42 protein-coding genes and 3 pseudogenes (1 of these 45 cut by a window edge) are annotated in these 43,529 nt (G+C 62.3%); 26 read left to right on the top strand and 19 right to left on the bottom strand.

Annotated features, from left to right (window positions below):
* Both LB566_RS15650 and LB566_RS15645 read right to left on the bottom strand, forming a co-directional pair.
* Positions 1-278: proton-translocating transhydrogenase family protein (locus tag LB566_RS15650; RefSeq protein WP_224625048.1), on the bottom strand; the 278-nt coding region annotated here is incomplete at its 3' end.
* Entirely contained in the window at positions 278-1,555 is a 1,278-nt protein-coding gene (locus tag LB566_RS15645) for a Re/Si-specific NAD(P)(+) transhydrogenase subunit alpha (RefSeq protein ID WP_224625047.1), read from the bottom strand. The genes LB566_RS15645 and LB566_RS15650, both read right to left, overlap by 1 nt.
* Positions 1,556-1,757: 202 nt before the next feature.
* Here LB566_RS15645 and LB566_RS15640 point away from each other — a divergent pair, with 202 nt between their 5' ends.
* From LB566_RS15640 to LB566_RS15600, 9 genes are all read left to right on the top strand, one after another.
* Entirely contained in the window at positions 1,758-3,560 is a 1,803-nt protein-coding gene (locus tag LB566_RS15640; protein WP_224625046.1) for an IlvD/Edd family dehydratase, read from the top strand.
* 33 nt (positions 3,561-3,593) lie between these two features.
* Positions 3,594-4,787, top strand: a complete 1,194-nt coding sequence (locus tag LB566_RS15635) for a PilN domain-containing protein (protein ID WP_224625045.1) — start codon at positions 3,594-3,596, stop codon at positions 4,785-4,787.
* Complete coding sequence (gene gspM / locus LB566_RS15630; protein WP_224625044.1) at positions 4,784-5,395, top strand: type II secretion system protein GspM; 612 nt, start codon at positions 4,784-4,786, stop codon at positions 5,393-5,395. The genes LB566_RS15635 and gspM overlap by 4 nt, the downstream gene beginning before the upstream one ends.
* Complete coding sequence (locus LB566_RS15625; RefSeq protein ID WP_224625043.1) at positions 5,392-5,883, top strand: hypothetical protein; 492 nt, start codon at positions 5,392-5,394, stop codon at positions 5,881-5,883. The genes gspM and LB566_RS15625 overlap by 4 nt, the downstream gene beginning before the upstream one ends.
* Before the next feature lie 123 nt (positions 5,884-6,006).
* A complete protein-coding gene (locus tag LB566_RS15620) occupies positions 6,007-7,212 on the top strand; it encodes a type II secretion system F family protein (RefSeq protein WP_140552709.1) in 1,206 nt (401 codons plus the stop codon).
* A 12-nt stretch (positions 7,213-7,224) separates the two neighbouring features.
* Positions 7,225-7,665, top strand: a complete 441-nt coding sequence (gene gspG, locus LB566_RS15615) for a type II secretion system major pseudopilin GspG (protein ID WP_224625042.1) — start codon at positions 7,225-7,227, stop codon at positions 7,663-7,665.
* The gene (locus LB566_RS15610) at positions 7,646-8,122 is read left to right on the top strand and encodes a hypothetical protein (protein WP_224625041.1); all 477 of its coding nucleotides are present in this window, start codon (positions 7,646-7,648) and stop codon (positions 8,120-8,122) included. Before gspG ends, LB566_RS15610 begins: the two co-directional genes overlap by 20 nt.
* Entirely contained in the window at positions 8,119-8,487 is a 369-nt protein-coding gene (locus tag LB566_RS15605; protein ID WP_224625040.1) for a type II secretion system protein J, read from the top strand. Before LB566_RS15610 ends, LB566_RS15605 begins: the two co-directional genes overlap by 4 nt.
* Complete coding sequence (locus LB566_RS15600) at positions 8,484-9,134, top strand: type II secretion system protein J (protein ID WP_224625039.1); 651 nt, start codon at positions 8,484-8,486, stop codon at positions 9,132-9,134. Before LB566_RS15605 ends, LB566_RS15600 begins: the two co-directional genes overlap by 4 nt.
* Positions 9,135-9,184: 50 nt before the next feature.
* Here the strand turns inward: LB566_RS15600 and LB566_RS30360 are convergent.
* Positions 9,185-9,348: pseudogene (locus LB566_RS30360) on the bottom strand (IS66 family transposase zinc-finger binding domain-containing protein); the annotation flags it as partial.
* A gap of 39 nt (positions 9,349-9,387) precedes the next feature.
* A pseudogene (locus LB566_RS30570) lies at positions 9,388-9,483 on the bottom strand (hypothetical protein); the annotation flags it as partial.
* Between the two features lie 244 nt (positions 9,484-9,727).
* On the opposite strand from LB566_RS30570, the gene LB566_RS15590 reads away from it, so the two are divergent.
* Positions 9,728-11,467 (top strand): FAD-dependent oxidoreductase, encoded by a 1,740-nt coding sequence (locus tag LB566_RS15590; protein WP_140552763.1) that lies wholly within the window; start codon positions 9,728-9,730, stop codon positions 11,465-11,467.
* 14 nt (positions 11,468-11,481) lie between these two features.
* On the opposite strand, the pseudogene LB566_RS15585 reads toward LB566_RS15590, so the two are convergent.
* From LB566_RS15585 to LB566_RS30500, 6 genes and pseudogenes are all read right to left on the bottom strand, one after another.
* Positions 11,482-12,006: pseudogene (locus LB566_RS15585) on the bottom strand (aldehyde dehydrogenase family protein).
* The gene (locus tag LB566_RS15580; RefSeq protein ID WP_263495965.1) at positions 11,898-12,125 is read right to left on the bottom strand and encodes an iron-containing alcohol dehydrogenase; all 228 of its coding nucleotides are present in this window, start codon (positions 12,123-12,125) and stop codon (positions 11,898-11,900) included. The pseudogene LB566_RS15585 and the gene LB566_RS15580 overlap by 109 nt, the downstream one beginning before the upstream one ends.
* Positions 12,122-12,334, bottom strand: coding sequence for a hypothetical protein (locus tag LB566_RS15575; protein ID WP_224625038.1), 213 nt, complete (start codon positions 12,332-12,334; stop codon positions 12,122-12,124). The genes LB566_RS15580 and LB566_RS15575 overlap by 4 nt, the downstream gene beginning before the upstream one ends.
* 85 nt (positions 12,335-12,419) lie before the next feature.
* Positions 12,420-13,346, bottom strand: a complete 927-nt coding sequence (locus LB566_RS15570; protein WP_140552714.1) for a LysR family transcriptional regulator — start codon at positions 13,344-13,346, stop codon at positions 12,420-12,422.
* Positions 13,347-13,375: 29 nt separating this feature from the next.
* Complete coding sequence (locus LB566_RS15565; protein WP_318012745.1) at positions 13,376-13,792, bottom strand: DUF1403 family protein; 417 nt, start codon at positions 13,790-13,792, stop codon at positions 13,376-13,378.
* A gap of 323 nt (positions 13,793-14,115) precedes the next feature.
* Positions 14,116-14,328, bottom strand: a complete 213-nt coding sequence (locus tag LB566_RS30500) for a hypothetical protein (RefSeq protein ID WP_318012853.1) — start codon at positions 14,326-14,328, stop codon at positions 14,116-14,118.
* On the opposite strand from LB566_RS30500, the gene LB566_RS15560 reads away from it, so the two are divergent.
* From LB566_RS15560 to LB566_RS15525, 8 genes are all read left to right on the top strand, one after another.
* Complete coding sequence (locus tag LB566_RS15560; RefSeq protein WP_318012852.1) at positions 14,227-14,955, top strand: DeoR/GlpR family DNA-binding transcription regulator; 729 nt, start codon at positions 14,227-14,229, stop codon at positions 14,953-14,955. The two genes, LB566_RS30500 and LB566_RS15560, sit on opposite strands and share 102 nt — an antisense overlap.
* 4 nt (positions 14,956-14,959) lie before the next feature.
* On the top strand, positions 14,960-16,042 hold the full coding sequence (locus tag LB566_RS15555; protein ID WP_224625056.1) for a four-carbon acid sugar kinase family protein: 1,083 nt from the start codon (positions 14,960-14,962) through the stop codon (positions 16,040-16,042).
* 223 nt (positions 16,043-16,265) lie between these two features.
* On the top strand, positions 16,266-17,297 hold the full coding sequence (gene pdxA / locus LB566_RS15550; protein WP_224625037.1) for a 4-hydroxythreonine-4-phosphate dehydrogenase PdxA: 1,032 nt from the start codon (positions 16,266-16,268) through the stop codon (positions 17,295-17,297).
* A 41-nt stretch (positions 17,298-17,338) separates the two neighbouring features.
* Entirely contained in the window at positions 17,339-18,823 is a 1,485-nt protein-coding gene (gene aldA / locus LB566_RS15545) for an aldehyde dehydrogenase (protein WP_224625036.1), read from the top strand.
* A 76-nt stretch (positions 18,824-18,899) separates the two neighbouring features.
* Positions 18,900-20,042: a substrate-binding domain-containing protein gene (locus LB566_RS15540; protein WP_224625035.1), complete on the top strand. Its 1,143-nt coding sequence runs from the start codon at positions 18,900-18,902 to the stop codon at positions 20,040-20,042.
* 63 nt (positions 20,043-20,105) lie between these two features.
* Positions 20,106-20,933 (top strand): ATP-binding cassette domain-containing protein, encoded by an 828-nt coding sequence (locus LB566_RS15535; RefSeq protein WP_224625034.1) that lies wholly within the window; start codon positions 20,106-20,108, stop codon positions 20,931-20,933.
* On the top strand, positions 20,842-21,690 hold the full coding sequence (locus LB566_RS15530) for an ATP-binding cassette domain-containing protein (protein ID WP_224625033.1): 849 nt from the start codon (positions 20,842-20,844) through the stop codon (positions 21,688-21,690). Before LB566_RS15535 ends, LB566_RS15530 begins: the two co-directional genes overlap by 92 nt.
* Entirely contained in the window at positions 21,687-22,634 is a 948-nt protein-coding gene (locus LB566_RS15525; RefSeq protein WP_224625032.1) for an ABC transporter permease, read from the top strand. The genes LB566_RS15530 and LB566_RS15525 overlap by 4 nt, the downstream gene beginning before the upstream one ends.
* A 114-nt stretch (positions 22,635-22,748) precedes the next feature.
* Here the strand turns inward: LB566_RS15525 and LB566_RS15520 are convergent, their stop codons facing one another.
* The 6 genes from LB566_RS15520 to LB566_RS15495 all read right to left on the bottom strand — a co-directional run bounded on the left by LB566_RS15520 (position 22,749) and on the right by LB566_RS15495 (position 29,086).
* On the bottom strand, positions 22,749-23,966 hold the full coding sequence (locus LB566_RS15520) for a DUF2235 domain-containing protein (protein WP_224625031.1): 1,218 nt from the start codon (positions 23,964-23,966) through the stop codon (positions 22,749-22,751).
* Positions 23,967-24,100: 134 nt separating this feature from the next.
* Positions 24,101-25,300 (bottom strand): mandelate racemase/muconate lactonizing enzyme family protein, encoded by a 1,200-nt coding sequence (locus LB566_RS15515; RefSeq protein ID WP_224625030.1) that lies wholly within the window; start codon positions 25,298-25,300, stop codon positions 24,101-24,103.
* A gap of 9 nt (positions 25,301-25,309) precedes the next feature.
* Complete coding sequence (locus tag LB566_RS15510; protein WP_224625029.1) at positions 25,310-25,636, bottom strand: NIPSNAP family protein; 327 nt, start codon at positions 25,634-25,636, stop codon at positions 25,310-25,312.
* 102 nt (positions 25,637-25,738) lie between these two features.
* A complete protein-coding gene (locus tag LB566_RS15505) occupies positions 25,739-27,097 on the bottom strand; it encodes a mandelate racemase/muconate lactonizing enzyme family protein (RefSeq protein ID WP_224625028.1) in 1,359 nt (452 codons plus the stop codon).
* 59 nt (positions 27,098-27,156) lie between these two features.
* The gene (locus LB566_RS15500) at positions 27,157-28,323 is read right to left on the bottom strand and encodes a mandelate racemase/muconate lactonizing enzyme family protein (RefSeq protein ID WP_224625027.1); all 1,167 of its coding nucleotides are present in this window, start codon (positions 28,321-28,323) and stop codon (positions 27,157-27,159) included.
* Positions 28,324-28,375: 52 nt separating this feature from the next.
* The gene (locus tag LB566_RS15495) at positions 28,376-29,086 is read right to left on the bottom strand and encodes a GntR family transcriptional regulator (RefSeq protein WP_140552726.1); all 711 of its coding nucleotides are present in this window, start codon (positions 29,084-29,086) and stop codon (positions 28,376-28,378) included.
* 217 nt (positions 29,087-29,303) lie between these two features.
* Here LB566_RS15495 and LB566_RS15490 point away from each other — a divergent pair, with 217 nt between their 5' ends.
* From LB566_RS15490 to LB566_RS15460, 7 genes are all read left to right on the top strand, one after another.
* Complete coding sequence (locus tag LB566_RS15490) at positions 29,304-30,782, top strand: ABC transporter substrate-binding protein (RefSeq protein ID WP_224625026.1); 1,479 nt, start codon at positions 29,304-29,306, stop codon at positions 30,780-30,782.
* 78 nt (positions 30,783-30,860) lie between these two features.
* Positions 30,861-31,820, top strand: a complete 960-nt coding sequence (locus LB566_RS15485) for a carbohydrate ABC transporter permease (RefSeq protein ID WP_224625025.1) — start codon at positions 30,861-30,863, stop codon at positions 31,818-31,820.
* Positions 31,817-32,707 carry a carbohydrate ABC transporter permease gene (locus LB566_RS15480; protein ID WP_140552729.1) on the top strand — a complete coding sequence of 297 codons (891 nt, stop codon included), beginning with the start codon at positions 31,817-31,819 and terminating at the stop codon, positions 32,705-32,707. The genes LB566_RS15485 and LB566_RS15480 overlap by 4 nt, the downstream gene beginning before the upstream one ends.
* A 124-nt stretch (positions 32,708-32,831) precedes the next feature.
* Positions 32,832-33,929, top strand: coding sequence for an ABC transporter ATP-binding protein (locus LB566_RS15475; RefSeq protein WP_224625024.1), 1,098 nt, complete (start codon positions 32,832-32,834; stop codon positions 33,927-33,929).
* 31 nt (positions 33,930-33,960) lie between these two features.
* Entirely contained in the window at positions 33,961-35,124 is a 1,164-nt protein-coding gene (locus LB566_RS15470) for a mandelate racemase/muconate lactonizing enzyme family protein (RefSeq protein ID WP_224625023.1), read from the top strand.
* A 23-nt stretch (positions 35,125-35,147) separates the two neighbouring features.
* Positions 35,148-35,888, top strand: a complete 741-nt coding sequence (locus LB566_RS15465) for a ribonuclease activity regulator RraA (RefSeq protein WP_140496549.1) — start codon at positions 35,148-35,150, stop codon at positions 35,886-35,888.
* Between the two features lie 1,088 nt (positions 35,889-36,976).
* The gene (locus LB566_RS15460; protein ID WP_140639886.1) at positions 36,977-37,321 is read left to right on the top strand and encodes a hypothetical protein; all 345 of its coding nucleotides are present in this window, start codon (positions 36,977-36,979) and stop codon (positions 37,319-37,321) included.
* A 110-nt stretch (positions 37,322-37,431) separates the two neighbouring features.
* On the opposite strand, the gene ggt is transcribed toward LB566_RS15460, so the two are convergent.
* The 3 genes from ggt to LB566_RS15445 all read right to left on the bottom strand — a co-directional run bounded on the left by ggt (position 37,432) and on the right by LB566_RS15445 (position 42,852).
* A complete protein-coding gene (gene ggt, locus LB566_RS15455; protein ID WP_224625022.1) occupies positions 37,432-39,171 on the bottom strand; it encodes a gamma-glutamyltransferase in 1,740 nt (579 codons plus the stop codon).
* A gap of 110 nt (positions 39,172-39,281) precedes the next feature.
* Positions 39,282-40,574: an L-rhamnose catabolism isomerase gene (gene rhaI / locus LB566_RS15450; RefSeq protein ID WP_224625021.1), complete on the bottom strand. Its 1,293-nt coding sequence runs from the start codon at positions 40,572-40,574 to the stop codon at positions 39,282-39,284.
* Positions 40,575-40,749: 175 nt separating this feature from the next.
* Positions 40,750-42,852, bottom strand: coding sequence for a bifunctional rhamnulose-1-phosphate aldolase/short-chain dehydrogenase (locus LB566_RS15445; protein WP_224625020.1), 2,103 nt, complete (start codon positions 42,850-42,852; stop codon positions 40,750-40,752).
* Positions 42,853-43,039: 187 nt separating this feature from the next.
* Here LB566_RS15445 and LB566_RS15440 point away from each other — a divergent pair, with 187 nt between their 5' ends.
* Positions 43,040-43,529: the 5' portion of a DeoR/GlpR family DNA-binding transcription regulator gene (locus LB566_RS15440; RefSeq protein WP_224625019.1), read on the top strand. The gene runs 314 nt beyond the window's last position; only the first 490 of its 804 coding nucleotides appear in the window; the start codon lies at positions 43,040-43,042; its stop codon lies beyond the right edge, outside the window.

The following is a 43,529-nucleotide window of genomic DNA, read 5'->3' as shown; positions in this document are numbered from 1 at the left end:
ACGACGATGACCGAGGAGATGGCGTTGGTGACGGCCATCAGCGGCGTGTGCAGCGCAGGGGTCACCGACCAGACGACGTAATAGCCGACGAAGATCGCCAGCACGAAGATGGCCAGGCGGAAGACGAAGGGGTCGATGGCGCCGCCCGACAGCGCGTGCGCGGCGTCACCGGCCGCCTCGGCGCCGCCGGGAGCATTCGCCAGGTTCTGCACCGCAAGCCGGACGGCAGCACTTGCCTGGTCGAGCTGGTCGAGGGCTTTCTGCAAGGTCTGATCCATCACGCTGTGCCTTTCGACTTGGGCGAGGATTTGGATGCGGCGGTCTTCCTGGGCTTTTTGGGCGCGGGCGAAGCATCGGCGACCATTGTGCTGGCCGGGATCGCGGGCGGTTCGATATACTGGCCCTTTGGCGGCTGCTGGTCGGCCTTGGCGAAGGCCGGATGGACGATCTTGCCGCCGTCGGTCAGCATGGTCGCCTTGACCAGTTCGTCGTCGCGCTTGATGGCAAGCGTCTTCGTCGCCTTGTCGACCAGCGTCTCGAGGAAAGCAAAAAGGTTCCTGGCGTAGAGCAGCGAAGCGGAGGCCGCGACGCGGCCCGGCACGTTGAGATGGCCGACGATCTTGACGCCGTTGGCCGTCGTCACGATCTTGCCCGCCGCGGCGCCCTCGACATTGCCGCCGCGCTCCACCGCTAGATCGACGATCACCGAACCGGGCTTCATCGAGGCGACCATGTCAGCCGAGACCAGCCTCGGCGCCGGGCGGCCGGGGATCAGCGCCGTGGTGATGACGATGTCCTGCTTGGCGATGTGCTCGGCGGTCAGCGCCGCCTGCTTGGCCTGATACTCCTTGGACATTTCCTTGGCGTAGCCGCCTGATGTCTCGGCCGCCTTGAACTCTTCGTCCTCGACGGCGAGGAACTTCGCGCCCAGCGAGGCGACCTGTTCCTTGGCGGCGGGGCGAACGTCGGTCGCGGTGACCACCGCGCCGAGGCGGCGCGCGGTGGCGATCGCCTGCAGGCCGGCAACGCCGACGCCCATGATGAACACTTTCGCCGCCGGCACCGTGCCCGCAGCCGTCATCATCATTGGCAGCGCGCGATCGTATTCGGCCGCCGCGTCGATCACCGCCTGATAGCCGGCAAGATTGGCCTGCGAGGACAGGACGTCCATCGATTGAGCGCGCGTGATGCGCGGCATGAATTCCATCGAGAACGCCGTCACCCCGGCCTTGGCCAGCGCCGCGACGGCAGCATCATTGCCGTAGGGATCCATGATGGCGATGACCGCCGCGCCGCGCTTGTAGCTCTTCAGCTCCGCATCCGTCGGCCGGCGCACCTTCAGCACCACGTCGGCCCTGCCCACATCGCCGGCCTTGCCGATCGAAGCGCCCGCCTTGGCGAACTCCTCATCGGGAATGCGCGACCGCGTGCCGGCACCGGCCTCCACAATCACCTCAAGACCCAGGCCGGCCAGCCGCTTCACCGTATCGGGCGAGGCCGCGACGCGGGGTTCGCCCGAGCCGCCCTCGGCGGGAATGAAGATGATCCGACTCACGCTTGGCTACCCTCCCCGGCACGCGGCGCATTTGCGCGGTTGCCGTATCGTTTAAATCTTACTACAATCCACAAAATGGGCAACTTGTCCACATACCTGAATCCACAAAATGGGCAATTTGTCCAGATATCCGACTGAGGGTACTTGTTCGACAATTGCCGATGCCATATCGATGGCCAAACGGCGGTTCTGGGAGGTGTAAATGTCCAAGACCAATGGTGCGAAGCGGCTGCGCTCGCGCGAGTGGTTCGACAATCCGGACAATCCCGGCATGACGGCGCTCTACCTCGAACGCTACCTGAACTATGGGCTGACCCGCGAAGAACTGCAGTCCGGAAAGCCGATTATCGGCATCGCCCAGACAGGCTCGGACCTGTCGCCTTGCAACCGGCATCATATCGAGCTCGCCAAGCGCGTGCGCGACGGCATTGTGGCCGCCGGCGGGGCACCGCTGGAATTCCCGGTCCATCCGATCCAAGAGACAGGCAAGCGGCCCACCGCCGCGCTCGACCGCAACCTCGCCTATCTCGCTCTCGTCGAGTTGCTTTATGGCTATCCGCTGGATGGCGTCGTGCTGACCATCGGCTGCGACAAGACCACCCCGGCGCTGCTGATGGCCGCGGCCACCGTCAATATTCCAGCCATAGCGCTGTCCGTCGGCCCGATGCTGAACGGCTGGCACAAGGGCGAACGCACCGGCTCCGGCACGGTCGTGTGGAAGTCACGCGAAAGGCTGGCGGCAGGAGAGATCGACTACGACCAGTTCATGGACATCGTCGCTTCATCGGCGCCGTCCGTCGGCTACTGCAACACGATGGGCACAGCGACGACGATGAACTCGCTGGCCGAGGCGCTCGGCATGCAATTGCCGGGCTCCGCCGCCATTCCAGCACCCTATCGCGAGCGCGGCCAGATCGCCTACCAAACCGGCAAGCGGATCGTCGACATGGTGCGCGAGGACTTGAAACCCTCCGACATCATGACTCGGGAATCCTTCGAGAACGCCATCGTCGTCAATTCTGCCATCGGCGGCTCAACCAATGCGCCGATCCACCTCAACGCCATCGCGCGGCATCTCGGCGTGTCGCTGACCGTCGATGACTGGCAGAAGGTCGGTCACCACGTTCCGCTGATCGTAAATCTCCAGCCGGCCGGTGAATATCTCGGCGAGGACTATCATCATGCGGGCGGTGTGCCGGCCGTGGTGGCAGAGCTGATGAAGGCCGGCTTGCTGCCGCACCCTGGAGCCATGACCGCCAACGGGCGCACGATCGGCGACAATTGCGCTACGGCGGAGAATCTCGATGGCAAGGTCATCCGTACCGTGGCCAATCCGCTCAGGAAGGATGCCGGCTTCATCAACCTGAAAGGCAATCTGTTCGATTCCGCAATCATGAAGACATCGGTCATCTCGCCGGAGTTTCGCGACCGCTATCTGTCAAATCCGCAAGACCCCGATGCCTTCGAGGGCGTCGCCGTCGTCTTCGACGGTCCGGAAGACTACCACCGTCGCATTGAGGATCCGTCACTCGGTCTGAACGAGAATACCATCCTGTTCATGCGCGGAGCCGGCCCAGTCGGTTATCCGGGCGGCGCCGAAGTCGTGAACATGCAGCCGCCGGCCTACCTGCTGAAGGCGGGCATCCACTCGCTTCCCTGCATCGGCGATGGCCGTCAGTCCGGCACTTCCGGCTCTCCATCGATCCTCAACGCCTCGCCCGAGGCGGCCGTCGGTGGTGGCCTTGCGCTACTGCGTACGGGTGACCGGGTACGCATCGACCTGCGCAAGGGGACCGCCGACATCCTCGTGTCGGACGACGAGATCAAGCGCCGTCGCGTCGACCTGCAAAACGCGGGCGGCTATGCATATCCGAAGCATCAGACACCCTGGCAGGAGATCCAGCGGTCAATGGTTGACCAGTTGTCCGAGGGAATGGTTCTGAAGCCGGCGGTGAAGTACCAGAACATCGCCGTCACCAGCGGCGTGCCGCGCGACAACCATTAGGACAGTTCCTACTTGGGTTTGCGTTCAAGGTCGGTGCTCGATTGGCGAAGAACTGCGACTGATCTGGAATTAGGGCCTGAAGATGCGCTATCATTTGTATTCACGCGGGCGACGGAACTCCAGATCCGGTGCCGACTTCTGCTCTGGGATTTGACCGGAATGGCTTATCCTTTCAGCGCGGCGATCCGCGGCATCGATGACTGGATCGCGGGACCGGCCTCCCTGCTGGATGAACTCGCGCGCGTCAAGTCCGGCAGCCGCGTGGTCGCGCGGGTCGCGGACGATGGGAGCGCGCTTGAAATCGAGCCGGCGACCAGCCGAAAGCCGTCAGCACCCCTGTTGATACCGATTTCTCCAGACACGCAGGCGCCGGCCGCATTGCGCACCGCGGTGAATGGAAAGGCGGTCCATCTCGGCATCCCGGCGAGTTGGGTGATCGCGCGCCGGATCGAACTGCCGATGGAGGCTGCCAGCCATGTCGAAGGCATCGTTACGTCGCGGATGGGCGCGCTTTCGCCATTGCCTGCTTCCGATATCTATTTCGGCCACAGGGTCCTCGGGATCAGCCGTGAGACGCGGCAGATCACCGTCGCCGTCGCGATCGTTCCGAGGTCGCGTGTCGCTGCCGCCTTGGCCTGCCTGAATGTGGCCGAAGCCCGCCAGGTCGTGATCTCGGCGCCGTTTCCGGAAGGCGATGCCGTGGAAGTATTGACACAGCGGCGCCGGGTCGCCGGCGCGCGTAGCCGGATAAAGGTTGTCCTTGCCGGAGCTCTGGGCGTAAGCTTGGTCGCTGTCGTCGCGGCTCTGGCAGCGCGGCCGATGATCCAGAACAGTTATGCCGAGCGCCGCGCCGCCGTCGAGATCCGGGCCGAGAAGGCGCGACAGGCAATCGCGCTGGCAGCGACTCCGGACAAGGCTGAAACAGCGCCGGAGCAGGAGGCGCTGAATATCAAGGACGACGCGATAAGCGCGCTGGGAGCATTAAACGATCTGGCTGAGGTTTTGCCGACGCATTCCTATGCCGTTGAGGTGTCCTTCACCGATGGGCGCATGCGTCTCTCGGGCCGGACAATGGATGTACCCGAAGTGCTCACCGCGCTGGAATCGTCGGGGCGCTTCGAAGACAGCAAGCTGGTCGGATCGGCCCTGCGCGGCGAGGATGGCGTTACCTCGGAGTTCGAGGTCGACACCCGCCCGCTCATCCGCACGGGAGGTTCGCTGCGATGAGGACGACACCCCTGTGGCGCGACACGCGGCTTCAATCCCTGGTCGTCATGGCCCTGCTGGTCGTCGGAGCTCTTGTACTCGTCGCCGATACGCTGCTGTCCTGGCGCGCGGAAGCGGGCGCGCTGGCGCTCTATGAGGAACGTACCGCCTTGCTCGAAAGCAAGGCGTCCACTTCCCCGGTTCCCCAAGGCGCGAACCAGGCTCTGGATCCCGGCGAGGGCAAGATTCTTCTCGATGCGCAAACCAGTGGGCTCGTCTCGGCCGAATTCCAGCGTCTGCTTTCCAACCGCGTGGAACGCGTGGGCGCCGTTATCCGGCGCGTCGATGTTCCCGCCGACGGTCAGGTCGCCGATATAGGCGATCCTCAGTTGGAGTCTTTGGAGCGCATTCGTTTAACTGCCGATATCGAGGTTATGGAGCAATCGCTGCCCGACCTCATGTATGCCATCGAGGCAGGTTCGCCCGTTATGGTCGTTGATAGCTTCAGGCTTCGGTTGAACCGAAAAGTTGATCTGTCGGGGGGAGATCAGACCTCGAGTTCCATGGATCGGCCGTTGTCGCTGAACGTCACGCTGTCGGCCTTCCGGGAGAAGGGACCCCAGTCATGATGTCCCTGCTGCGCGCGACCCTCATGCTCGCCGCATTCGCGGCCTCCTCGAACCTGTCCTTCGGTACGGAAGCGCTGCCGATAAGGAAACGCCCGGTGAGCGACTATGCGGCGCTTCGGGATCGGCCCCTGTTCTCGCCGAACCGGACTGCCCCGATCCCGTTCGCCGCCGCCGAGCCGGAACCTGTTGTCATGCCGCCCGAGCCGGAACCCGAGCCGCCGCCTGCCGCGGCGCCCGATTGGCAATTGGTTGGCATCGTGCGGTCGGAAAGGCTCAACAGCGCGACCTTCACCACCCCAGCCGAACTGGCGGCCTTCACGCTGCGCACGGGGGAAAGCCGGGAAGGCTGGACCCTGAAGGCAGTCGGCCAGTTTGAAGTCAAGCTCGATGGAGCGGGAGGGCGCGCCTCGCTGCGGTTTTCGGATGAGGCAAGCGGTGAACAAATGTTGCCACCGGAAGAGCCGGTGCCCACGCCTTCAGGGGGTTGATCCAAATGGAGCGGTCGCACATTCCGAGGCTCCGGCAGGGATCAATGGAGCGAGTCTCTTCACAGACAGCAATCAGGAACGAACGTCTTCAGTAGAGGCGTACAGTTAGGAAATTTGGCCTCCATGGTCTCCACGGCATTCGCATACAAGGCTTTGAATGGCGAGGGTCGTCTCGAACTCGGGCGGATCGATGCGTCCGACTCCGACGATGCCGTCCAGAAGCTCGGGGCGCGCGGGCTGATCCCGGTAAGTGTCGAGCAGAGGCAGTCAGCATCGCGCGCACCGCTGTTTTCGACCCGGATACCGGCGGCGCAGGTCACGCGGCTGCTCTCCGACTTGTCGATCATGCTGAATGCGGGGATCCGGATCGACGAAGCGCTGGCGATCATGGAAAAGGAATTCGACAGCGGCAGGCTTCAGCCCGTGGTTGCCGGCATTCGCACCGACCTGGCGTCGGGCAACTCGTTCTCCAGAGCGCTGGAAGCCTGGCCCGCTCTGTTCCCGGCGTTCCAGGTCGCCATGGTTCGTGTCGCGGAGACCTCCGGCAAGTTACCCACCCTCCTGTCGCGCATCGTGCAGGAGCGCCAGCATTTCGAGGCATTGCAGGCCAAAGTCAGTGAGGCGCTGCGGTATCCGGCAGTCCTGTTTGCCGGCACGATCTGCGTACTGGTGTTCTTTCTGGTGGGGGTCGTTCCTCAGTTCGAACCGATGATCATGCAGAGCGGCAAGAAGGACACGCTGATGGTGGTGATGTTCGCGGTCTCGAATTTCCTGCGCGCTTATGGGCTGGTCCTTTTGCTTGCGGCTTCGATACTCGTATTGCTGGGGTTCGTGGCGGCGCGGCGGGGCCTGCTCTGGGCATGGCTTTGGGGTTTCGCCAAGAAACTTCCGCTTCTGTCGGAGATACCGGGGAGCTATCGGACGGGGCGCTTCGCCCGTCTACTGGGCATCATGGTCGAGACCGGCGTGGCGGTTCCTGTGGCTTTCAAGCTCATCAGCGATACCATCGACCACGGCGAGGCCGCGCGGGCACGCGCGCAGCAGGCGTCCGACGCGCTGAGGCAGGGGAATAGGCTTGGCCATGCGCTTGAGATTCTTCAGCTTCCCCCGCTGGCGGTGCGCATGTTGAGGCTCGGCGAGCAAAGTGGCGAACTCGCAGGGCTGGCCTATCGTGTCGCCGACTTCTATGAAGTGCGGCTGGAGCGTTCGCTGTCCCGTATCGTCGGGCTTGTCGGCCCTGCGGCAGTGGCAACCATCAGTATCTTGATCGGTGGTATGATCGTGTCGATCATGTCCACCCTCATGTCCTTCAACGACATGGTCCGCTAGGAGGCTGTTTGCATGAGCGTTCATATCGCAGTTGGTCCCCATCTCATACAGGGCAAGCGTGCCCGGCGCCGCAGGGCGGGCTTTACGCTGATCGAGATGCTGGTCGTGCTGGCCATCATCGGCCTGATCTCGGCGCTCGTCGGTCCTCGTGTTCTCGCGCAGTTGTCCGACTCGCGCGTGCGCGCGGCGAAGCTTCAGATCGAGGCGTTTTCCAGCGCGCTCGACATCTTCTACATCGATGTCGGCCGTTATCCGGTGCAGGCCGAGGGCCTGGGAGCCCTGATTCGCAAGCCCTCGACCATCCAGGTCTGGAACGGGCCATACGTTCGCGGCGAGACCGTTCCGACCGATCCGTGGGGCCATGAATACAGATACGCAAGCGACGGAAAGACGTTCAACATCACCACCGACGGGCCCGGTGGGCGCGGCTCCAATGTGTCCGCCCAGCCCTAAGGGCAACAGCAACCGCAAAAGTGCGCAGCGCGGTGTCGTGCTGCTCGACGTGGTCGCGGCGCTTGCGATCGTCGCCCTCGCGGCCTTCGTGCTGATGCCGCGCCCGCGTTCCAGCATCGGGGCTGCCGAGCTTTCTGGCGAGGCGGTTCGCGTCAGCGGGGAGTTCCGCAAGGGCAGAGCGAAGGCGCTGACCACGGGCAGCGTCGCCGACGTGAGGGTCGATCCGGGAAACAAACGCATCCAGGTGGATGGCGCCAATCCGATCTCGATCAGGGATGGGGTGGCCATGAACTGGGTCACGTCGGACCGGTGTCCCATACGAGGCGGAACCAGGGCCTTGCGCTTCCTTGCCGACGGACGGTCGTGTGGGGGCGTCATGACACTGTCCGCCAGCGGCCGGGAGATCGAACTGCGCGTCGACTGGTTGACCGGCCGCGTGGAAATGAGCCCGAAATGACAGCACGGCGCAGACGCGGCTTCACGCTGATCGAGGTTCTGGCCTCGCTTGCCGTCGCCGTGCTGCTGATCGTTCCGATCGCGCGCATGATCACGGGCACCGCAGGTGCGTTCGCGGGTCTGGAACGATCGACCGAACGCCGTGTCGGCATGCAGGCTGCCATGGCGGCGGCCATGACCCTTAACCCGTTGCGAACGGGCCGGCGCGAGATCGGAGACTTCACGGTCATCGTGGAACCGTACCGCTTCGAACGCGGCGCTGCGCTGGCTCGGGCCGGATGGCAGCTTTACTCCGTCACCGTTCGCAGCACCGACGGATCGGATGACGACGCGATGCAGACCGTGCGCCTCGGCAAGCGGCAATGACGAGGAAACGCAGCGCTCGGGCCGGCTTCACGCTGATCGAGGCATTGGCTTCGCTGGTGCTTGCGACGATGCTGTTTGGCGGGCTGGCATTCTACACCGGAACCTGGCTGCGCCAATGGCAGGGGATGATCGCGAGAGGCGGGCAGGAGGACACGGTGGCGGTGATTCTCGACCGGATGGTCGAGGATCTGGAGGCGGCGCAGCCCGGCTATTCCAACCCCGAAGGAGCCGTTGCGATCCGCTTCACCGGCCATGCCGACGAGGTCACCTTCGAGCGCCCGGCGCTCGGCTACGAGCCGCGGGCGGGAGTTGATGACATCACCTATTCGATGGGTCAGGCCGGAGCCGACGGGGCCCTCATTCGTGCCCGCCGCGATCACATGAGGGACGGGGGCGGGGAGGATCTTCCGCTGGTGCGCGGCGATCTGAAGCTTTCGTTCAGCTATGCCGGGCCGGACGGCGCGCTCAGCCCCGAATGGACAAGCATCAACCGCATGCCGTCACTCGTGCGCATCGAGATATCCGGCAGTTCTCCGCGTCCCTGGCGGCAATGGGCCTATGCGCGGCTGCGCGTCGAGTTGCCCGCGCGTTGCGGCGCGGCTGATGCGCTCGCGCCGTGTCTGCAGCGCTACGGCATCGGCTTCTGAACTCCGCAGGGCTGTACCACGGCAGGGGGTCGGCAAGACCTCCTCGTCCGGCCGCGCGACGTCACGTGGAAAAGCGCCGGCTGCGTGATCTTCTCGCATTCACGGCACGAGAACTTCTCGCGCACCGTCTGGATCACCTTCCACTGCCGCGGAACCACCAACGTCTCTGTGATGTCCTCGCCCAGCTTCGACAGTTCATCGAGCCGCAGCAGGAAGGGGACCGAAAAGCTGGACCGGGTGTCGTCTCGATTTCCTGCAATGCCTTGCTCGCGCCCGTTTGCGTCAACGCGACCTGCTGCGAGGCCTTCAGGAGCGAGCCGTGCTCGCCCAGCGCGACCAGGAGCCGCAGCTGTTTCAGGTGGAGCCTGGAAATGATCGAGTGGGGCCGGTGGGGTCATGCCTGGGTTGCGTAAATGTTATACCGAGATCACATCTTCTCAGTTGTCGCGCGAGCGAATGCTGCAATACTCCGGTCGGCCAAAGTCTCTACGACGATCACGACTAATGAGTTTCGCTGTTCAGGCCGAGATTCATGCAATCCCGAATGCGCTGGCCCGAATGCGCTGGTCTAGAAATATCAGGAGGAGAACGTAATGACAGTCAGCCGACGCTCATTGTTGAAGGCCGGTGCCGGAATCGCCGCCGCAGGGGTGGCCAGCAGCATATTGCAGCCGAGCATTGCCAATGCCGCGGACCCGCGCGTAGCCGATATCGTCGTTGTGGGTTGCGGCTCGGCGGGCCTCGGGGCCGCAGTCGCCGCCGCAGAGGCCGGCGCGTCGGTTATTGTCCTCGAAGCGCAACCGCACATCGGGGGACGTGGCATCGTCAGCTCAGGCAACATTCCCCTGGGAGGCGGAACCGCTGCCCAGATGGCGGCCGGCATCGCGGACTCGCCAGACCTCCTGTATCGCGACCTCACCGACTGGTCCATCGTCCAGGCGAACGGCTTTCCGAGCTACCGCTATAACGATCGCGAGCTGATCCGGGCATTTGCCGACGTCAACGTCGACCTTTACAACTTCCTGGTCCGCCATGGCGTCGTGTGGACGAAATCCACGCCCGACAATGTCGGCGGCAATGAGGTCGGCAACTCGGTGAACCGTATGATGCATACGGCGATCATGAACTACGTCTCGGTCCGGACCGGCTTGCCGGTAGCCGCAAGCCAGCAGCGGACGACGTCTCAAGGACCCGGCTTCATATATCCGCTGGAGGCCGCGGCAAAGGCGCGTGGCGTGAAGATCCTGCTGAATTGCCGTTTGGAGTCGCTGCTCCGGACGAAAGCGGGCGTGGTCGGGGTCGTAGCCTCTAATCAAGGCCGCCTCGTTAACATTCATGCACGCAAGGGCGTAGTGATCGCGAGTGGCGGCGGAAACGGGAATGTGGAATACCGCCGACAGTTCGACCCGCGGCTCACCGCGGAGTACTGCGGCGTCGCTGGCGAGCCCTATTCCTTCCAAGATGCCAGCGGCATACTCGCAGGGCTGAATGTCGGCGCGTCCCTCGCGGGCACGTACAACCAGACTGGAGAGTTCGGCACTAACATCACCAAGCCAACCGCCATCGGAACGCGGTACAACTACTCGTTCCTACAGTGGGGGCCCAATAGCCCTGTCTTCCACCTTGCGAAAGCTTCGGGACTAGCCAACGTCAACAACCAGAACGTTATCCACGTAAACATGATCGGGAGGCGGTTCTACGACGAAACGGGAGGTCAATTCGGGACGAACAGCGCTGGCTCGGTCAACCCGTACACTCAGGGCAGCTACCTGAACGCCAAGAACATCACATACAACCCACAAAACTGGATCAACGCCGCTCTGGCTGGAATCGGCGACGGCCACAACGGCGGTGGCCCGATCTGGGCCATCTTCGATGCAGATGCCGTGGCCCGCCAGAGATGGACTGTGGCGCCGCCCTTCGTCGATCCTGATGGATTCTTCTTCCAGGCAAACACGCTGGAGGAACTCGCACAGAAGATCGTCATGCCGTATCAGCGTGTTCCCATGCCGGCAAGCAACCTGGTCAACACGGTGACGCGCTACAACAGCTTTGTTGACGCGGGTGCCGACGCCGACTTCGGCAAACCGACACCGCAATACAAGATCCAACGGGGCCCCTTCTATGCCGCCTGGTCGACGCCGGTGATCCACGACGCCCGGTCCGGCCTGCGCATCAACGGCTCAAGCCAGGTCCTCGACTATGCCTCTCAGGTGATTCCCGGCCTCTACGCCGCCGGCGAAGCTGCTGGCGGATTCAGTCAGCACGGGAACGGTCGAGCTCTCTCTCAGGGCATCATCGCAGGAAGGCACGCAGCCTCCAGTTCGTATTAGCAGGACCGCAGCTCTCAACAATAGTCCCGCCAGGCCTCACGGTCCGGCGGGACTATCTGTTCCTCGGACCCGGCCAGTGATTCCAGCACCGGCGGCATGGGGAACTTGGTCATGCGCGCGACACAGGCCTGCGCGATGCGCTGGCCGGTGGCCACCGAGCCGGTGAAGCTGATCGCGTTGACGCGTTTGTCGTCCAGCAGCACCCGGCCAATTTTCGGAGCCGCGGCCCATCACCAGGTTGAACACTCCCGCTGGCCGGCACGCGCGGTGCAGGATGTCGGCGATGGCCCAGGCGCTGCCGGCACGAGATCGGCCGGCTTGAGTACCACGACGTTGCCGCAGGCCAGGGCCGGGGTGATCTTCCAGGCGGGGATCGCGATGGGGAAGTTCCAGGGCGTGATCAGGCTCACGACGCCTACGGGCTCGCGGGTTACTTCCCGTTGAATGCAATCACGGCCGGCAGGAAGATCGCGTTCAACGTGCCGCGATGCAGCCGCGGATCGATGCCGCCGAGCGAGTGGCTCAGGCTGTGCACGCACCCGAGCCCCTTCTGGGACGCCAGCGCGCCTTGCATCGACGCGCTCATCATGTTCAGCCGCGCGTCGCGGTCGCCGGGCTGGCGCGTTGCGCGCTCAATGTTGCGCCAGGCGCGTCTCAGCCCATCGAGGGCGATGCCGTCCGGGGCGGATTGAAGGCGGGCGACAGGAAGGTCCCGATGCAGTGTGCGATGGCATCCCGGTAGCCGCCGTCAGCGCTCGGCAGGCCCAGGTCAGTGCCGAACTCGAACTGGATCTGGGTGATGTAGTTGATGAGAGCCGTGCAATGAGCGCTGGTTATAGCACACGAACCGGCCGAGATCACCGCCACAGGCCGCTTCCGATGCTTTTTTCAGGGCGAAGGCGACGCCCTGGCGGATACAGCGCTGACCGGCGCGGTCGCGCCGACCTGATGCTCAGGACTGGCGATGGAGCAATTCGTCGATCAGCAGTTTGGCGGCGGGCGGGACCCACGCCCCCTTGCGGGTGACGAGCTCATAGGCCTCGCTTCGCGACGCCAGGGCCAGCGGCAGGATGCGCGTCATCTGCCGGTGCGCGAAGAACTGCGCGACTTCGATCGACACCAGGGCCACGAAGGACGGGTTGGCCTGCAGCAGCGCCAGCGTCGCAAAAGCGGAGGTCGTCTCGAGCAGGTGCTGCGGGAACCGGATCCCGCAATCGCGGTATTCGCGTTCGAGCAAGAGCCGCATCGGCATGTTCGCGCGGTATACCACCCATCGGTATGGCGCCAGCTCCTGCAGGGTGAGCTTCTTCGCGTGCCGCAGCGGATGGCCGACGTTCGCGATCACCGCGAGCGTTTCATCCTGGAGCTTCACGCTGTCGTAGACCTGCGGCGCCTGGCTGATGGTCGTGCGGCAGACCGCCAGGTCGAGCCGGCCGGCGTCGAGCTGGGCCAGCAGGGCGGCGCTGGTGTCCTCGACGATCTCGACGGACAAGTCGGCCTGCCGCGCAACGAGCGCGGAGATGGCATCGGTGAGCAGCGGCACCGCGCCCATGATGACGCCGGCCGCCACCCGCCCGCCCTGGCCACGCATGATTCCGACGATCTCGTCGCGCAGGTGCGCGAGATCCGTCTGGATCAGGCGCGCATAGCGGATGACGCAATGGCCGACGGCATTGGGCTCAAGGCCCCGATTGGTGCGAACGAACAGCGGCGTGCCGAAGGTCGTCTCGATTTCCTGCAATGCCTTGCTCGCGCCCGGTTGCGTCAACGCGACCTGCTGCGAGGCCTTCAGGAGCGAGCCGTGCTCGCCTAGCGCGACCAGGAGCCGCAGCTGTTTCAGGTGGAGCCTGGAAATGATCGAGTGGAGCGGTGGGGTCATGCTTGGGGTGCGTGAATGTTATGCCGAGATCACATCGCCCGCAAGGATTTCGAATGAAGATCATTGGCGGCTTCGCCACCCGGGACCCACGTGCGGTCAACCCAGCCGCTGTGCCAACAGCGCGTCGGCGAACCAGGACCCGACAAGTGCGTGAAAGGCCTCGGCGCTCGACGGCCTCGAAGGCGCCGATCATCGTTCCGACAGCCGCGGGTCGCAGCAAGATGCGTAAGCTCGTCTGCCAAGTCGGCCGCCGTCTCGTCATCCCGGGCAAGCCCCAAGACATCGAGAACTCCGACGAGGCTCGCCTTCGTCAAAAGATCCTCCGCCGGCCGAGTTGCCAGCCAGCGCCGAGCCAACAGCATTCGGCCGGCGGGACAGACGTCGTCTCCAGGTCGCGTCAGCAGAACGGCATCATGAAGCGCCGTTTCATCTTCTACACGCCCCATTTGCCGCGCCGTTACCGCCGCAGAAAAGTTTTTGACGAAAACTGCTCGGTTTTTCAATCTCTCCTGACCAAGATTGACCACATTTGATTAGCACATGCGGTCAAAATCAGTCAAAATAATTCCAATGAAGCCAAAAACGGTGGGAATTCGCCCACCAACAATGACAAACGATTGGGCTCACTGGATGGATTCGTGATATTTGCGGGATATCGCTTGCCGTGATTCAGGCGAGCGCGTTTGCGGCACCGTGCGGAGATACAAACGTGGCAAGGAATGTCCGGAAATCAGCGGTGGAGGACATGGCGCCCTCGGCGTCCGCCGGATCATGGGAAGACGATGGCGGGCGCGGGCGGGTCGATTTGATTCCGGCCAAGCGTCATGCCTTCATTCTCGAATGCCTTAAACGACAAGGAGCCGTAGGCGTTCAGGAACTCATCGACCTCATCGGCGCATCGCCTTCGACCATCCGGCGCGATCTCGAGACGCTTGAACGGCAGGGAGCACTGGAGCGAACGCATGGCGGCGCGATGCTTCAACGCACGGAACTCGCCACCTTCGAGCCGGATCTCGCCACTGCGGCGCATTTCGCCAGGGCCGAGAAAGAGGCCATCGGCGCCGCCATGATGTCGGAACTTCGCGCCGGCCAAAGTGTCATTTTCGACGCCAGCACGACCGTGCTGGAAGTCGCCCGCGCCATCGCGGCGGCGCCTATCCCGCTTACGGCCGTCACCAACAGTCTTGCGATCGCGCAGATACTTGCAACCGTGCCGGAAGTGCGCCTGGTCATGCTGGGAGGCACCTGCAAGCCAGGCTCTCTGACCCTGGTCGGCCAACCCGGCGAGAATTTCCTGCGAACCATCCACGCCGACGTGGCCATCCTGGGAACGCATGCCATCACCGGGGACATGCTCACGGAGACCTCGCTGGAGGTCGCGGCGATGAAGCAGGCGATGATCGCGGCGGCGCGCCGTGTCGTCGTGCTTGCGGACAATTCGAAGTTCACTGCCCCTAATTTCTGCACCATCTGCCGTCTGGCCGATATCCACCAGATCATCACCGACGAGGGCATCGATCAAGCTCACCTCACCAATCTTCGCACGCTCGATGTGAACGTCCGCGTCGTGCGCGTCAGCCGTCCAGGTTCTTCAGTTGAGCGCTCTTGAGGGCGTGGATATCCGGGTCGTAGCCGACGACCTGACCGGCGCCCTGGACAGCGCGGTTTCCTTCGCATCGCCCGGCCACGGCATTGGGGTGAGCTGGCGACTGGACGGTCCGTTTTCGGAGCGCATGGCTGTCGATGTCGCCACACGAGAGGGCGCCGAGGCGACGGCCGTCGCGAGGCACCGGGCGCTCGCGCCATGGCTCGCCGCCGGACAATTGAGTTTCAAGAAGATCGACAGCCTTTTGCGCGGTCACGTCATCGCCGAAATAGAAGCCTGCATCGCCAAGGGGACGTACCAGCGCGTTGTGCTGGCGCCTGCTTTCCCATTTCAGGGGCGCGTTACGCGCGTCGGACGCCAATGGCGGCTCGATCGGCCCGAAATGGTAGGTCCCGACCTCCTCGCCGACCTCGGCCAGCGCTTTTCGGCCGGGCGTTCAACACCGGGGGCACGGCCGGTTCATTTCATCACCCTCTACGATGCCGAAACGGACACGGACCTGGACAAGATCGTCGCAACGGCCGGAATGCCGGAGGCACGGACCTTGTGGGTCGGTACGGGCGGCTTGGCGGCGGCACTCGCCCGGCACATGAAAGCACCGCAGGAGCCTGCTCTAGCGTTATCCGCGCCGTTCCTTGGCCTTGTCGGCACAAATCACGAGGTCACGGCGGGACAGGTGGCCCTCTTTGCCGCTCGGCATGCGGATGCGCATATCGTTATTGAACGCGACACCGACAAAGCGAAAAAGCGCTTGGCGGAACGGATGATGCAAGGCGCGCCTTCGATTGTCAGCGTCGCCGCATCGGGTGATCGCCGCGCGGTGGCGGATCATATCGGCAAGGTGTTTGCCTCGCTTCTCGAAGGCCTGCCAAGGCCCGGCACGTTGCTCGTCACTGGCGGCGAAACATTGCGGTCGGCGTGCGACAGCCTGGGCGCCGTCGAACTCACGGTCGAAAGCCAGATTGAGCCGGGGCTGCCGGTTTCCGTCATCAAAGGCGGCATTTTCGAAGGACTGGCCACGATTTCGAAATCGGGCGCGTTCGGTGACAGCGCCCTGCTCTGCAGGCTCGCCGCTCTCGCGCGTTCCTGATCAGGACAGTCGCCGGCGAAGCGTCGCCACATCCGCCCTGCTTGTCAAATAGCGTCAAAACACACTGCGAAGCCGGGTGCGGTCGAGATTTCAGCCGCAGAGGGAGAGGCGGAAGCGCGATCAGCCGTGAAATTTGATTGCGAATGATCGCGAAAGAAAAGTATTGCGCATATCTGGTTAGAAGGATTAGAAGATGATCACAATTGACCGATATGGGGTGTTTATGTCTGGTCCAAGGCTCGGCATCACAATGGGTGATCCCGCGGGCATCGGCCCCGAGATCATCGCGAAGGCATGCGCACGGCTGAAACCGCGCCTTGCCGACGGGTCACTGTCGCTTCTCATCATCGGCAGCGTCGCCGCGATGCGCGCGATGGAGTCCATTTCAGGACGTATCGAGCGGGAAGAACCGTCGGCTTCGGCCGCCAGACCGTTTCCGCCTGTAGCCATTCTTGAGGCCGGACCAGAGCGGACACCCATAGAGACAGGCGTCATGTCGGCCGAAGGCGGGCGCCTCGCCTATCTCGCGATCGAAAAAGCAGTTCGCCTGGCCCAGGCCGGCTCGATTGCGGGCATCGTGACGGCTCCCCTCAACAAGGAAGCGCTCAACCTGGCCGGCTATCATTATGCCGGTCACACCGACATGCTGGCGGACCTGACGGGCGCCCGCGATTCCGTGATGATGCTTGCCCATGGCGATTTTCGCGTCAGCCATGTCTCGACCCATGTGGCGCTGGCTCAGGTTCCATCGAAACTGACCGAACCTCGATTGCGGCGGGTGATCCAGTTGACTGTCGAGGCATTGCAAGGCCTCGGCATTGCGCATCCGCGCATTGCGATTGCCGCGCTCAACCCGCACGCTGGCGAAGGCGGCATTTTCGGTCGTGAGGATATCGACATCACGACCCCGGTCGTCGCCTCTTACACATCGCCCGATTTCAGCGTGGCTGGACCTGTTCCGGGCGACACGGTCTTCGTCAAGTTGCGTGCCCGTCAGTATGACGCCGTGGTCGCGATGTATCACGATCAGGGCCATGTCCCGGTGAAACTGCTCGGCTTCAATGTCGATCCCGCGACCGGCGAGTGGAAAGCGCTCTCCGGTGTCAATGTCACGCTCGGCCTTCCGATCATCCGCACCTCCGTCGACCACGGCACGGCCTTCGATATCGCCGGCAAGGGGATCGCCAACGAGGACAGCCTGGTCGAGGCGATCGAATTCGCCGTCCAGATGGCCGCGGCAAAATCCAAACCTTAGGCGCCGGCACGCCTGCAACGCACGAAGAAGCGGATCGAACCATGGCTGTAGAGAAGTCCCATCTCATGCTGATCGACGGCAGATTTGTCGCCGGCGAAGCCGGCACGCGCCCGGTGGTCAATCCGGCCAACGGCAAGGCTTTTGTCGACGTGCCCGAGGCAAGTCCGGATCAGGCTCGCCAGGCGATAGAGGCAGCCCGTAAGGCGCAGAAAGCCTGGGGGCTCAAATCACCCCTCGCCCGTGCCGCGATCATGAAGCTGATCGCGGTCTTGATCCGGCAGAACGCCCGGCATCTGGCCGAGGTGGTCGTCAGGGAACAAGGCAAGCCGATCAATGAGGCCATGGGGGAAGTCGGCGGTGCGGCCGAGTTCTTCGACTATTACGCCGAGTTTGCCCGCCGCATTCAAGGTGAGATCCTGCCATCCGACTACGCGGGAGAGCAGGTCTGGATCCAGCGCGTACCCGTAGGCGTCGTTGCCGCCATCATTCCCTGGAATTATCCGAGCGCCCTGGTCAGCCGAAAGGTGGCGCCCGCCATGATCGCCGGCGACACCATCGTCCTCAAACCGCATGAAGACACACCGCTTTCGGCGCTCGAAATGGCTCGCATCTTTGTGGAAGCGGGCGTGCCGGACGGCGTGGTCAACATCATAACAGGACGAGGCGAAACCATAGGCGAGGTGCTGTGCACGGAACCCGGCGTCGACCTCATCACCATGACCGGAAGCGTGCCGACCGGCAAGCGCATCATGGCGAATGCTTCGCGCAACCTGACGCCCGTTTCGCTGGAGCTTGGCGGCAAGGCGCCCTTCATCGTCCTGGCCGATGCCGATCTCGACCTGGCGGTGCGTTCGGCAGCCACCTCGCGCTACATGAATTGCGGGCAGGTCTGCATATGCAACGAACGCACGCTCGTTCACCGTTCGATTTACGATCAGTTCGTCACGCGCTTCGTGGAGTTCTCGAAGTCGCTGGTCGTCGGGGACCCGATGCAGGCGAATACCGATATCGGTCCCAAAGTCAGCCGTGAGGAATTGGAAAAGGTCGAGTTGGTCCTGGCGGAAGCCGTCGCTGGCGGCGCGAAGCTGGCTCTGGCCGGCGGACGCCCGGCCAAGGCGCCTATCGACGGCGGCTACTGGCTCAATCCGACCGTATTGACCGATGTGACGCCCGACATGCCGATCATGACGCGGGAAATCTTCGGCCCGGTCGTGCCGATCATGCCCTTCGACACCTTCGAGGAGGCCGTCAGCATCACCAATGCCAGTCGCTATGGCCTGTCGGCCTATCTTTTCACCAACGATCTGGGCCGCGTCATGAACGCCGTCAACGAGGTTTCGTTTGGCGAGATCTATGTGAACCGGATCGGGCCAGAAATGCTGCAGGGCTTTCATGTCGGCTTCCGCGAGAGCGGATTGGGCGGTGACGACGGCGTGCACGGGCTCGAGAGCTACATGCGCAAGAAGACGGTCTACGTGAATTACTCGGGTGCCGCCACGGCGGCATTGATGCCTTACGGGCGCTGAACAGCGCCCAGCCAGTACGACCAGCCAGGTCGCTACCCGGCCAAAATGGCCGTTTCATCTCATCGGGAGGAATAAAATGCACTATCGTGGATTCATGGCGGCGGCTTTGGCCGTGGCATTGTCGGGACTGGCCGCATCTTCGGCGATCGCCGACGACACCATTCCACCGGAAGCAAAGGCGTTGCTTGAGCCGTTGCCCCTATCGCCGAGAGGCCAACCCGTTCCGGGCTTCCCGGACGGTCCACCGGCGGTGTCGCCAGACGTGCTGAAATTCTCCGATGCCGACCTTGCAAAGCTGAAGGCCGGAAAGTTCACGGCCGGGCTGGTGATGCACACCATGGACGCCGGCTGGCCCCAGCTGCAGGTGGCCGGGATCACCAACACGCTCAAGGACCTTGGCATCGAGGTGGTCGGAACCACCGACGCCAAGTTCCAACCCGGCCAGCAGATCAGCGATCTCGAGCAGATGATCGCACGCAAGCCGGATGTGATCTTCTCGATCCCGATCGATCCGAAGTCCGAATCCGAAGCCTACAAGAAGGCGGCGGCAGCCGGCATCAAGCTGGTTTTCATGGACAACGTTCCGGTCGATATGGCGCCGGGCAAGGATTATGTGTCCGTTGTCGCCTCCGACAATGAGAAGAACGCCTATTTCGCCGCGCAGGAACTTGTCGGGGCCATTGGCGGCAAGGGCGAGGTCGGCATCATCACGCTGGTCTATGACTATTACTACTCTGTCGCGGCCCGCAAGGTCGGCGCACTCAAGGCATTCGGCGAACACCCCGACATCAAGGTCGCGGACGTCGGTACCTTCACCGCGCCTGAGAAGGCCTACGAGGTCGCCACCGCCATGTTGACGGCGCATCCCGACATGAAGGGTATTTTCGTTGCCTGGGACACTCCCGCGCAGCAGGTCGTGGCCGCGGCCAAGACACTCGGCCGCGACATCGTCATCACCACGAATGACATTGCCGCGGACAGCGCGCTGAACGTTGCACGCGGCGAGTTTCTGGCCGTGGGTGCGCAACGTCCCTACGACCAGGGCGTCGCGGAGGCCAAGGCGGCCGCGCTTGCTCTGCTTGGACATGACGTCCCGCCGTACATTTCGGTACCGACATTGCGTGTCAAGAAGCTCGACCTTCTCAGTGCCCTCAAGCAGGTCACCAAGGAAGATGCGCCGGCTTCGGTGGTGAAAATCTGCAACGGCGAGTGCTTCTAGCTTCTTCTTTCGCCGGCGGGCCGCAGCAGTCCGCCGGCGCTCCCCGAGCGATCGAGAATCGTCATGGCCGAAGCGAAAACTTCAACGTCCCAGCGCCCTATCGTAACGATGCAACGCATCGGCAAGTCGTTTGGCGCGAACCGCGTGCTGTCGGACATTTCGTTCGAGGTCAAGGCCGGCGAAACGCATGCACTGCTCGGCGAAAACGGTGCGGGCAAGTCGACGCTCATGAAGATCCTCATGGGCGCGTATCGGACGGACGAAGGCCGGATTCTGTTCGACGGCGAGGATGTCACCGCCCTGTCGCTTCGAGAGAGGATCGATCGCGGAATCGCAATGATCTTCCAGGAGCTGAGCGTCTTGCCGAACCGTTCGGTTGCCGAAAACCTGTTTATCCTTCGCGAGCCGCTCGCCTTCGGTCGACGTGTCGATGCCAGAAAAATGCTGCGCGAGGCCCGGGCTCTGATCGAGCGATATGCCTTCTCGCTCGATGCTTCGGCACGTGTGGGCGACCTGGCGTTCGCTCAGCGCCAGATGGTCGAGATTCTCAAAGCGATCTCGCGGGGCGCCAAGCTGCTCGTAATGGACGAGCCGACTTCGTCCCTGACCATCCATGAGGAGGAAACGCTCTTTCGGACAATCGGTCAGCTCAAGCAGAACGGAATCGGTATCGTCTACATCAGCCATCGCATGGCCGATGTGCTGCAGCTTTCGGATCGCATCTCGATCATCAAAGGACGGACGACTGGTCGGTCCGCTCGATCCGAAGAAGACGTCCATCGAGGATATCGCGGCGTTGATGTCCCGGCCCAAGGTCGAAACACCTTCCCCTGCCGCAGCCGCGCCAGCAAATCGTCAACCGGCAACGCCCGCCGGGACGCCGGCTCTTGAGGTCCGTGACCTTGCCACCTCGCGTAAACTGTCCGGCGTGTCGTTCTCGATCGGCCCGGGCGAGATCGTCGGCCTTGCCGGGCTTGTCGGCAGTGGCCGCTCGACCCTGGGCAAGGCGTTGTTCGGCGTCCTTCCGGATGTAACCGGCGATATCGCCGTCGGGAACGACCCCGTCCAGCCGGGCGGTGTCAGCAGGGCCATCGCTGCCGGTATCGCGCTTGTTCCCGAAGACCGTCGGCTCGAAGGTCTTGTGGGTGGTCGCTCGATCGAGGAGAACCTCGCCCTTCCCCGCCTTTCCGATTTCTCGCTGGCAGGTCCGTTCGGGCCGATGGCGAAGGCCCGGATAACGGCTCTGTTCAGACAATACCGGGACGATCTCAGTATCCTGTGCCGCGGTCCCTTGCAGAAAGCCCAGGAGCTTTCGGGCGGCAATCAGCAGAAGATCGTCTTCGCCAAATGGCTGGCCATGAAGCCGAAGCTGTTGATCCTCGACGAACCAACCTCCGGCGTCGACATCAATGCCAAGCGCGATATGCGCGAGCTTGTGCGCCGCACGGCCGGCGAAGGCGTCGCGGTGCTGCTCATTTCTTCGGAACTCGAAGAACTCCTGGATTTGTCCGATCGCATTCTGGTGATGGCGCAAGGGCGGATTACGCGCAGCATCGATCGCGCGGACGACGAGACAAAACTTCGCGCGTTGCTGCAGGCCGAGGCGGCCAGACAAGCCAGTGCGCGCGCCCAGGGAGTTGCAGCATGAAACCGTCCCCTCTGCCCTCGCACGCAAATGCGCTAAATTTTTTCCGCGATCACATCACCTATGTGATCTTCCTGGCGATAACCCTCTACTTCGTCCTGTTTGCTCCCCACTTCGCGTCTGTCTCGACCGCAAGCGCGGTTCTGCGCATCACAGCCATCGTTTCGGCAATGGCGATCGGCATGACATTCGTCATCATCTGCGGCGAAATCGACCTGTCGGTAGGATCGGTTGCAAGTTTTTCAGGGATGATCGGAGCGCTGCTGCTCGGCCAGGATGTTCCCACCTATGTGGCAGCTCTTCTGGTGCTGGCCGCCGGCGCAGCGATCGGGGCCACCTCGGGCATCCTTGTTACGAAAATACGCATTCCATCGTTTCTTGTGACCCTGGGCATGCTGTCGATCTTTTCCGGACTGGCGCTGACGATCACCGGCACCCGGCCAGTGTCTATCGTCGACGATGACTTCTCGAACCTGTTCTGGAACGGCAGTTTTCTGGGCGTGCAGGCGCCAATCTGGTGGACGATCGTCCTAACCGCCGTCGGCTATTATCTTCTGCATCAAATGCCCTTCGGCAGGCGCGTCTATGCGACCGGTGGAAATCCTGTAGCCGCCCGCTTTTCCGGGGTGCGGACGGACAGCGTCAAGATCTTCGCCTTTGTGCTGTCCGGCATGATGGCATCCCTTGCAGGCATGATGCTCGCGGCCCGCTCCACCGCCGGCAATCCCAGCCTGGGAGCGGGTCTCGAACTCGACGTCATCGCGGCCGTGATCATAGGCGGGACAAGTCTCTTCGGCGGCTATGGATCGATCGTCGGTTCTGTCGTCGGCGCAATCTTCATAGGGATACTCGGGTTCGGTCTTCTCGTGCTCGGTCTTTCGACCAGCATCCAGGAGGTGATCAAGGGAGCCATCATCATCATTGCCGTCTCGTTGAACCGGCGTTGAAAGCAGCAGAGTTCCATGACCCGACGAAACGCGCGTTCCACGCGTTGACTGATGAAATCGCGCCGCGCCCACCTGAAATTTTCCTCCGGCTTCACGGCCCGCTCGGAGCCAGCGCTAACCGGCGACTTCGTTGGCCAGGTGGTCCTTCATGAGGTCACCATAGGGTTCAACATTGAATGCCGTCGGAAAATTCTCAGGCTTATATGTCGGGATCGCCGCCTTCCGATCCAGAACCGACTGATGGATCAGCGGCCGTCGTTCCTGTCGCTCGATCATGCGAGGCTCGGCTTGCGGTAGGTAGAAGCCGAAAAGTGATTTTCGCTTCCATTCATGCCATTTGACCGATTTTGGGACCCACTCGAGCGGTTTCCAGCCCACAGCCATTGAATCATGCACGATCCCCAAGGGGTCGGGGCTGACGAACGTCATCGTCCCCTCGCCCTTCCCTTCCCCGAAGACAAGCCGCTCCAGCATGCGGGAATTGGTCTGCAATCCAGATGCTTTGGCCTGATCAATCATCCAGTCGAGCGGAAACTTGGATATGGCGCTCTCCTCTTCAGGATAGCCGCCGCCGATATCCGAATGAGATCCGGCGAACCAGACTTGCCTGATATCCTGCTCTTTTGCCGGCGCACTTTTGTCGAAAGGATTCTCGACGAATGGCTGCGGCTCGACCCACCGGTTCAGCCGGAACATGCGGCGATGCTCATCGATCGCGATTGCATGCCGAAAAACTTCGACGCTCGGGTTGGTCCTCGTATGCGGCAGTGTCAGAAGCTGTGGCAGAAATCGGTCGCTTCGCGGTACGATGATCGACGCCACAGTGTCCCAGACACCAAGAAACTTGATGCGCGCGTCCCGGGCTCCTGAAACCTTGGAGAAATGCCAGGCAACGCTAAGGTCGTGCTCGTCGCTGGCTTGCTTGTAAGAGCTTACAGCATACTCGACGATGTTGAGTTGGTCCGGATGCAGCAGGCCGATCATGTGGATCAAGCCCGCAACGGCGCGGGCTGTGTAGGCTCCCCGGCTGAAGCCAAAGAGGAAGATTGCGTCCCCTTCGACGTAGTGCCAGCAGATGAAGGCGTAGGCGCCGGCGATTTCGGCGTCGAGACCATATCCAGTTGCGAGCTCGAACACGGATTTCGCGTTCTGGCGCCATCGCGTCCAGGCATCGCTGGCACCGATGGTTCCTATGCCGGCGTCATAATAGACGCGCTGCTCCTCATTCTTCTTCAGGATGCGGAACAACTTCAAGACATTCGAGAGATTGCGCTCGATCTGGTTTCCCGTTCCATCGCAGCAGACAACGATGTTTTTGCCAGTCCGCTTCAACGCCACCGCCCTCTGACGGTCCAGTTCAGACCAACCAACTTTGACCCAAGCTGTGGATCACATCAACAGGCGTCTGACGACGGATACCGATGAGAATGTAGGCGGCGCGGTTCCGGTGGCGAAGGAAGAGGGATTCAATCGAAGAAGCCCGCATCCTCTTCCCTGAGATACTTCCTGGCTGCTTCGGCGTCGATATCGAGGCCCAGGCCCGGCGCTTCCAGCAGGTCCACCATGCTGTCCTTCACGATCTGCGACGGCAGGCCGATCACGAGATCCTCCCACCAGGGGTCGGAGGCGCTGGGATATTCGAAGGCGATGTAGTTGGCGGGCAAGGTGGCGCAAACATTGATCAGGGCGCCGAGGCCCAGCAGGCCGTTCGCGGTGCCATGCGGCGCCATCAGGATCGAGTGCATGTAGGCGTGCTCGGCGACCCATTTGAGCTCGGCGATACCACCAATATCGGCAGGGTCGGGGCCGATGACGCGCACCGCCTGCGTCTCAATCAGCTCCTTGAAATTGTGCCGCAAGTAAATCTGCTCGCCGGTATGGATTGGCGTCGAGGTGGAGGTGGTCAGCTCCCGATAGGCCTGCGGATTGACCCACGGCACGTAGTCGCCGGTCAGCATGTCCTCGAGCCACATCAAATTGTACTTCTCCACCGCGCGAGCGAACTTGATCGCATCGGGCAGCATCCAGCCCGGGCCGCAGTCGAGCGCCAGGCTGACCTTGTCACCCAGCACTTCCTTCATGGCGATCACGCAGTCGAGCATGTGGTTGAAACCGCGCTCGCTGATCACGCCCTGATCCATGGCACCGTGATAGCCGGCCTTCTTCTGCGTCACGCCATAATGGAAGTCCTCGATGCTGTCCTTCATGTTCGAGTGGAACGAGATTCCTTGCTTGACCATGAAGAAATTCTGCGGCTGCTCCATCATCCATTTGACGTCGGCCGCATAATCCTCCGGGCGATCGCCCGCGCGTTTCCGGCGGATCGAGCCGTTATAGACGCGCACCTTGTCGCGAACCTTGCCGCCGAGCAGTTTGTAGGCCGGCACGCCAGCGGCCTTGCCGGCAATGTCCCACAGCGCATGCTCGATCGCGGAGACGGCGGCGCCATAGGGCTTGAACGAACCTCGCTGGCGGATCTTCAGCATCACCCGCTCGACGTCGGTCGGATCCTCGCCGATCAGCGCCTCGCGAAAATGCAGCACAAAGGGCTTAAGGTAGGTCTTGGTGAACTCGACCTCGCCAAGGCCATGCAGGCCCTCGTCGGTCACGATGCGGACGATCGGGTGCTTGCCGATGACGGCGCAGCGCAGGTCGGTGATCTTCATAGCGCGGTCCTATTTCACAGACGAGAAAGCTGTCGGCGTGAGCAGCTGGCTGCCGATATTGGCAACGATCTGCCCGTCACGCTCAGACTCGTCCCGGGCCCTGTGCCATGCCGGATCGGTGAGAAAAGCCGCCCATTTCGCCTCACGCTCGGCCAGCGATTCCCAGGCGAGGAAATAGGTAAGGCGATTGCTGCTTTCGCCGATCGCCGTGGTGAAAAACCCGGCTTGGCGGATGCCATGCCTCTCCCAGATGGCCAGCGTTTGGTCGGAAAAGCGCTTGAGCAAAGCCGGCAGCCTGCCCGGCAGGCAGTCATAGATACGCAGTTCGTAGATCATGGTTTCGTCCGTTTCTTTCTTCGCCTCTTCCCTCGGAGAGGTCGACACGAATGGTCGGTCGTTGGCCCTGTGAGCTTGAGGAATGCGGGCTGGAGGTCTGGGCTAACTCCAGGTCCGGTCCCAGCTATATTCATTGTCCCAATGCTCGGTGGATTGCCAGATGCCGGCGACACCCGGCTGCAGATGCTGCGAGATCACTTCGTCGACGACGTCGTCGATCCCCAGACCCGGCTTGTCCGGAACAGTGATGAACCCGCCCTTCACGAGCGGCTTGGGCAGGCCGGTGACGATATCGTCCCACCAGTCGACATCGGCGGAGTGGTATTCGAGCGCCATGAAGTTCTCGGTCGCGGTCGCGACATGGGCGGCGGCCATCGCCGCGATCGGGCTTTCGGCCATATGGATGGCCATGGCGACCCCGTGGTCCTGCGCCATGTCGCCGATCTTCTTGGTCTCCAGGATGCCCCCGCTGGTGAGCAGGTCCGGGTGGATGACGGAGAGACCCCCGCTCTTGAGCAGGGGCTCGAAGGCCTCCTTGAGGTAGATGTCCTCGCCGGTGCAGATCGGCACCGAGGTGGCCTGCTGCAGTTGACGGTACTGCTCGGTGTATTGCCAGGGAATCACGTCCTCGAGCCAGGCAGGAGCGTATTTCTCGATACGGCGCGACAGGCGTATGCCGTCCTGTAGCGAGATGTGACCGACATGGTCGATGGCGAGCGGGATCTCGTATCCGATCACCTCGCGGACCTCGTGGATATACTGCTCGAGCAGGTCGATCCCCTTTTCGGTGAAATGCAGGCCCGTGAACGGGTGCGGCACGTTCTGCGCATCGTAGGCGAGATTGCGCGCCTTGCGCTCCCCGAGGGATCCGCCGCGGCCGCGCGGGTTGGCGTAAAACCCTTCGAGCGCGCCGGCGGGAGCGGCCACCGCACCGGGGACATGGGCGATCTGCATCAGGCCAAGGTCCATCTTGAGGAAGGTGAAGCCGCGGTCCATGCGCTCCTTGAGGCGTTTTCCGGTTTCGGTGCCGCTCGGTTTCTCGGCATCGGTATCGCAGTAGACGCGCACCCGATCGCGAAACTTGCCGCCGAGCATCTGGTAGACGGGGACGCCATAGGCCTTGCCGGCGAGATCCCACAGCGCGATCTCGACCGCCGACACGCCGCCGCCTTGCCGGCCGTGACCGCCGAACTGCTTGATGCGGCGAAACAAACGATCGATATCGCAAGGGTTCTCGCCAAGCAGCCGGCTTTTCAGCATCAGCGCGTAGGTGGCGCTGGCGCCGTCACGCACCTCGCCAAGCCCGACGATGCCCTGGTTGGTGTAGATCTTGAGCAGCGCCGTGGTGAACGGTGCGCCGACGATCTCGGCCACCCGCATGTCGGTGATGCGAAGGTCGGAAGGCTTGGAGTTCATGTTCACCCGATCAAGGGCTTCGTCGGCTCCGCCGGTCTTGGGCATCACTCGTCCTCGTTCTGGTTGGGTTTGTCGCCCCCGACGCGGGCCGGCATCGAGCGTTGCTAACTCAGCTCGATCTCATGGGCTTGCAGGTAGTCCCGGTTCATCTCGACACCGAGCCCAGGCTTCGACGTCAGTTTGAGGCTGCCGTTCGAAACGTCGAGCGGTGCGTCGATGAGATGATCGTATTTGCCCAGGTTCCACTCCGACGTCTCGAGTTTGTAGAAGTTAGGAACGGTCATCATCACCTGCGCCCCCGCAACCACGTTGATCGGCCCCGCGGCGTCATGCGGCGAGACCGGGACGTAGTAGGCTTCGCACAGGGCAGAGATCTTCTTGAGTTCGGTAATGCCCCCGGTCCAGGTGACGTCAGGCATGATGTAGTCAGCGAGCTTGTTTTCGAGCACCGGCACGAAGTCCCACTTGGTGTGGCCGCGCTCGCCCCACGAGATGGCGGCGCTGACCTTCTCACGCACCTGCTTGAGGGCGTTGAGGCTCTCGGGCGGGCAAGGCTCCTCGAACCAGTCGATCTGGCCGGCTTCCTCGAGGCTTCGACAGAGGCGAATGGCGGTCGGAACGTCGAAACGGCCGTGCGCATCGATCAGGATATCGACATCAGGGCCCGCCGTTTCGCGGATCAGAGCCGTGAGTTCGGCCGCTTCGCGCTCGTCCTTGCGGGTCATGCTGCCATCGAGGTAGCCGTCCCGCTGTTCGCGCGATACGCCATCGGCGCCACGTCTCTGATGCGGGAAAGGATCAAACTTGAGCGCGGTGTGTCCGGACTCGACGATGTCTCGAATTTCGCGGACCACCGCCTCCTTGCTGGTAAATTTGGACTGGTTGGGATGGGTGTAGAGCGCGATTTCATCGCGCACCGGCCCGCCCAGCAGCTCGTAGATCGGCTTGCCCAAAACTTTGCCCCGGATATCCCAGAGAGCTATGTCGATAGCGCTCACGCATTCGACCGCGGCGCCGCGGCTGCCCATATAGGTGAAGCTGCGGAAAATCTTGTGCCAGAGGTGCTCGATCCGGGCCGGGTCCTCGCCGGTCACAGCGACGCCGATCTGCCGCAGGATCGTGCAGAGCGCGCGGTTGGCGAGCCTGGTGGTGGTTGTAATCTCTCCCCACCCGCTCACCCCCTCGTCTGTCGTCACTTCGACGAACAGGTACTCTCCCCAATAGGACGCATCGGACTTGATCAGCCACGGCCGAATGCTCGTAATTTTCATGTCAGCTACCTCTGTCTGATCGTCGGGCTAGCGATGTTCCGGATCGGGCATTCTATCCGGCCCGAGCGGCGTTGCGCGCACGCATATGTTCGAGGATGTGCCGGCCGGAGCCCTCGACATGGCGAGCAACGAGTTCGGCCGCCTTGTCGGCGTCTCCCGCCTTTACCAGCGCGATGAGCTCGCGGTGCTCGCGAATGATCGCGGCACGCCGGGCAAGCGTGAAATTGAAACGCCGGCTCACGGCTCGCAGCACTTCACGATGCTTCCACCAAAGCTCGGCGGCATGGCGGTTGTAATGCCGCTGGTACATCACGGTGTGGAAGGCGGTATCCAGCTCGCTATGCCTGAATGTATCGGCGAAGTTGTTCTCTTCAATCAGGTCCTGGAGACGTTGGAGTTCGGCGATGTCCTCGCCGGTGGCCATGTTCACAAACCACCGCGTCAGGGCCGGCTCGATCAGAACGCCGATCTCGTAGATGTCGCGGACAAACTCCTGATCGATAGGCCGGACGCGCGCCCCGCGGTTGGGAAGAAAGATGACAAAGCCTTCGCCCCGCAACAGCTGCAGAGCCTCGCGCACGGGGTTGGTCGAGGTGCCGTGGCGCCGGGCGAGATCAGTGACCACAAGCCGTTCGTTGGCGGCAAGCCGTCCCTCGATGATGTCTTCCCTGATCAGCTCATAAAGCGAGGCGCCCTCGCTGGACGCCCCTATGGGGTCAATCCCCACCGGCGGCTTGGCTTTGAAATCGTCTGGTTCGGCCAAGGCCGGCTCCCCCTGGATTAATACACACTCTTTCCGATTAACACGCAAAGTTTCGATAAACAATGTACGATCTAACGCGTTGACAGGCAATTCATGATCTGAAAACGTACAAGGCTCCCGAACGGGTACACAGATACAAAGACGTCCTGCGATCAAACGAGCAAAAACCGCTTTTGCCTCGCCGCAAAGCGGCATGGGAGAACCAGGGAGGATACCTATGACGAGGATTATACTCGGCAGTGCGGTCCTGCGCGGCACTGTCGTCAGTGTCTTGGCGGCATCGCTGATGTCCACATCGGCGCTGGGCGCGCCGCCGGTCGACCTCAGCAAATGGTCGCCGGAATATGTCCGCGCCATTGCGGGCACACAGGATTTCGACACGGCGGCCGATTGTGCCAAGGTCACCCCGCTGGACTATAAGGGGCGACTGACCTTCTGGTATCAGGGCGTGTTCGAGGGCGACCCCGACCTCCTGCGCCAGTACTACAAGGATTTCTTCGAAACCTTCCGCAAGACCTATCCAAACATCCAGCTCGAGGAACAAGCCCTCACCTATAACGACCTTCTCGACAAGTTCCGCACGGCGCTCCTGGGTAATGCCGCGCCGATGGCGGTCCGCCTGCAAATCCTGGGTGGGACTGAATTCGCTTCAAAAGGCTATCTGCAGCCGCTCAAGCCCGAGGATGTCGGCTATTCGACCGAGGACTTCTGGCCCGGCGCCATGAAGGCCGTGACCTGGGACGGGGTGACCTACGGCATTCCAACCAACAACGAAACGATGGCGTTCATCTGGAACGCCGACATCTTCAAACGCGCTGGTCTCGATCCGGAAAAACCACCGGCAACCTGGGACGACGTCGTCAAATATTCCAAGCAGATCCACGACAAGCTCGGCATTGCCGGCTACGGCCTCGTGGCTCGCAAGAATGCCGGCAATACGCCGTATCGCTTCATGCCTCAGCTATGGGCTTATGGCGGCGGCGTCTTCGACGAAGCGGCGGCAAATCCGACCTATGAGCAGGTCGAGCTCGATAGCCCGCAGAGCAAGGCGGCGCTGCAAGCTTCCTACGACATGTATGTTCGCGACAAGTCGGTTCCGGTTTCGGCACTCACCAACCAGCAGGCCGATAACCAGCCCCTGTTCGTCGCCGGCCAACTCGGCATGATGATCTCGCACCCGTCCGACTACAATGTCATGCTCGACCTGCAGAAGAAGGCGACGGGCACCGACAAGGACAAGGCGCAGACCGTCATCGACAACATGCGCTACGGCCTGATACCGGCTGGGCCCGACGGCAAGCGCGCCGTCGTGTTCGGCGGCTCGAACATCCACATCCTGAAGCCCGAATATGTCGAAGGCGGCAAGGTAGACGAGCCGGCCGCGAAGGCTATCATCTGCATGTGGACGAGCCCTGAGTGGTCGCTGAAGATGGCCTATGCCGGATCGAATCCCGGCAACCTGAACGGCTTCAAGACCAAATGGATGAAGGAACGTCTGGACAACATCAAATTCCTCGATGTCACGACCTCGATGCTGCCATACGGCATCCCCTTCCCAGCGCTGCCGCAGGCCCCGGAGATCATGAACATCATCGTCCCGGACATGTTGCAGAATGCCCTGACCGGAGCGATGACCGTCGACCAGGCGGCGGACGACGCGGCCAAGAAGGTGAAAGACCTGATGGGCGGGCTCTAGTCCGCGCCTGACCTAAGACCTGACCGGCTGCACCGACAGTGCGGCCGGTTCGTTCCGAAGAAACAAGGGCATACCATCGTGACGATCGTGACCGGCAAGGCCGAGGCGCGCCGAAAATTGCAACCCGGCAGGTCCGACGCGCTGCGGAAGATCTGGGAGCATCGCGCAGACTACGCGTACGTGCTGCCCGCGATCGCCGTGATGCTCATCGTCATCGCCTATCCGATCTACTACACGATCGAGCTGTCGTTCTATAAGACGCCGCCCGGCCTGCAGCTCCGTGACAAGACCTTCATCGGCTTCGACAACTACACGGCCATCCTCACCAGCGAGGTGTTCTGGAAAGTCACCTGGAACACGCTGGTCTGGACATTCGGATCCACCTTCATCTCCTTTGTCCTGGGGTTTGCCACGGCGCTGGCGCTACACCGCGACTTTATCGGCCGCGGTGTGCTGCGCGCTATCCTGATCATTCCCTGGGTCATCAGCGCGGTCGCCGCCTCCTATATCTGGAAGTGGATCTACCATTCGGATTTCGGCATCATCGGCGCAGTGCTGGTCGGCCTCGGATTGGCCGACCGACCGCCGAATTTCATCGACAATGTCAGCACGGTTCTCCCCTCCCTGATCGTCGTCAACATCTGGCGCGAGTTTCCGTTCGCCATGATCATGATGATGGCGGGCCTGCAGACAGTTCCCGAGCAGTTGCTGCTCGCCGCGAAAGTTGACGGAGCCAATGCGTGGCAGCGCTTCTGGCACGTCACCTTCCCGCATCTTCGCAACGTCTCGGTGGTGACGATCCTGCTGCTGGCAGTGGCCAACTTCAATTCCTTCATCATCCCCTGGATCATGACCGGCGGCGGGCCGTCGAACGCGTCGCATATCTGGATCACCCACATTTACGAACTCGCTTTCGGCCGGCAGCGCTGGGGCGTGGCATCGGCCTATTCGGTGCTCCTGTTCATCATCCTGATGACGCTGGGCTACTTCTATGTGCGTGCGCTGAGCGGCAACGAGCGGAAGGAGGGCGGTGCATGAGCGCGATTGCCGAGACGGCCTCCCGAGGCCAGGCCCGTCGCCGTATGCGCGTCGACGGGTGGCGTTGGGCCGGGCGCATCTTCCTCGTTTTCATGCTGCTTTATACGGCGTTGCCGATGATCTGGATGCTGATCACCTCGATCAAATCCGGGTTCGCGGCGACGCAATTCCCGCCGCAATGGTGGCCGGACGAGCCGACCCTCGCCAGCTATCAGAAATTGCTCGATCCGCAGAACAGCGTCGGCCAGGACTTCCTCCGCTTCTTCTGGAACAGCCTGTTCGTGTCGACCGTCACGACAATCCTTTCCGTGATCGTGGCTGTCCCCGCGGCCTATGCTTTTTCGCGCTTCAGTTTCCCCGGGCGGAACTTCCTGTTCTTCGCCGTTTTGCTGCGCAACATGTTCCCGGCGGTGATCTTTCTCGTGCCGCTCTTCATCCTGATGCGCGCTATCGGCCTGGTGAACACCCACGGCTCGCTCATTCTCACCTATCTCACCTTCGGGCTGCCGCTGGCGATCTGGCTGCTCAAGGGCTTCTACGACAACATCCCGGTGCAGCTCGAGCAGGCGGCGCGCATCGATGGCGCAACGCGGTTCCAGGCCTTCATCCTGATCGTGATGCCGCTCTCGACGCCCGGGATCATCGCCACCGCGATCTATTCCTTCATCGGCGCCTGGAACGAATACATCTACGCCTACACCTTCCTTTCCAAGAACGAGCAATTGACGCTGCCGGTCGGCATCCAGCGCTTCTTCTCGGAAAACACGACGGACTTTCCGGGGCTGATGGCGGCCAGCTTCATGATGAGCGTGCCCGTCGTGGTGCTGTTCCTCGTCCTGCAACGATACTTCGTACGCGCCCTTACAGAAGGCGCGGTCAAGCACTAGAGCCGGATGATTTCAGGTCGAACCGACCTGAAATCTGAATCCGGCTCTCAATCAAGGAGATAGTGCATGATGCCGCCCGAAAGCCGCTTCACGCTTTTCAGCATCCTGCTCTAGGGAGTTGCCTATGGCCCACGTGGTCCTCAAAGATCTCGTCAAGACCTATGGCGGCTTCAAAGCTGTCAACGATGTTTCGCTGACGGTCAATGACGGCGAGTTCGTTGCGCTGGTCGGCCCTTCAGGCTGCGGCAAGACAACCACGCTCAATCTCGTCGCGGGACTGACCTCGATCACATCGGGTGACATCGTCATCGGGGACCGGGTTGTCAATGATCTCGACCCCAAGGACCGGGATATCGCAATGGTGTTCCAGAACTACGCGCTCTACCCGCAGAAATCGGTTTACAAGAACCTGGCGTTCCCGCTGCAGATGCGCAAACTCTCCAGGGACGAGATCGACAAGAAGGTCAGGGAAGCTGCGCGCGTTCTCGACATGACCCACCTGCTCGAGCGCAAGCCGCGGGAACTTTCGGGCGGACAGCAGCAGCGCGTCGCCCTTGGCCGTGCCCTCGTCCGCGACCCCGCTGTGTTCCTCATGGACGAGCCGCTCTCCAACCTCGACGCCAAACTGCGCGTGCAGATGCGGTCCGAGATCAAGCGCTTCCACCAGGACCTCAAGGCAACGATCATCTATGTGACGCACGACCAGCTCGAAGCCGTGACCATGGCCGACAAGATGGCGGTGATGAATGGCGGCTATCTGCAGCAATACGATTCACCGGCGCAGGTCTTTGCCCATCCGGTCAACATGTTCGTCGCCAGCTTCATCGGCAGCCCGGCGATGAGCCTCATTCCGCTGGAGGCTTCAACGGCGAACGGCAGCACCGCGTTGACCAGCGCGGAAGGCTGGACGCTTGAGCTGTCGCACCTCAACGCGCGCAAGGTTGAGGGAGCGACCACCAAGAAGGTCGTGCTCGGAGCGCGGCACTCGACGATCAAGCTGCACAAAAGCGCGGTCCCCGGCGCCATTCCGGCCAAGGCCTATACGGTGGAGCCGACCGGAGACGTCACTTTCGTGCAAGCATTCCTGTCGGGCGCCATCGTCAATATCAGCGTGTCGCCCAACGTCGCCGTCAAACCTGATGAGCGGATCTGGCTCGAGTTCGACCAGGAGCGGATGCATCTGTTCGACGGCGAAACTGAAATGGCCCTAAAGGTCGACTGAGATAGGGGATGCGCGTGGAACGCGGGCGTGGATGACTGAGAACCTGAAGATCACCGCGATCAAGCCCTACCCAGTGTGGGTGGGAACGCGCAACCAGATGCTCGTCAAGGTCGAGACCGACCAGGGTATCTTCGGCTGGGGCGAGAGCGGCTTGAGCGGTCGCGAGAAAGCCGTGGCGGGCGCGGTCGAGCACTATCGCGAATTTCTCATCGGCCGCGACCCGATGCAGATCGGGCGTATCTGGCAGGAGGTTTATCGCAGCCAGTACTTCGAAGGGGGTCGGGTCCTGCAGGCGGCGATTTCCGCCATCGACATCGCCCTTCATGACATCAAAGGCAAGGCGCTGGGGGTGCCAGTCTACGAGCTGCTTGGCGGCAAGCAGCGCGACCGCGTGCCCACCTTCGCCTCGACCGGAGACGAGGCCGAGGGTGATGTTGCGATCGAACGCGCCCGCGAACTGCGCGCGCAGGGGTGGCAGGCGATCCGCTTCTTCCCCATCGGGCAAGGCAGCAAGGACGTCTTCGAGCCGCGTGAATCGATCGGCCCTACGGCGAGCATGCTGAACAAAGCGCGCGAGGCGCTGGGCGATGAGGTGGTGCTCGGCGTCGACTATCATCACCGGTTGTCGGTGGCCGAGGCGGCGAGCTTCTGCAACAAGCTCGGCCGCGGCGTGCTTGATTTCCTCGAGGAGCCTATACGGGCCGAGACGCCAGAGGCGTACGAGTCCCTTCGTACGATGACCGACATCCCCTTTGCCATCGGCGAGGAATTTGCCAGCAAGTGGCAGTTCCTGCCTTACATCGAGCGCGGCATCCACCAGTTCAACCGGCTCGATGTCTGCAATGTCGGCGGGCTCACCGAGGCGATGAAAGTCGCTGGCTGGAGCGAGGCGCACTATGTGGACCTGATGCCGCACAATCCGCTTGGCCCGGTGTGCACGGCCGCAACCGTGCATCTCGCCGCCGCAGTGCCCAACTTCGCGTGGCTAGAGACCAGGATCCCCGAAAGGAAGCTGGGTTTCGACAATTCCGACTTTTTTCCTGTACAGCCAAGGCTCGACGGGACCGATTACCCGGTCAGCGACCTGCCGGGGCTCGGCGTCGAGGTCAATGAAGCGGCGGTCCAGGCGCAGAGTTTCCGTTTCTGGGAAGCGCCACATCTCAAGCGCCGCGACGGCTCTGTCACCAACTGGTAATTCAATTCAACCGGAGTCCGAAAATGACGCATACTCCCGACATCACGCGGCCGCCCAAGGACCTGATCGACGCGCTAAGGGAGATCGGCGCCGCTACGGTCGCGGGCACACTTGGCCATATGGGCTTTCGCAATCCGCACATGGTCGGCCCGGTGCCGCAGAACCATGGGAAGTCGATCGTCGGGCCGGCACTGACATTGCAGTTCATGCCGCAGCGACCGGACCTCTTCACCGAGGGAGAATATGCCGATCCGGAGACGCAACTTCACAGACATGTGCTCTACCATGCGCAGGAGGGCGACGTGGTCGTCGTCGACGCGCGCGGCGACATGAGCTCCGGTGTCTTCGGCGATATGATGTCGACCTATTTCAAGGGCAGAGGCGGCGCGGGCATCGTCATCGACGGGTGCATGCGCGACCGGCCCAATGTCGAAAAGCTCGACCTGCCTCTTTGGCTGCGCGGCTGGACGCCCAATTATCATGTGCAGACCAGCATCTATCCCAATGCGGTCAACGTTCCGATTGCCTGCGGCGGTGTCACGGTGATTCCCGGCGACATCATCGTCGCCGATGACGACGGGGTGGTGGTGCTGCCCGTCGCAATGGCCCCGAAGGTCATCGAAGAATCCCAGAAACATCACGATTGGGAGGAATTCTCACGAATGAAGCTCATGGGGGGAGCGCCGTTGCAACGCTACTACCCACTGCACCCAAGCGCTAACGACGAGTACGAGGCTTGGCGGAAAGCCAACGCCAAACCTTGATAGACAGGATGAGCTGACAGTCGCCGGCGCGCGTCAGCCATTCCCCCAAATTTATCCTGGTGCCGCATTGTGCATCGAACAGGTGCGCCTTTGCACACCATCATCTCCAGCCCGATCTCCTGATCAGGTTTGAATGGCGGCCGATCCGGCTCTCCGCCCGCTCGTTGACCTAAGCTGGATTTAGTCCCTAGCCACTCCAGACCTGTCCCTGCCGAAAGCCGGCGGCTTTTGCATCGGGAGATACCTGACCGCGCTGGTGGCGACACATTACCGTAACGGAAGCGGCCCTATCATTCATTCGGTGATTTTGGGCGGGGGCCGGAGGATCGCAGGCCGGGACCGTCAGAATTAGGGGACCTGATATGGCCACGCAGCTTTGTCACATAGAGACAGCATCCTCGGGAACGGGCTCGGCAATGGCTCCAAAGTTCGCGGAATCATGCGCTTGGGCGAATGCACGAGGCGTAACAATCTATCAGCGTTCAAAAACGGTATGGATCGCGGCCGGCGGCTATCGAGGCCGCGATTTGAAAGTAAAGGGACGGTCGCCGGCCACCGCGCTCGCACTATGGATTGAGGCTGTCCAGTACAGAGGTTCGACATGGGGCTGACCAATGAGGCGTCCAGAGCACGCAACGAGATCAGCATCCATCGTATCGCCGCCCTGATACCAGCTTAGGGTATCGCAGGCCGTCACCGAAATTCGATCCCGGGCCGAGCTTTGTCCATGCGATCAGCCTGGACCGCTTTCGTCGAGCTTGGTTCATCAACCCCTGGAGCTGAACATTTTGAGGGGCCGCGCCTGGCGCCGCGGCTCCGGTCGCGTAAAAATGCTTCTGCCGAAGCCGAATCAACTCCGCCATCATGTTTTCTCCAGAAGAAGCGCCCATATTTAAAAACAGGTTGGCGGACCGTTGTCATTCGGGCAGACACCGTTGGAGTTGCGGCGATGATCCGAACCCGCCAAAACGGTTGGCGCGCCCCGCCGGAACGGTTTGATATCGCGGTCAACACGTAGGGAGAAACACGCGATCGGGTTGCGCTCGGCATGTGTTGATGGTTTGTTGCCGGTCAGCGGAGAACGAGTGATGCGAGAATCCATCGGTCAAGACGAATACGGGTCGACCAGCCCCTTCGATCCGGACGACCTGCCGAATTTGAATGCGATCGGTCCGGCGATGGGCGGCGGTAACGACTTCGAGAGATACGCGGTCGCCGTCATAATCGTGTTCGGCGCCCTGATCATAGGCGGGCTGATGGCCGCGTCGATGACCTTCGGCCACCGCAACGGCTTCCTGTTCGCGCTCGGCGGCGCCACATCGGCCTGGATATCGGGAAACGCGCTTCTGCTCGACCGGCCGCGCATCTACGCACTGTTCGTCGGAATCGCGGCCCTGATGCTGATCGCATCCACCGTCACGCTGATTTCGTGACGGCTTGATCGTCAATCAGGGCGGTCGTTTCACGGAAACTCAGGCCGCCCTGTCTTTTCGTTTTCGACGCGATTGCGGACGCGGGTTCACGCGCCTTCGGAGTGCGCCAGTCAGTAGCCGAGCGCCTCGCCGGAGGCGGCGCGGCTGTCGATGGCGCCGTTGTAACGGGCGCCACCCCCCTTCTCGATTTCCGCCAGGCTCTTGCCGCCGACCAGGATGCCGGCCGCCTGGCCCCAGGTCTTGTCGCCGAGGTCGAGATGATAACCCATGCCGGCCAGCAGCCTTTCGGTGTCGGGCGAGAGTCCGAACGGCTCGATATACACTGTGTCGGGCAGCCATTGGTGATGGATGCGCGGCGCGTCGATCGCCTCCTGGATATTCATGCCGTGGTCGATGACGTTGACGATGGCTTCCAGCGTAATGGTGATGATGCGCGAACCGCCGGGGCTGCCGATGACCATGAACGGCTTGCCGTCCTTGGCCACCACGGTCGGGCTCATCGACGACAGCGGCGTCTTCTTCGGCTGGATGGCGTTGGCCTCGCCCTGGACCAGGCCGTAGAGGTTGGGCACGCCGGGCTTCTGGGTGAAATCGTCCATCTCGTTGTTGAGCAGGATGCCGGTTCCGTCAGCGACGACGCCGGCGCCAAACGAGCCGTTGAGTGTGTAGGTGACCGCGACCGCGTTGCCGTCCTTATCGACGATCGAATAGTGGGTCGTCTCCTTGCTCTCGCCGAACCCCTTCGGCATCAGGTCCTGAGAGACGCCGGCCCGGAACGGATCGATCTTGTCGCGGATGTCCTTGGCGTAGGCCTTGTCCAGCAGTTTCGAGACCGGATTGTCGACGAAATCGGGATCGCCGAGCGCCGAGTTGCGATCGACATAGGCGTGGCGCATGGCTTCGACCATGACATGCACGGTCTCTGCCGAACCGGCGCCGAGATAGGAGAGCGGATAACCTTCCAGCACGTTGAGGATTTCGCAGATGATCACGCCGCCGGAGCTCGGCGGCGGCGAGGAGATGATCTCGTAGCCGCGATAGGAGCAGGTCACGGGTTTCAGCTCGCGCACCGCATATTGTTCGAAATCGCCCTTGGCCAGGATACCGCCCTTGGCGTCGCTCGCCTTGACGATCGCATCGGCGATGGCGCCCTTGTAGAAGGCGTCGGGGCCTTTCTCGGATATCGCCGAGAGCGAGGCGGCGAGGTCGGGCTGGACCAGCCGCTCGCCGATGTCATAAGGCTTGCCGTCGGGTTTCAGGAAGATGGCGGCCGCTGCGGGGTCTTTCGCCAACCTGTCGGCATTCCCGGCAAAAGACGCGGCGTCGCCCTGGTTGAGGATGAACCCATCCTTGGCATAGCGAATGGCCGGCGCCATCAGGTCCTGCCGGGACAAGGTGCCGTATTTTTCGCGCGCCATCTCGAAACCGGCGACGGAGCCCGGCACGCCGACGGCGAGGTAGCCATCGAGGCTGGCACCCTTCACTGGGTTGCCGTCCTTGTCGAGATACATCGTCTTGGTCGCCGCCAGCGGCGCACGCTCGCGGAAATCGAGGAAGGTCGACCTGCCGTCCTTGAAGCGGACGGTCATGAAGCCGCCGCCGCCGATATTGCCGGCATTGGGATAGACGGCGGCGAGCGCATACCCGACAGCGACCGCCGCATCGACAGCGTTGCCGCCCTTCTTCAGGACTTCGACGCCCACCTCCGACGCCAGATGCTGCGCGGTGACAACCATGCCGTTCTCGCCCTTGGCAGGCGCTGGCGAGGCGGCGATGGCGGCCGCCCATGGCGTGAAAGCGATCGTGAAGGAGAGGCTGACGGCGATCAGCGTGCGGCGAGTGATATGCATGGCGGGGCTCCTGGCGAGGACGCCTAGGAAAACCCGTTAGGGCGGGTGAGTCCAGCCAATAGTAAAGGTTTCACACCCCCCGTCTTATCGACGGAGAGCCTGAGCAAGGTCTACACGATCCCACCGCTGCCGCCGGCAACCGCCGGGCGTTCCGCCGCGACCTTGGCGCGGTAGCCTGCCGCCCGGTAGGCGGCGACCGGGTCGATGGCGCCGCCGGCGTTCAGCCGCGCCATGGCCAGGATCGGCTCCACATCGGTGCGGTAGGCCGCCTTCAGCGTCTGCGTCGCCATAAGCGCATCATTGGCCTCCTGAAAGCCTTCCAGCGCCTTGCGGTCGACCAGCAGCGCCTGCGCGTAGGCGCGTTGCACCTCGACCGCGGACAGCATCAAGCTCTCGATGGGATCGGTGACGTTGTGGCTCTGGTCGAGCATATGCGCCGGATCGAACCCTTCGGCGCCGGCCAGTTCGGCATCGACCAGTTCGTTGAAGACCAGGAACAGCCGGTAGGGGTCGATCGAGCCGGCATCGAGGTCGTCGTCGCCATATTTCGAATCGTTGAAATGGAAGCCGCCCAGTTTCCTGAACTGGATCAGCCGCGACACGATCATCTCGATGTTGACGTTGGGCGCGTGGTGGCCGAGGTCGACCAGGCAGAAGGCCTTGTCGCCCAATTCCTTTGATATGATGTAGTTGGTGCCCCAGTCTTGGACGACGGTGGAATAGAAGGCCGGCTCGTACATCTTGTGCTCGGTGAACAGCTTCCAGTCGGCGGGCAGTCCGGCATAGACCTCCTTCATGGCGTCGAGGTAGCGCTCGAACGCCTTGGCGAAATTGACCTGGCCCGGAAAATTCGAGCCATCGCCGATCCACACCGTAAGCGCCTTCGATCCAAGCGTCTTGCCGATCTCGATGCATTCGAGATTGTGCTCGACCGCTTGCCGGCGCGTTCCGGCGTCGGCATGCGACAGCGAACCGAATTTGTAGGACAGCGTCTGGGCCCTGGCGTCGGAGAAGGTGTTGGAGTTCATGGCGTCGAAGCCGAGGCCGAAACGCGAGGCCGCCTGCTTCAGCCGGTTCGGGTCGGCCTTGTCCCAGGGAATGTGCAGCGAGACGGTCGGTGTCGCCTGCGTCAATTGCTTGATGACGGCGCAATCCTCGATCTTGTCGAAGATGTCGCGCGGTTCGCCGGCGCCGGGGAAACGGGCAAAGCGCGTGCCGCCGGTACCGACTCCCCAGGAGGGGATGGCGACGGCGAATTTCTCGACCTTGTCGCGGATGACGTCGATGGCGATGCCGCGGCGGTCGAGTCGTTCGCCGAGCGAGGCGTAGTCGCGATCCAGATTGGCCTTGCGCGCGGCATTGTCCTTGTCGACGACGTCGGCGGAGATGATGGTTTCGGACACTGCTGTTCCTCCCAGATATGTTCGGTCGGCGTTGCCCCTCACCCTTACCCTCTCCCCGTGAAGAACAGGGAGAGGGGATCACCGGCGTTGGAGCGCATCCCTTCTCCCCGTCACTACACGGGGAGAAGGTGCCGGCAGGCGGATGAGGGGCGGCGCAACCCTCAAAGACCGTCGCTTATCGCGTAAAGCTCTGCGCGTTGCCGGCGTCGACGTTGATGATGTTGCCGGTCGATTTGGCCGACATGTCGGAAGCGAAGAAGTAGATCGCTTCGGCGATGTCTTCGGGAAACACCGAGCGCTTCAGCATCGAGCGCGAGCGATAATGTTCCTCGAGATCGTCGGTCGACATCTTGTAGGCGGCGGCGCGCTGTTCCTTCCACTCGCCGGTCCAGATTTTCGAGCCGCGCAGCACGGCGTCCGGATTGACGACGTTGACCCTGATTTGCGCCTCCGCGCCCTCCAGCGCCAGACAACGGGCAAGATGGATCTCGGCGGCCTTGGCGGTGCAATAGGCGGCAGCGTTTGGCGAGGCGGCAAGGCCGTTCTTGGAGGCGACGAAGACGACGTTGCCGCCGATCTTCTGCACCCTGAACAGCCGGAACGCTTCCCGCGACACCAGGAAATATCCCGTCGACAGGATGTCCATGTTCTTGTTCCACAGCGCCAGCGTCGTGTCCTCGATCGGCGCCGAGGAGGCGAGACCGGCATTGGAGACCAGAATGTCGATGCCGCCGAACTCAACCGCTGTCTCGGCAAAGCCCGAAACGACCTGGTCTTCCGAGGTGACGTTGATCACCACCGGGCGGACGAAATCCTTGCCAAAGGCTTTCGCCAACTCCTCGTTCGCGCTGGCAAGTGCTGTCTCGTCGATGTCGGCTAGCACCACGCAGGCGCCTTCGCGCAGCAGGCGGCTCGCCGTCGCGCGGCCGATGCCACCCGCGCCGCCGGTGACGAGCGCGATCTGGCCCGCCAACGACTTCGGCTTCGGCATGCGCTGCAACTTCAGATCCTCGAGCAGCCAGTATTCGATGTCGAAGGCTTCCTGGGCGGGCAGGCCGACATAGGAGGAGACGGTGGAGGCGCCGCGCATGACGTTGATGGCGTTGACGTAGAACTCACCCGAAATGCGCGCGGTGGCCTTGTCGCCGGCGAAGGTGAACATGCCGACGCCGGGCATCAGATAGACCACGGCATTGGGGTCGCGGATGGCGGGAGAGTCCGGATGCTTGCAGCTGTCGTAATAGGCCTGATAGCCGACCCGGTATTCGGCGATATCGTCGGCCAGGCGCGCAATCACCGCATCGACATCGGGCTTCGCCGGATCGAACTCGATGACCAGCGGGCGGATCTTGGTGCGCAGGAAATGATCGGGGCATGAGGTGCCGAGTGCCGCCAGCGGACGCAAATCCCTGGAATTGACGAATTCGAGCACGGCGGCGGAATCGTCGAAATGGCCGAGCTTGTGGCTCTTTTCCGAGATCAGGCCGCGGATTTTCGGCATCAGCTTCGCGGCGATGGCGCGGCGCTCGGCGGGGTCGAGCGACTTGACCGCTTCGCCACCGAAAATGGCGACGCCTTCGGAGCGCCGCTCGAACCACTCGATCGCCTGGTTGATCACCGAGATCGTCGTTTCGTAGCATTCCTTCGGGCTGTCGCCCCAGGTGAACAGGCCGTGGCTTTCCAGGATAACGCCCTTGGCGGCCGGATGGTCGAGGCAGAATTTCTCCAGCCACAGGCCGAGTTCGAAACCAGGGCGCTTCCACGGCAGCCAGCCGATGGCATCGCCAAAGATCTCTTTCGTCAGGGCCTTGGAATCTTTAGCGGCCGCGATGGCAATGATGGCGTCGGGATGCATGTGATCGACATAGGGCTTCGGCACGTAGGCATGCAGCGGCGTGTCGATCGAGGCGGCGCGCGGATTGAGATTGAAGGTGCAGTGGGGCAGGTAACCCACCATCTCGTCTTCATGCTCGACGCCGCGATAAAGGCCTTTGAGGGCCTGCAATTTGTCCATGTAGAGCGTGGCAAACCCATCAAGCTTGATCGAAGCGCTGTCGCCGCCCGAGCCCTTCACCCACAGCACTTCCACGTCCTGGCCGGTAAGTGGATCCTTTTGCCGGATTTTCGACGATGTGTTGCCGCCGCCGTAATTGGTGACACGCTTGTCGGAGCCGAGCGTGTTCGAACGATAGACCAGAAGCTCGGGATCGCTCATCCCCCTTGCCTTCGCATCATCCCAAAGATTGGCGAGGCGCGAGCCGGAGCGCTTGTCGAGCATGGGTAATCCTCCCTTGAAGCGCGGACGGTGCGCTCCTCTTTTCGTCGGGAATGTCTACGCAAGACGCCGCCTTGTCAATCACAAACGATCAACATCAATCATATTGCACTGCACAATGAAATTATATGATCGGAAATGATTGACACTGCGCGATTTCTAATGCCAGATGGCCGTGCAGGGAGGAACCATGCACGAAAAAGAGCGCCACAGGATCATTCTGTCCGCCGTCCAGGAAAAGCCTGTGGTGACGGTGCAGGAAATGGTCGACCTGACGGAGTCGTCCGAGGCGACGATCCGGCGCGATATCGCGGCCCTGCACGTGCAAAAGCGGCTGCGCCGGGTGCGCGGCGGCGCCGAGGCAATCACGCCGCCACAGTTCATCGGCCTTGCCGGCCGGCCTTTTTCCGTCAACGAGACGCTCAATGCGGCGCAGAAGCGGGCGATAGCGCGGGAAGCGGTGGAGCTCTGCAAGGACGGCGAGCCGATCATCATCAACGGCGGCACCACCACCTTCCAGATGGTGCATTTCCTGACCGGCCGCCGCATGCCGATCTTCACCAATTCCTTCCCGATCGCCGAAAGCCTGCTCAAGCACTCCAAGAACACGGTGATGCTGTCCGGCGGCACCATCTATCGCGAGCAGAACATCATCCTGTCGCCCTTCGACAATGACGTGA

It is taken from the genome of Mesorhizobium sp. CA13 (assembly GCF_020165235.1).
Lineage (GTDB): Bacteria > Pseudomonadota > Alphaproteobacteria > Rhizobiales > Rhizobiaceae > Mesorhizobium.
The sequence above is the reverse complement of the archived record's forward strand: the minus strand, read 5'-3'. Positions and strand labels throughout refer to the sequence as shown.

What these genes read in the sequence shown, in the direction of transcription:
- gspG (WP_224625042.1), top strand. Translation starts at nt 7,225, where the DNA reads ATGAGCGTTCATATCGCAGTTGGTCCCCATCTCATACAGGGCAAGCGT.
- pdxA (WP_224625037.1), top strand. Translation starts at nt 16,266, where the DNA reads ATGTCTGGTCCAAGGCTCGGCATCACAATGGGTGATCCCGCGGGCATC.
- LB566_RS15490 (WP_224625026.1), top strand. Translation starts at nt 29,304, where the DNA reads ATGACGAGGATTATACTCGGCAGTGCGGTCCTGCGCGGCACTGTCGTC.
- LB566_RS15640 (WP_224625046.1), top strand. Translation starts at nt 1,758, where the DNA reads ATGTCCAAGACCAATGGTGCGAAGCGGCTGCGCTCGCGCGAGTGGTTC.
- LB566_RS15620 (WP_140552709.1), top strand. Translation starts at nt 6,007, where the DNA reads ATGGTCTCCACGGCATTCGCATACAAGGCTTTGAATGGCGAGGGTCGT.
- LB566_RS15480 (WP_140552729.1), top strand. Translation starts at nt 31,817, where the DNA reads ATGAGCGCGATTGCCGAGACGGCCTCCCGAGGCCAGGCCCGTCGCCGT.
- LB566_RS15475 (WP_224625024.1), top strand. Translation starts at nt 32,832, where the DNA reads ATGGCCCACGTGGTCCTCAAAGATCTCGTCAAGACCTATGGCGGCTTC.
- LB566_RS15590 (WP_140552763.1), top strand. Translation starts at nt 9,728, where the DNA reads ATGACAGTCAGCCGACGCTCATTGTTGAAGGCCGGTGCCGGAATCGCC.
- LB566_RS15625 (WP_224625043.1), top strand. Translation starts at nt 5,392, where the DNA reads ATGATGTCCCTGCTGCGCGCGACCCTCATGCTCGCCGCATTCGCGGCC.
- aldA (WP_224625036.1), top strand. Translation starts at nt 17,339, where the DNA reads ATGGCTGTAGAGAAGTCCCATCTCATGCTGATCGACGGCAGATTTGTC.
- LB566_RS15570 (WP_140552714.1), bottom strand. Translation starts at nt 13,346, where the DNA reads ATGACCCCACCGCTCCACTCGATCATTTCCAGGCTCCACCTGAAACAG.
- LB566_RS15460 (WP_140639886.1), top strand. Translation starts at nt 36,977, where the DNA reads ATGCGAGAATCCATCGGTCAAGACGAATACGGGTCGACCAGCCCCTTC.
- LB566_RS15600 (WP_224625039.1), top strand. Translation starts at nt 8,484, where the DNA reads ATGACGAGGAAACGCAGCGCTCGGGCCGGCTTCACGCTGATCGAGGCA.
- LB566_RS15445 (WP_224625020.1), bottom strand. Translation starts at nt 42,852, where the DNA reads ATGCTCGACAAGCGCTCCGGCTCGCGCCTCGCCAATCTTTGGGATGAT.
- LB566_RS15500 (WP_224625027.1), bottom strand. Translation starts at nt 28,323, where the DNA reads ATGAAAATTACGAGCATTCGGCCGTGGCTGATCAAGTCCGATGCGTCC.
- LB566_RS15465 (WP_140496549.1), top strand. Translation starts at nt 35,148, where the DNA reads ATGACGCATACTCCCGACATCACGCGGCCGCCCAAGGACCTGATCGAC.
- LB566_RS15505 (WP_224625028.1), bottom strand. Translation starts at nt 27,097, where the DNA reads ATGCCCAAGACCGGCGGAGCCGACGAAGCCCTTGATCGGGTGAACATG.
- LB566_RS15605 (WP_224625040.1), top strand. Translation starts at nt 8,119, where the DNA reads ATGACAGCACGGCGCAGACGCGGCTTCACGCTGATCGAGGTTCTGGCC.
- LB566_RS15610 (WP_224625041.1), top strand. Translation starts at nt 7,646, where the DNA reads ATGTGTCCGCCCAGCCCTAAGGGCAACAGCAACCGCAAAAGTGCGCAG.
- LB566_RS15515 (WP_224625030.1), bottom strand. Translation starts at nt 25,300, where the DNA reads ATGAAGATCACCGACCTGCGCTGCGCCGTCATCGGCAAGCACCCGATC.
- LB566_RS15530 (WP_224625033.1), top strand. Translation starts at nt 20,842, where the DNA reads ATGTCCCGGCCCAAGGTCGAAACACCTTCCCCTGCCGCAGCCGCGCCA.
- LB566_RS15565 (WP_318012745.1), bottom strand. Translation starts at nt 13,792, where the DNA reads ATGGGGCGTGTAGAAGATGAAACGGCGCTTCATGATGCCGTTCTGCTG.
- LB566_RS15470 (WP_224625023.1), top strand. Translation starts at nt 33,961, where the DNA reads ATGACTGAGAACCTGAAGATCACCGCGATCAAGCCCTACCCAGTGTGG.
- LB566_RS15540 (WP_224625035.1), top strand. Translation starts at nt 18,900, where the DNA reads ATGCACTATCGTGGATTCATGGCGGCGGCTTTGGCCGTGGCATTGTCG.
- gspM (WP_224625044.1), top strand. Translation starts at nt 4,784, where the DNA reads ATGAGGACGACACCCCTGTGGCGCGACACGCGGCTTCAATCCCTGGTC.
- LB566_RS15535 (WP_224625034.1), top strand. Translation starts at nt 20,106, where the DNA reads ATGGCCGAAGCGAAAACTTCAACGTCCCAGCGCCCTATCGTAACGATG.
- ggt (WP_224625022.1), bottom strand. Translation starts at nt 39,171, where the DNA reads ATGCATATCACTCGCCGCACGCTGATCGCCGTCAGCCTCTCCTTCACG.
- LB566_RS15525 (WP_224625032.1), top strand. Translation starts at nt 21,687, where the DNA reads ATGAAACCGTCCCCTCTGCCCTCGCACGCAAATGCGCTAAATTTTTTC.
- LB566_RS15510 (WP_224625029.1), bottom strand. Translation starts at nt 25,636, where the DNA reads ATGATCTACGAACTGCGTATCTATGACTGCCTGCCGGGCAGGCTGCCG.